This is a genomic window from Euzebyales bacterium (assembly GCA_036374135.1).
In the GTDB taxonomy this organism is placed as follows: Bacteria; Actinomycetota; Nitriliruptoria; order Euzebyales; family JAHELV01; genus JAHELV01.
This window is the reverse complement of sequence record DASUUK010000094.1, coordinates 1-56,643: the sequence shown is the minus strand read 5'-3', so window position 1 is coordinate 56,643 and position 56,643 is coordinate 1. Positions and strand designations below refer to the sequence as shown.

Annotated in this window: 60 protein-coding genes (1 of these 60 only partly in view); 24 read left to right on the top strand and 36 right to left on the bottom strand. The window is 71.6% G+C overall.

All coding sequences use genetic code 11. From position 1 onward, the window contains the following. From VFZ70_15985 to VFZ70_15975, 3 genes are all read right to left on the bottom strand, one after another. Positions 1-799, bottom strand: partial view of an ATP-grasp domain-containing protein gene (locus VFZ70_15985; GenBank protein ID HEX6257308.1) — the 5' portion only. It extends 248 nt beyond the left edge of the window; 799 of the gene's 1,047 nt are visible here — the first part of the coding sequence; its start codon is at positions 797-799; the stop codon falls past the left edge of the window. A gap of 108 nt (positions 800-907) precedes the next feature. Beyond that, complete coding sequence (locus VFZ70_15980) at positions 908-1,690, bottom strand: methyltransferase (GenBank protein HEX6257307.1); 783 nt, start codon at positions 1,688-1,690, stop codon at positions 908-910. A gap of 103 nt (positions 1,691-1,793) precedes the next feature. Continuing rightward, complete coding sequence (locus tag VFZ70_15975) at positions 1,794-2,162, bottom strand: MTH938/NDUFAF3 family protein (protein ID HEX6257306.1); 369 nt, start codon at positions 2,160-2,162, stop codon at positions 1,794-1,796. Positions 2,163-2,389: 227 nt separating this feature from the next. Between VFZ70_15975 and VFZ70_15970 the strand changes: the two genes are divergently transcribed. Beyond that, a complete protein-coding gene (locus VFZ70_15970) occupies positions 2,390-2,830 on the top strand; it encodes a VOC family protein (protein ID HEX6257305.1) in 441 nt (146 codons plus the stop codon). A 19-nt stretch (positions 2,831-2,849) separates the two neighbouring features. Here the strand turns inward: VFZ70_15970 and VFZ70_15965 are convergent, their stop codons facing one another. Together VFZ70_15965 and VFZ70_15960 are read right to left on the bottom strand one after the other, a co-directional pair. Further along, positions 2,850-3,275, bottom strand: coding sequence for a VOC family protein (locus VFZ70_15965; protein ID HEX6257304.1), 426 nt, complete (start codon positions 3,273-3,275; stop codon positions 2,850-2,852). Further along, positions 3,272-3,874, bottom strand: a complete 603-nt coding sequence (locus tag VFZ70_15960; GenBank protein ID HEX6257303.1) for a DinB family protein — start codon at positions 3,872-3,874, stop codon at positions 3,272-3,274. The genes VFZ70_15965 and VFZ70_15960 overlap by 4 nt, the downstream gene beginning before the upstream one ends. A gap of 96 nt (positions 3,875-3,970) precedes the next feature. On the opposite strand from VFZ70_15960, the gene VFZ70_15955 reads away from it, so the two are divergent. Next, a complete protein-coding gene (locus VFZ70_15955; GenBank protein HEX6257302.1) occupies positions 3,971-4,918 on the top strand; it encodes a WYL domain-containing protein in 948 nt (315 codons plus the stop codon). A 113-nt stretch (positions 4,919-5,031) separates the two neighbouring features. On the opposite strand, the gene VFZ70_15950 is transcribed toward VFZ70_15955, so the two are convergent. The 6 genes from VFZ70_15950 to rocD all read right to left on the bottom strand — a co-directional run bounded on the left by VFZ70_15950 (position 5,032) and on the right by rocD (position 10,670). Beyond that, a complete protein-coding gene (locus VFZ70_15950; GenBank protein HEX6257301.1) occupies positions 5,032-5,841 on the bottom strand; it encodes an inositol monophosphatase family protein in 810 nt (269 codons plus the stop codon). After that, positions 5,828-6,727: a sucrase ferredoxin gene (locus VFZ70_15945; GenBank protein HEX6257300.1), complete on the bottom strand. Its 900-nt coding sequence runs from the start codon at positions 6,725-6,727 to the stop codon at positions 5,828-5,830. Before VFZ70_15945 ends, VFZ70_15950 begins: the two co-directional genes overlap by 14 nt. Continuing rightward, on the bottom strand, positions 6,724-7,941 hold the full coding sequence (locus VFZ70_15940; protein ID HEX6257299.1) for a cupin domain-containing protein: 1,218 nt from the start codon (positions 7,939-7,941) through the stop codon (positions 6,724-6,726). Before VFZ70_15940 ends, VFZ70_15945 begins: the two co-directional genes overlap by 4 nt. Before the next feature lie 9 nt (positions 7,942-7,950). Next, a complete protein-coding gene (locus VFZ70_15935; protein HEX6257298.1) occupies positions 7,951-8,274 on the bottom strand; it encodes a hypothetical protein in 324 nt (107 codons plus the stop codon). Positions 8,275-8,453: 179 nt separating this feature from the next. Continuing rightward, a complete protein-coding gene (locus tag VFZ70_15930) occupies positions 8,454-9,308 on the bottom strand; it encodes a hypothetical protein (protein ID HEX6257297.1) in 855 nt (284 codons plus the stop codon). 162 nt (positions 9,309-9,470) lie between these two features. Continuing rightward, positions 9,471-10,670 (bottom strand): ornithine--oxo-acid transaminase, encoded by a 1,200-nt coding sequence (gene rocD, locus VFZ70_15925; GenBank protein ID HEX6257296.1) that lies wholly within the window; start codon positions 10,668-10,670, stop codon positions 9,471-9,473. Positions 10,671-10,776: 106 nt separating this feature from the next. Here rocD and VFZ70_15920 point away from each other — a divergent pair, with 106 nt between their 5' ends. Next, positions 10,777-11,229, top strand: a complete 453-nt coding sequence (locus VFZ70_15920) for an Lrp/AsnC family transcriptional regulator (GenBank protein HEX6257295.1) — start codon at positions 10,777-10,779, stop codon at positions 11,227-11,229. A 48-nt stretch (positions 11,230-11,277) separates the two neighbouring features. Here the strand turns inward: VFZ70_15920 and VFZ70_15915 are convergent, their stop codons facing one another. Next, positions 11,278-12,036 carry a dihydrodipicolinate synthase family protein gene (locus VFZ70_15915; GenBank protein ID HEX6257294.1) on the bottom strand — a complete coding sequence of 253 codons (759 nt, stop codon included), beginning with the start codon at positions 12,034-12,036 and terminating at the stop codon, positions 11,278-11,280. A gap of 136 nt (positions 12,037-12,172) precedes the next feature. Between VFZ70_15915 and VFZ70_15910 the strand changes: the two genes are divergently transcribed. After that, positions 12,173-13,000 (top strand): inositol monophosphatase family protein, encoded by an 828-nt coding sequence (locus VFZ70_15910; GenBank protein HEX6257293.1) that lies wholly within the window; start codon positions 12,173-12,175, stop codon positions 12,998-13,000. A 90-nt stretch (positions 13,001-13,090) separates the two neighbouring features. Here the strand turns inward: VFZ70_15910 and VFZ70_15905 are convergent, their stop codons facing one another. Beyond that, complete coding sequence (locus tag VFZ70_15905; GenBank protein ID HEX6257292.1) at positions 13,091-14,266, bottom strand: hypothetical protein; 1,176 nt, start codon at positions 14,264-14,266, stop codon at positions 13,091-13,093. 267 nt (positions 14,267-14,533) lie between these two features. Between VFZ70_15905 and VFZ70_15900 the strand changes: the two genes are divergently transcribed. The 10 genes from VFZ70_15900 to VFZ70_15855 all read left to right on the top strand — a co-directional run bounded on the left by VFZ70_15900 (position 14,534) and on the right by VFZ70_15855 (position 25,547). After that, a complete protein-coding gene (locus VFZ70_15900; protein HEX6257291.1) occupies positions 14,534-15,748 on the top strand; it encodes an NAD(P)-dependent oxidoreductase in 1,215 nt (404 codons plus the stop codon). Between the two features lie 124 nt (positions 15,749-15,872). Beyond that, the gene (serC, locus tag VFZ70_15895; GenBank protein ID HEX6257290.1) at positions 15,873-16,961 is read left to right on the top strand and encodes a 3-phosphoserine/phosphohydroxythreonine transaminase; all 1,089 of its coding nucleotides are present in this window, start codon (positions 15,873-15,875) and stop codon (positions 16,959-16,961) included. A 17-nt stretch (positions 16,962-16,978) separates the two neighbouring features. After that, complete coding sequence (locus VFZ70_15890; protein ID HEX6257289.1) at positions 16,979-18,184, top strand: DUF1015 family protein; 1,206 nt, start codon at positions 16,979-16,981, stop codon at positions 18,182-18,184. Between the two features lie 335 nt (positions 18,185-18,519). Next, positions 18,520-19,719 carry a glycine cleavage T C-terminal barrel domain-containing protein gene (locus VFZ70_15885; protein ID HEX6257288.1) on the top strand — a complete coding sequence of 400 codons (1,200 nt, stop codon included), beginning with the start codon at positions 18,520-18,522 and terminating at the stop codon, positions 19,717-19,719. Positions 19,720-19,782: 63 nt separating this feature from the next. Then, complete coding sequence (locus VFZ70_15880; GenBank protein ID HEX6257287.1) at positions 19,783-20,616, top strand: methylenetetrahydrofolate reductase; 834 nt, start codon at positions 19,783-19,785, stop codon at positions 20,614-20,616. Positions 20,617-20,656: 40 nt separating this feature from the next. Next, positions 20,657-22,354, top strand: coding sequence for a formate--tetrahydrofolate ligase (locus VFZ70_15875; GenBank protein ID HEX6257286.1), 1,698 nt, complete (start codon positions 20,657-20,659; stop codon positions 22,352-22,354). 156 nt (positions 22,355-22,510) lie between these two features. Then, positions 22,511-23,833 carry a folylpolyglutamate synthase/dihydrofolate synthase family protein gene (locus VFZ70_15870; GenBank protein ID HEX6257285.1) on the top strand — a complete coding sequence of 441 codons (1,323 nt, stop codon included), beginning with the start codon at positions 22,511-22,513 and terminating at the stop codon, positions 23,831-23,833. 65 nt (positions 23,834-23,898) lie between these two features. Beyond that, positions 23,899-24,567 carry a TetR/AcrR family transcriptional regulator gene (locus tag VFZ70_15865; protein HEX6257284.1) on the top strand — a complete coding sequence of 223 codons (669 nt, stop codon included), beginning with the start codon at positions 23,899-23,901 and terminating at the stop codon, positions 24,565-24,567. A gap of 26 nt (positions 24,568-24,593) precedes the next feature. After that, positions 24,594-25,001 (top strand): VOC family protein, encoded by a 408-nt coding sequence (locus tag VFZ70_15860; protein HEX6257283.1) that lies wholly within the window; start codon positions 24,594-24,596, stop codon positions 24,999-25,001. 120 nt (positions 25,002-25,121) lie between these two features. After that, entirely contained in the window at positions 25,122-25,547 is a 426-nt protein-coding gene (locus tag VFZ70_15855; protein ID HEX6257282.1) for an OsmC family protein, read from the top strand. A 45-nt stretch (positions 25,548-25,592) separates the two neighbouring features. On the opposite strand, the gene VFZ70_15850 is transcribed toward VFZ70_15855, so the two are convergent. The 8 genes from VFZ70_15850 to VFZ70_15815 all read right to left on the bottom strand — a co-directional run bounded on the left by VFZ70_15850 (position 25,593) and on the right by VFZ70_15815 (position 36,907). Beyond that, positions 25,593-27,725, bottom strand: coding sequence for a cation:proton antiporter (locus tag VFZ70_15850; GenBank protein HEX6257281.1), 2,133 nt, complete (start codon positions 27,723-27,725; stop codon positions 25,593-25,595). Next, a complete protein-coding gene (locus VFZ70_15845; protein ID HEX6257280.1) occupies positions 27,722-28,381 on the bottom strand; it encodes a hypothetical protein in 660 nt (219 codons plus the stop codon). The genes VFZ70_15850 and VFZ70_15845 overlap by 4 nt, the downstream gene beginning before the upstream one ends. Positions 28,382-28,442: 61 nt before the next feature. Beyond that, positions 28,443-29,111: a response regulator transcription factor gene (locus tag VFZ70_15840; GenBank protein HEX6257279.1), complete on the bottom strand. Its 669-nt coding sequence runs from the start codon at positions 29,109-29,111 to the stop codon at positions 28,443-28,445. Next, entirely contained in the window at positions 29,108-30,634 is a 1,527-nt protein-coding gene (locus VFZ70_15835; GenBank protein HEX6257278.1) for a HAMP domain-containing sensor histidine kinase, read from the bottom strand. The genes VFZ70_15840 and VFZ70_15835 overlap by 4 nt, the downstream gene beginning before the upstream one ends. A gap of 33 nt (positions 30,635-30,667) precedes the next feature. Then, on the bottom strand, positions 30,668-31,702 hold the full coding sequence (locus tag VFZ70_15830; protein HEX6257277.1) for a homocysteine S-methyltransferase family protein: 1,035 nt from the start codon (positions 31,700-31,702) through the stop codon (positions 30,668-30,670). Positions 31,703-31,756: 54 nt separating this feature from the next. Then, on the bottom strand, positions 31,757-35,236 hold the full coding sequence (locus tag VFZ70_15825) for a 2Fe-2S iron-sulfur cluster-binding protein (protein HEX6257276.1): 3,480 nt from the start codon (positions 35,234-35,236) through the stop codon (positions 31,757-31,759). Continuing rightward, positions 35,233-35,562: a sarcosine oxidase subunit delta gene (locus VFZ70_15820; GenBank protein HEX6257275.1), complete on the bottom strand. Its 330-nt coding sequence runs from the start codon at positions 35,560-35,562 to the stop codon at positions 35,233-35,235. The genes VFZ70_15825 and VFZ70_15820 overlap by 4 nt, the downstream gene beginning before the upstream one ends. A gap of 85 nt (positions 35,563-35,647) precedes the next feature. Then, positions 35,648-36,907, bottom strand: coding sequence for an FAD-dependent oxidoreductase (locus VFZ70_15815; GenBank protein HEX6257274.1), 1,260 nt, complete (start codon positions 36,905-36,907; stop codon positions 35,648-35,650). Between the two features lie 117 nt (positions 36,908-37,024). Here VFZ70_15815 and nudC point away from each other — a divergent pair, with 117 nt between their 5' ends. Beyond that, positions 37,025-37,942, top strand: a complete 918-nt coding sequence (gene nudC, locus VFZ70_15810) for an NAD(+) diphosphatase (protein HEX6257273.1) — start codon at positions 37,025-37,027, stop codon at positions 37,940-37,942. Between the two features lie 33 nt (positions 37,943-37,975). On the opposite strand, the gene VFZ70_15805 is transcribed toward nudC, so the two are convergent. The 3 genes from VFZ70_15805 to VFZ70_15795 form a co-directional block, all read right to left on the bottom strand. Then, positions 37,976-38,707, bottom strand: coding sequence for an NAD(P)H-dependent oxidoreductase (locus VFZ70_15805; protein HEX6257272.1), 732 nt, complete (start codon positions 38,705-38,707; stop codon positions 37,976-37,978). Between the two features lie 68 nt (positions 38,708-38,775). Then, complete coding sequence (locus tag VFZ70_15800; protein HEX6257271.1) at positions 38,776-39,528, bottom strand: enoyl-CoA hydratase-related protein; 753 nt, start codon at positions 39,526-39,528, stop codon at positions 38,776-38,778. A 151-nt stretch (positions 39,529-39,679) separates the two neighbouring features. Continuing rightward, on the bottom strand, positions 39,680-39,904 hold the full coding sequence (locus VFZ70_15795) for a hypothetical protein (protein ID HEX6257270.1): 225 nt from the start codon (positions 39,902-39,904) through the stop codon (positions 39,680-39,682). Between the two features lie 199 nt (positions 39,905-40,103). Between VFZ70_15795 and VFZ70_15790 the strand changes: the two genes are divergently transcribed. Beyond that, positions 40,104-40,310, top strand: coding sequence for a hypothetical protein (locus VFZ70_15790; protein ID HEX6257269.1), 207 nt, complete (start codon positions 40,104-40,106; stop codon positions 40,308-40,310). 10 nt (positions 40,311-40,320) lie between these two features. Here the strand turns inward: VFZ70_15790 and VFZ70_15785 are convergent, their stop codons facing one another. Then, a complete protein-coding gene (locus VFZ70_15785) occupies positions 40,321-41,631 on the bottom strand; it encodes an aromatic ring-hydroxylating dioxygenase subunit alpha (GenBank protein ID HEX6257268.1) in 1,311 nt (436 codons plus the stop codon). Between the two features lie 193 nt (positions 41,632-41,824). On the opposite strand from VFZ70_15785, the gene VFZ70_15780 reads away from it, so the two are divergent. Then, positions 41,825-42,658: an IclR family transcriptional regulator gene (locus VFZ70_15780; protein ID HEX6257267.1), complete on the top strand. Its 834-nt coding sequence runs from the start codon at positions 41,825-41,827 to the stop codon at positions 42,656-42,658. Positions 42,659-42,755: 97 nt separating this feature from the next. Here VFZ70_15780 and dnaB read toward each other — a convergent pair whose 3' ends face one another. The 9 genes from dnaB to VFZ70_15735 form a co-directional block, all read right to left on the bottom strand. Continuing rightward, on the bottom strand, positions 42,756-44,132 hold the full coding sequence (gene dnaB / locus VFZ70_15775; protein HEX6257266.1) for a replicative DNA helicase: 1,377 nt from the start codon (positions 44,130-44,132) through the stop codon (positions 42,756-42,758). Positions 44,133-44,253: 121 nt separating this feature from the next. Continuing rightward, positions 44,254-44,700 (bottom strand): 50S ribosomal protein L9, encoded by a 447-nt coding sequence (gene rplI / locus VFZ70_15770; protein HEX6257265.1) that lies wholly within the window; start codon positions 44,698-44,700, stop codon positions 44,254-44,256. Further along, complete coding sequence (gene rpsR / locus VFZ70_15765; GenBank protein HEX6257264.1) at positions 44,697-44,933, bottom strand: 30S ribosomal protein S18; 237 nt, start codon at positions 44,931-44,933, stop codon at positions 44,697-44,699. Before rpsR ends, rplI begins: the two co-directional genes overlap by 4 nt. Further along, positions 44,934-45,386 carry a single-stranded DNA-binding protein gene (gene ssb / locus VFZ70_15760; GenBank protein HEX6257263.1) on the bottom strand — a complete coding sequence of 151 codons (453 nt, stop codon included), beginning with the start codon at positions 45,384-45,386 and terminating at the stop codon, positions 44,934-44,936. Between the two features lie 96 nt (positions 45,387-45,482). Continuing rightward, the gene (gene rpsF / locus VFZ70_15755; protein ID HEX6257262.1) at positions 45,483-45,785 is read right to left on the bottom strand and encodes a 30S ribosomal protein S6; all 303 of its coding nucleotides are present in this window, start codon (positions 45,783-45,785) and stop codon (positions 45,483-45,485) included. A 188-nt stretch (positions 45,786-45,973) separates the two neighbouring features. Continuing rightward, positions 45,974-46,681, bottom strand: coding sequence for a type 1 glutamine amidotransferase (locus VFZ70_15750; GenBank protein HEX6257261.1), 708 nt, complete (start codon positions 46,679-46,681; stop codon positions 45,974-45,976). After that, on the bottom strand, positions 46,678-47,451 hold the full coding sequence (locus VFZ70_15745) for a TIGR00730 family Rossman fold protein (GenBank protein ID HEX6257260.1): 774 nt from the start codon (positions 47,449-47,451) through the stop codon (positions 46,678-46,680). The genes VFZ70_15750 and VFZ70_15745 overlap by 4 nt, the downstream gene beginning before the upstream one ends. Positions 47,452-47,496: 45 nt before the next feature. Beyond that, positions 47,497-47,895, bottom strand: a complete 399-nt coding sequence (locus VFZ70_15740; GenBank protein HEX6257259.1) for a hypothetical protein — start codon at positions 47,893-47,895, stop codon at positions 47,497-47,499. Positions 47,896-47,920: 25 nt separating this feature from the next. Then, a complete protein-coding gene (locus tag VFZ70_15735; GenBank protein HEX6257258.1) occupies positions 47,921-48,433 on the bottom strand; it encodes a MarR family winged helix-turn-helix transcriptional regulator in 513 nt (170 codons plus the stop codon). Between the two features lie 111 nt (positions 48,434-48,544). Between VFZ70_15735 and VFZ70_15730 the strand changes: the two genes are divergently transcribed. Further along, complete coding sequence (locus tag VFZ70_15730) at positions 48,545-49,432, top strand: sigma-70 family RNA polymerase sigma factor (GenBank protein HEX6257257.1); 888 nt, start codon at positions 48,545-48,547, stop codon at positions 49,430-49,432. Positions 49,433-49,868: 436 nt separating this feature from the next. After that, positions 49,869-50,546, top strand: coding sequence for a DJ-1/PfpI family protein (locus tag VFZ70_15725; GenBank protein ID HEX6257256.1), 678 nt, complete (start codon positions 49,869-49,871; stop codon positions 50,544-50,546). 578 nt (positions 50,547-51,124) lie between these two features. Here the strand turns inward: VFZ70_15725 and VFZ70_15720 are convergent. Both VFZ70_15720 and VFZ70_15715 read right to left on the bottom strand, forming a co-directional pair. Further along, a complete protein-coding gene (locus VFZ70_15720; protein HEX6257255.1) occupies positions 51,125-51,649 on the bottom strand; it encodes a hypothetical protein in 525 nt (174 codons plus the stop codon). Between the two features lie 184 nt (positions 51,650-51,833). Continuing rightward, complete coding sequence (locus VFZ70_15715; GenBank protein HEX6257254.1) at positions 51,834-52,607, bottom strand: fused MFS/spermidine synthase; 774 nt, start codon at positions 52,605-52,607, stop codon at positions 51,834-51,836. A 281-nt stretch (positions 52,608-52,888) separates the two neighbouring features. Between VFZ70_15715 and VFZ70_15710 the strand changes: the two genes are divergently transcribed. The 5 genes from VFZ70_15710 to VFZ70_15690 form a co-directional block, all read left to right on the top strand. Beyond that, a complete protein-coding gene (locus VFZ70_15710) occupies positions 52,889-53,518 on the top strand; it encodes an SAF domain-containing protein (GenBank protein HEX6257253.1) in 630 nt (209 codons plus the stop codon). Beyond that, positions 53,515-54,276, top strand: coding sequence for a hypothetical protein (locus VFZ70_15705; protein ID HEX6257252.1), 762 nt, complete (start codon positions 53,515-53,517; stop codon positions 54,274-54,276). The genes VFZ70_15710 and VFZ70_15705 overlap by 4 nt, the downstream gene beginning before the upstream one ends. Continuing rightward, entirely contained in the window at positions 54,273-55,583 is a 1,311-nt protein-coding gene (locus VFZ70_15700) for an ATPase, T2SS/T4P/T4SS family (GenBank protein ID HEX6257251.1), read from the top strand. The genes VFZ70_15705 and VFZ70_15700 overlap by 4 nt, the downstream gene beginning before the upstream one ends. Beyond that, positions 55,580-56,425 carry a hypothetical protein gene (locus tag VFZ70_15695; GenBank protein HEX6257250.1) on the top strand — a complete coding sequence of 282 codons (846 nt, stop codon included), beginning with the start codon at positions 55,580-55,582 and terminating at the stop codon, positions 56,423-56,425. The genes VFZ70_15700 and VFZ70_15695 overlap by 4 nt, the downstream gene beginning before the upstream one ends. Beyond that, positions 56,422-56,643, top strand: a 222-nt coding sequence (locus VFZ70_15690; GenBank protein HEX6257249.1) for a hypothetical protein, incomplete at its 3' end; no start/stop codon positions are given. The genes VFZ70_15695 and VFZ70_15690, both read left to right, overlap by 4 nt.

Below are 56,643 nucleotides of genomic sequence, written 5' to 3'. Positions count from 1 at the left end.
CGTCGGCCTGCGGCGCCGGGCACACCTCGTCCGCCTTGCCCTCCTGGTACTTGGCCACGTAGTCGAACAGCTCGCGGTCGGTGCTGATCTCGACCACCGCCAGTGCCTCCTCACCGATGACGCCCAGGCTGAACTCGCGCCCGTCGATGCGCTCCTCGACCAGCGCGTCGGCGCCGTATTCTCGGCTCGACGCCACCGCTTCGTGCAGCTCACTGCGGTCGCTGGCCAGCGTCACCCCGATCGTCGAGCCGCCACGAACCGGCTTGACCACCCACGGACCGTCGAAGTCCACGACATCCACGTCGTCGTCATCGCGGACGACCCGCCACTCCGGTGTGGCCAGCCCACTGTCGCGGCACAACCGCTTGGCCGTCAGCTTGTCAAAGGAGATCGAGCATCCGAGCGGCGTGGGGCCGACGTAGGGGATGTCGCACAGCTCCAGCACAGCCTGGATGTATCCACCTTCGCCCTCGTCGCTGTACACCAGCGGATACACGAGGTCGGCGGCCCGGCAGACGTCGAGCACGCCGGGTGCGAACACCGTGTGCGGATACCGGTCGCGCAGCTCCGCGATCTCGTCGTGCGTGGGTGGCTCGCGGTGGACGTCGGGTTCCCACCCGTGCGGATCCGTCGAGACGAACAACTCGTCGACGCCATTGCTGACGTCAACCTCGGTGGCGAGGTCGACGTTGGCGACCTCGTGCCCGGCCGCCCGCAGGGCGCTGGCAACCTCGATGCCCGACGCCAGTGACACATCGCGTTCGGTGTTGGCGCCGCCCATGAGCATGACGATTCGCATGGTTGTGCCATGCCCCCTTTCCGCATGCCGGTAACCACGCATCGGGCGGCGCCAGCGCAATCGCACGCTGTCGACGTCAACCGATGCGGTCCGCCGCGCATGCCGTCGTCATCCGGACCGGCGGCCGAGGACGTGGAACAGACGGCTGAGGCGGCGGTACGGCTCGCGCCGGCTCGCCTCGAGCTCGACGGCGACGATGTCGTCGATGTCCCCGGGGATCTCGCTGTCGCCGGGCCACGCCTCGACGAACACCCGCACGCCGTACCAGTCGATCATCCGCACCTCGTGGGCGGCCATCAGCGCGGCGATCCCGTCGACGGTGTCACCGCGCGTCGCCACGCCCAGCGCGTTGATCTCACCGCGGGCGTCGAAGCTACGCAGCGCGTCGCGCCAGCGGCCCTCGAAGGCGGGGCGGACGGCCATCGTGGCGGCGTTCTTGGCGAGGATCGACACGACCCCGGCAGGCCGGACGAGCGCGCACAGCGCGGCGACGAACGGCGCGGGGTCGTCGACGTAGGAGATGACCCCGTGGCACAGCACGCCCGCGTACCGGCCCGCGCCGAGCAGCTCGACGGCATCGACGCCCGTCGCTCGGATCAGTTCGACCCGCGCCGCGACGGCGCCGGGCTCACGGGCCAGGGCCGCCCGGGCACGTCCGAGCATGGCCTCCGACGGGTCCACGATGGTCACCGGGTGCCCCCGTCGGGCCAGCGGCAGCGACTGGGTGCCCGCACCGCCCCCGATGTCGACGAGCGGCGCGGGAGGCTCGGGCAGGTGCCACCGCAGGTGGGCGTCGATCACACGCGTGCGTGTGCGTCCGCGCGCCGTGGCGTAGTGCCGGTCGACGAACGCCGGTGCCAGCGCCGCCCACGGGTCGGCGTCGGCGCTCACGCTGTCGCCGTTCGGGGCGGGACCGGCCCGGAGGCGCTGGTGCGGTGGGGGCGCGGCCGGCCGTGATCGGGCACCTCAGCGTCTCCGTGGATGGGCGTGGTGATCAGCAGGTGGTGTGCAGCAGCGCACCGACCGCCTCGCCGGCCGCCCGCAGCTGTTCGTAGCGTTCGACCGCGTCGTCGGTCATCAGCACGTCGTAGGTGACGCCGCGGTCGGCGAGCAGCGTGAGCGTGTCGGCGTGGATCTGGAGACGGCCGTGCCGACCCTGCGACAGCACGACGTGCCGCGCGCCGTGGTCGAGCAGCACGGTCACGTCGGCGGGCTGCACACCGTCGCCGTGCGACGTGCCGGTCCGGTTCCAGTCCCACGCGCGGGCGCGGCCGGGCATGAGCATGACGTCCTTGTAGGTCCGACCGTCGACAGTGACGCGCCCCCAGGCGTGGCCGGTGATCGTCGGCGGTGCCGCAGCCATGCCTGCATGCTACGCCGGGTGTCAGTCCGGCCGCCACGGGTACCGGTCGGGCCAGTCGATCCACGAGCTGGAGTCGGTCGGACTGACACCAGCACAGAGCACCCGGCCCGGCTCGCTGCGGCAGCGTGTCACCGGTAGACGCATCGGCGGGGCGGTACACCACGGTGCGCGGAGCCGCATACGACACGACTACGCTGCACGCCGTCGACCCACCCACAGGATCAACCATGACCCCGCAACGTGTCACCCTGATCACCCTCGGCGTCGCCGACCTCGCCCGCGCACGTGCCTTCTATGCCGCTCTCGGATGGCGCGAGCACGACCAGAGCCAGGACGAGGTCGCGTTCTTCCAGATGCACGGGGCGGTGCTCGGGCTGTTCAGCCTCGAGGCGCTCGCCGAGGACCAGGGACGGCCGCGCGCGGCGCTGGGCACCGGCGCGGTCGCACTGGCTCAGAACTTCTCGACGACCGCCGAGGTCGATGCGGCCTACGAGGCCGCCCTGGCCGCTGGCGGCACCCGCCTGAAGGACCCCGAAGAAGTCCTCTGGGGCGGCTACTCGGGCTACTGGGCCGATCCCGACGGACACGTGTGGGAGGTGGCCATGAACCCGTTCTGGCCGCTCGGCGACGATGGCAGCCTCACCCTGCCCGACACCGGCGGCGACTGACCGCTCGGTCTCCGCCGGGTCAGCCGACGCAGAACTCGTTGCCCTCCGGGTCGGCCATCGTCACCCAACGCAGCGGTCCCTGCTGTCCCTCCCACAGCCGGGTCGCGCCGAGCTGCTCGAGCCGCGCCACCTCCGCGTCCCTGCGGTCATCGCCGGCACGCAGATCCAGGTGCACGCGGTTCTTGCCCTCCGTGGGGTCGTCGACGACCTGGAACAGCAGCCGCGTCCGACCACCGTCCCCACTGCACGCGGCGAACGCACGCCACCGCAGGCGGCCCTCGTGCTCGACGTACGCATCGCTGTCGGCCGGCAGGTGGCCCTGGTCGAGCACGTGCCGGACCTGGGCGTCGTGATCCTCCACCTCCAGGTCCATGGCGGCGGCCCAGAACGCGGCCAGCCGATGCGGGTCGTGGCAGTCGACGACGATCTGATACCCGACGCTCATGAGCGATGACTCCCATCCGGCGCCGCCGCGCCCAACGCGCGGCCGCCGTCGGATGCACGGTACAGGTCGCGCAGGAGCGCGATCTCGGCGCCGTGATGGATCGCCTCGCGGTTGAGATGCAGGATCAGGCCGGCGAACGGCAGGTCTGCGTACGGTCCCTCGGTGGGCCCGCAGGGCTGCCACAGCCGGTCGTCGTCGACGGTGCGCAGGTGCGTCACCCACGCGCCGTAGTGCTCGTCGAGCAACGCGAGACCGCCCGCGGCGGTCAGCGGGTAGTCGACGGTTCGGACGTCCATCGCCGGTCCGTCGAAGTGCGCGGCGACCCTCATGCCGAAGATCGCCACGGCGATGTGCGCCAGCCGCCAGGCGATCGTCGTGACAGGTGGCGGATCGGGCTCGGGCAGCGCGAAGTCCATCACGACGTCGCCGCCGCCGGCGGCGAGTGCCGACGTCGCCTGCTCCCGCGGTCGGATGCTCCAGCAGCCGGCGACCGGCTCCCACAGGTATTCGTGGTCGGACAGCTGATCCAGCCGCGGACGCAGCTGCGTCGTCCAGTGCCAGTCGAGCTGATCGAACAGCAGTGACGTCGTCGGTGACATGGTCGGGGGCCCTTCCATTCGATGCCGCACGGTGCGTCTGCGACGATACGCGTCGTTGCGGTCAGAAACAGTCCGCAATTGCGGCAGACTGCACGTGTGCGCTCCACCTCGACCCGACTGCTGCAGCTGCTCGCGTTGCTGACCACACGGCCGTGGTGGTCGGCCGCGGAGCTCGCCGATGCGCTGGACGTCACCGAGCGCACCGTGCGTCGTGACATCGGTCGTCTCCGCGACCTGGCGTACCCCGTCGAGTCTGTGCGCGGGCCGAGCGGCGGCTACCGGCTGGGTCGTGGTGGACGTCTCCCGCCGCTGCTGCTCGACGAGGAGGAGGCCGTGGCCGTCGCCGTGTGCCTGCGCGCCGGTGCCGCGGGCACCGTCACGGGTGTCGAGGAGGCTGCGACCAGGGCACTGGCGAAGCTCGAGCAGACGCTGCCCGCGCACCTGCGCTCGCGCGCGCGAGCCGTGGACGACGCGACGGTCACGCTGCCCCGCAGGTCGGGCACCCCAGTCGCGTCCGACCTGCTCGTGACCCTCGCGCAGGCGTGCCGGACACCGGAACAGGTGCGCTTCGACTACCGCACCCACGACGGCGTCCGTTCCCGCCGCCTCGTCGAGCCGTATCGGCTGGTGCACTCCGGATGGCGCTGGTACCTCGTCGGTCACGACGTCGACCGCGAGGCGTGGCGGACGCTGCGGGTCGACCGCATCACGCACGTGGTGACGACCGGCCGGCGGTTCACGCGGGGCGGCGAGCCCGACGCCGCCGCCATGGTGTCACGCGCCGTGTCGACCGCGCCGTACAGGTGGACGGCGCGTGTACGCCTGCACGCGCCGGTCGACGCCGTCGCCGACCGGGTGCCGGCGACCGTCGCGGTCCTGGAGGCAGAAGGCGCGACGACCGCGCTGACGACCGGCGCCGACGATCTCGCCATCATCGTCGCGCACATCGCGGCGCTGGGCATTGATTTCACCGTGCTCGACCCGCCTGAGCTGGCCGACGCCGTACGCGCGATGGCCGGGCGACTCGGCCGGGCGACGCCGTGACCCTGGGGCGGCTCAGATGCCGGCGACGACGCCGATCTCCCGGTACGGATCACGAGCCGTTGGGCGACGCTGGCGCCAGGCGACGACCGCGGCTGACAGCGGCCGGGGACCGTTCAGTCGAACAGGACCGTCGCGGCGCTGTCCCACAGTAGCGGGGTCGCCGCGATCAGGAGGCCGGGACGACGGTCGGCCACCCGGTACGGCGTGCCGTCCGGGCGGGCCGCACGCCCGCCCGCCTCGGACACGAACAGCGTGCCGGGCGCGTGATCCCACGGCAGCGCCCGCTGGAACAGCGCGACATCGGTCTCGCCCAGCACCACCTGCGGGTACTGCTCGCCGGCACAGCGTGGATTCGGAACCTCGGTGAACCTGCCGGCGGCGCGGGCCGCGCGGTCACCCCGCTCGTCCGCGGACGTGAACGTCGTCGCCAGCATCGCCCGCGGCGGGTCCGCACCGCTCGCGCGTGCGAGGACCGTGCGGCCGTCCACGAAGGCGCCGTGCCCCCGATGCGCGTGACACAGCCGCTCGGCGACGGGGTCGTATATCCACCCGGCGGTCGTCAGGCCGTCATCGACCAGTGCGACCATCAGTGCGAACGGGCTCACTCCGTCGGCGAAGTTGGACGTGCCGTCGATCGGATCGACCACCCACACGGTGCCCTCGCCGAGCCCGTCGAGCAGCGATGGGTCGGCGCTGGCGGCTTCCTCACCGACGACCCGGGCGGCGGGGAGCGCCTGGAGCAGGCCGGCGCGCAGCTGCGCCTCGGCCTGTTCGTCGGCGACGGTGACCGGATCGCCGGGTGACTTCTCCCGGACGTCGTGGTCCGACAGCGAGCGGAAGTGGACGAGGACCACCTCGGTGGCGACGCGGCGAAGCAGCGCGGCGACGACGTCGTGCAGGGGGTGCGGTTCAGCCGGCGGCATCGATCGCCACCAGGCTGTAGCGGGGTGCGCGGGCGAGTTGTTCGGTCCGACAGGTCAGCTGCCGTGCGACCGGCTCACGACCGGTGACGACCTCGACGTCGACGGCGCCGCTCGGCGTGGCGAAGGTGACGCGCCACTGGTCGTCATCGAGCCGCCGACGCCCGGTCCAGCGCACGGCGTCGAGCCCGTCGAGGCGCCGCTCACGCCGGAGGAAGAACTCCGCGGCCTGCACCGGGAACGGGTAGGCGCTGCGGCCGCGGTAGGCGTCGAGCACGATGTGGCCGGAGCGGTGCGCCCCGGCGACCGCGACCGCACGGTCGGCGTCGAGCCCGCCGTAGTAGATCCCGTCGGGCAACGTCACGACATTGCCGGCGAAGCGGTCGCCACCGATGTGGGACACCTCCCACGTCGCGTCCGGGAAGGCGCGGCCCAACGCGTCGGCGACCGGTCGACCGAACTCGGCGCAGCACGGGTCGTGCCGCCCGTTCGTGCACACCAGCAGCAGCGGTCCGACGGTGACCTCGCCACCGACCCGACCACCGTTGCGGAGTGGATCGAGGTCGAGGTCGAGCACGTCCGGCACGCCGTGAACGACGAATGACTCGAGCCAGCGGTCCCGCGCGCCCGTGAACGCGATGTACACGCGTGTGTCGTCGGACGCGACGTTGCCCGGACGCCGGATCAGCAGCACGCGTGCGGCGAGACGCTTGCCCAGGTCGACGAGCGCCTCGGAGGCCGCCGACGGCATGCGGCTCTCGCGGACCGCGTCGATGCCCCACGGACCCGGTTGCTCGACCAGCACCCACCGACGCACGGTCGAGGCCGTCGCGTACCGCGGCTCTCCCACGGCCTGCGCGGCGGCGGCGCAGCGGAAGCGTTCGGTCACGCCGCCCCACGAACGACGATCATGCCCTCGCGCACCAACCGCCGCGCCAGCACGACGCGTGACGGCGCGTCGAGGCCACCCGGCAGCGCGCCGAGCCGCGTGGGTCCTGTCAGCACCGCCCGGAGGGCGGGCTCGACCCAGGCCGGCATCTGCAACGTCGTGCCGCCGCGACGGACCCGCAGACGGTCGCCGACGCGGGAGATCACAAACGGCAGATCGTCGCGCGGCTCGACCACCGTGTCGTCGTCGATGTCGGCCAGGCGCATGCGCAGCGCGCCGTCCGGACGGGCCAGCAGTCCCCGCCACAGGCGATCGGCCTCCCGGTCGGCCACCGCATCCGGGTCGGTGTCGGCGATCAGGTCGGCGAGTTGCTTGAGCCGACCCGGCACCTCGTCACGGAGCAGCTGCGGATCGCGCGCAAAGCCGGCCGGCAGCGCCTCGCGGAAGGCTGCGACGTCGCGTGTGCGCTCGAGCAGGCGGCGGGCGAGGTCGTACCAGGTCACGACCCGCACACCGATGGTCAGGTGCAGCGACGCGTCGCCCGTGGTCGCGGCGGCGTGCAGCGTGCCGCGCGGGACGTACAGGCAGTCGCCCGGCACCAGGTCGGTGTCGATGTCGGGATGGTCGAGCTCGTCGTCGTCGACACGACGGTGCTGGCCCGGCAACGGGTGGTCGATCACCGGCGGATACGTCACCCAGCGCTTCCGCCCGTACGTCTGCAGCGCGAACACGTCGTGGGTGTCGTGGTGGACGTCGAGGCCCTGCGAGCTCGGTGGTGTGAGGTACGCGTTGGCCTGGACCGGGTGGGTGAGGACGGCCTCGATGCCGCGGCACAGCCGGCCCACGGCGGGCCAGGTGCGCTGCAGCCCCTGCAGCACGATGGTCGCACCCTCGTCGAACAGCCCGAGCAGGCGGTCGACGTCAGGAAGGTCGGTCAACGTCCGGGAGCCGAGCGTTCCGGTGCGCGTGTAGCGGCTCGGCGCGACCTCACGCCCCTCGCGCACCACCCGGATCGCGGGCCGTCGCGGCGACGTGGCCGTCAGGATGCGGTCGACGTCATCGAGCGACAGCAGGTCGTCGAACCTGTCATCACCCGCACGCCGGTGCAGGAGGGCCTGCCGACCCCAGGCGCGCTCGACGAACGTGTCCACGTCACCCACGCACCGGGCGAGCGCGTCCGTCGCCGGCGCAGGTCCCTCCCAGGTGTCGGTCACGTCGGTCCGCTACGCGTCGTGGGCATCGGCGTCGGCGGCGTCGCCGTCCACCGTATCGGTGGCGTCACCGTCACTTGCGTCCGCGTCGGACGCGTCACCGTCCACCGCATCGGACGCGTCGCCGTCGTTCGCGTCGGCGTCAGCGTCCGCGCCGTCGGCATCCACCGCATCCGCATCGGATGCGTCGCCGTCCACCGCGTCGAGCGCGTCACCGTCGACCGCGTCGGCGTCGACCGCGTCGGCGTCGGTCGCAACCTCGTCACCGCCCGGCTCGCTCGAACCGCCGTGGACCGACTCGATGTCCTGCTCGGAAAGGCTGCGCTCGTCACTCATCTGGTGGAACTCCTGGGATCCGGGTGTGCGTGACGCCGAGACTACCCAGCCACACGGACCACGATCGCCGCCATGTCGGCCTTCGACCGTCAACGCCCGTCGAAGGCGTCGGTAGCCACCGGCGGTGGTGACGTGTCCCGGGTCGTCAGGCGGGTGCTGGCGCCCGCACGCGGCAACCGTCACATCGCTCGGGCGATCAGCTCCGCGAAGCGGTCGGCCGCGTGATCGTCACACCGCAGGAACAGCGACGGCTCGACGAGCTCGACCTCGAGCACCAGCGGGTCGCCGTCGGTACCGGGCAGCAGATCCACGCGCCCGTACAACAGCTCCGCCCGGTCGAAGGGCACGGCGTCGAGCGCCGCCTCCCCGGCGGCGCGCTCGGCGTCGGTGGGCGTGCGCGGATCGATCTGCTCGGCGGCGAACAGCCCACCGACCGTCTCGGTCGCGCCCGCGAGGATCGGGCCCTTGCGGATGGCATGGCTGAAGCGCCCACCCAGGTACACCAGAGCGGTTTCGCCGCGGTCATCGACCTGTTCGACGTAGGGCTGGACGATGACGTCCCGCCCCTGGTGGTGCAGTCGCCCGACCAGCGCGCGCGCCGCGGGATCATCGTGGTCGCTGAACCGCTCGGTGTCCTGTGAACCCGCCGACACCGCGGGCTTGACCACGAACGGGCCCGTGGGCGGCAGCGTCACGGGTTCGCCGGGCGCGAGGATCGTCGTCGGCACGATCGCCACGCCCCGCCCGTGGAGCTCCGCAAGGTAGCGCTTGTCGCTGCTCCACGCGATCACGTCGGTCCCGTTGTGGAGCCTGGTCACGGCCGCCACGTCCGCGGCCCAGCCGAGGAAGGCATCGCGCCGTCGCGGGTAGTCCCACGTGGAGCGCAGCACCACCAGATCGAAGCCGGCCCAGTCGACGTCACCGTCGTCCCAGACCGCCAGCGTCGGCCGCAGACCGCGGCGTTCGAGCGCCGCGTGCAGCACCGGTGCGTCGTCGTCGAGCCCGATGGCCTCCCCGGCGGTGGCCAGCGCCACCGAACCACTCATCACGAGGTGTCGGGGAGTCGATCCGTTCGCATCGTGACGAACCCTACTGCCCGTCGATGGTGTCGGGCAGAAACGACGTCGACGCGTGTCGCGCGATCACTGCGTGCGCTGACGACCACGACGCACCGACGGCGTCGATGACCTGCACCGTCACACGGTCGTCGCCAGCGCCTCGCCGAGGCGGTCGACGAGCAGATCGACCTCGTCGGCCGACACGGTCAACGGGGGACCGAGGCGGATCGTGCTGCCGTGGGTGTCCTTGGACAGCACGCCGAGCTCGAGGAGACGCTCGCACACCGAGCGGGCGGTGCGGCCCCCGGCGATGTCGATGCCCGCCCACAGTCCATGCGTGCGGATGCCGTCGACGTGGCGGCTGGGCAGCGTGGCGAGGCCCGCCGCCAGGCGCGCGCCCATCCGCGCCGCGTTGGCCTGTACCTCGCCGGTGCGCAGCAGCGCGACGACCGCACGAGCGACGGCGCACGACAGCGGATTGCCGCCGAAGGTGCTGCCGTGGGAACCGGGCGTCAGCACGCCCAGCACGTCCCGTCGGCTCACGACGGCCGAGACCGGCATGATGCCCCCGCCCAGCGCCTTGCCGAGGATGAACATGTCGGGCACCACACCCTCGTGGTCGATGGCGAACGTGCGCCCGGTGCGCCCCAGGCCCGACTGGATCTCGTCGGCGATCATCAGCACGCCGGCGCGGTCACAGATCTCCCGGACCCGAGTCAGGTAGCCGTCCGGCGGCACGATGACGCCGGCCTCGCCCTGCACCGGTTCGATCAGCACGGCGACCGTGTCGGCATCGATTGCCTCGGTCAACGCGTCGGCGTCCGCATACGGAACCGTCACGAACCCCGGCGTGAACGGCCCGAACCCCTCGCGCGCGTCGGGGTCGGTCGAGAAGCCGATGATCGTGGTCGTGCGGCCATGGAAGTTGTTGGCGAAGGTGACGATCTTCGCCCGGCCGGCCGGCACGCCCTTGACCGTGTAGCCCCAGCGCCGCGCGACCTTGATCGCGGTCTCGACGCCCTCGGCGCCGGTGTTCATCGGCAGCACCATCTCCATGCCGCACAGCTCCGCCACCTCGCGACAGAACCCGCTGAACTGATCGTGGGTGAACGCCCGGCTGGTCAGCGTGACCCGGTGCAGCTGCTCCTCGGCCGCAGCCACCAGCGCAGGGTGGCGGTGGCCGAAGTTCAGCGCCGAGTAACCCGACAGCGCGTCGAGGTAGCGGCGACCGTCGACGTCGGTGACCCAGGCGCCCTCCGCCTCGGTGATGACGACCGGCAACGGCGCGTAGTTGGGCGCCTCGAAGCTGGTCCGCTCGGCGGTGCTGAAGGTGGTCATTGTCGGCGACCTTCCTGTATGACGGCACACCGCCAGGGTCGGGTGACGGTCGATGTCTGTACTCTACGGCCCGACACGACAGACCAATAGGTTGGGATGTTCGGGAGTGGCCAGCGATTCGTTGCGCATCGACGAGATAGATCGCAAGATCATTGCGCAGCTCCTGCAGGATGGTCGACGCAGCTTCGCGTCGATCGGCGAGGCGGTGGGCCTGTCGGCGCCCGCGGTCAAGCGGCGCGTCGACCGTCTGCGGGACGCCGGGCTGATCGAGCGGTTCACCATCACCGTCGACCCCCGCGTGCTGGGCTGGCGGGTCGAGGCCTTCATCGAACTGTTCTGCGCACCGCGCACACCGTCGCAGCAGATCCGCGATGCCCTGGCCGATCATCCCGAGGTCGTGTCGGCGTTCACCATCACCGGCGACGCCGATGCCCTACTGCACCTGCGCGTCGCCGACGCCACCCACCTCGAGGCGGCGCTCGAGCGCATCCGGGCCGAGCCGATCGTCACCCAGACCCGCAGCGTGGTGGCGCTGTCCCGCCTGCTCGACCGCACCTGAGCATCACCCGCGTCGCTCCGTGCCGGGTTGGCCACGGGACGGGCGACCTCACGCGGCGCGGGTCGCCGTCGACGTCCCGAAGCGGTCGGCCATCAGCTCCTTGAGACCCCGCGGGAACGGATCGCTCATCGCGAAGTGCCCAGCGGTCAGCGCGCGCTGGGCGCCGGCATCCCCCGCGAACGCCTCGGCGCATCGCTCGGGCTCCACGTTGGCCAGTCCGAGGATGGCCCCGGCGCATCCGAGCGGACCGGCGAACGACAGCAGTGCCGACGAGCCGGTGTACAGCGGCAGCGATGTCGCGCGCAGGGTGCCGAGCAGCCGCTCGGGATCGCCGGTCGAGTCCTTGCAGCCGGCGACGGGCAACGTGCCGATCACGTCGACCGGCAGGCCCGGCGGCGACACCTTCGGGAAGTGGTACGCGAGCACGGGCAGGTCGCCGGCGACCGAAGCCACGCGCTCGTAGTAGGGCCGTGGATCGGGCGCCTGTGGCGGAGACAGCACCAGTACCGCGTCGGCACCACCGTCGCGGGCGCGGGCCGTGAGGTCGGCTGCCTGCCGCGCAGACGGGGCGCCCGTGCCCGCGATCACCGGCACGCGTGCGTCGACGGCCGACTGCACGGCGTCGAGCAGGCGGTCGCGTTCGTCGATGCTGAGCGTCGCCGCTTCACCGGTCGTCCCGGCGACGACGACGGCCCGCACCCCCAGGCCGACAAGTCGCGCGGCGTGATCGGCCGTGGCGACCGCATCCACCTCCCCGGTGTCGTCGAACAGCGTGACCAGCGCGACACCGACGCCTCTGAACATCATGGGCGCAGCGTACCCGGACGGCCATCACCACATGGTCCGACGAGCGGCGCCACCTGCACGACAATGCTCCGCGGACGTCGCAACGCCGCACGCCGTCCGGGTGCCGTGCTCACGAGGCGACACGACGAGGAACGAGATGGACCACGATCCCTCCGAACTGCTGGCGCTGGCGACCGACATGGCGCGTCAGGCCGGGCAACTGCTGTGCGCCTACGCCGAACGCGGCGGCCTGTCGGTCGACACCAAGACGTCGGCGACGGATCCGGTCTCGGCCGCCGACCAGGCGAGCGAACACCTCATCAGCGAGCGCATCCGCACGGCGCGACCCGACGACGGGCAACTCGGCGAGGAGCAGACCGGCGACCGCGAGGGCTCGACCGGCCTGCGCTGGGTCGTCGACCCGCTCGACGGGACGGTCAACTACCTCTACGGCATCCCGCAGTGGTCGGTCAGCATCGCGGTCGAGGACGCGGAAGGCCCGCTCGCGGGTGTCGTCCACGATCCCAGCCGGGGCGACGTGTTCACCGCGGTTCGTGGCGCCGGCGCACATCACAACGGGGAGGCGCTGTCGGTGAGGACGGTGGACGACCCTGCCGACGCCCTCGTCGCCACCGGCTTCGCGTATGACCCGGCGGCCCGTGCGGATCAGGGCCGGTTGCTGGCCGACCTGATCGGCTCGGTCCGCGACGTGCGACGGTTCGGTTCGGCCGCGCTCGACCTGGCCTGGCTGGCGGCCGGGCGCTGGGACGGGTACGCGGAGTTCACGATGCACCGCTGGGACTTCAGCGCGGGCAGCCTGCTGGTCTCCGAGGCGGGAGGGCGCGTGGATGGCTGGCAGATGGAGCTGGGCGGCGCGATGCACCGTGGGCTCACGGCCGGTGGTGTCACCGTCGTCGAGCACCTGAACGAGTGGCTGCGACGTGCGGGCGCCCGCCGGCTGCCGCTGTCGGAGTACATGGACTGACGCCGGCCCGGGTCCACGTGACGTTGCGGATCCACCACCGAACCGCCGCTGACCACGCCGGGGGCACGCTCGGTCCGCGCTTGACCGTCGTCACAGCGACTCGCCGTGCATCTCGGCGTGCAGCCTACGTGCCTGGGCGGCCCAACCGCCACGGCGCATCCGCGTGACGAGCTGCGGGCGACGCGCCTGCAGGTCGGCGATCGTGTCGTCATCGAGCAGCGCCAGCCGGCGGTACGACGTGATGCCCTCGGCGCGCAACTGCAACTCGAGCGCGGGGCCGATCCCGGCGATGCGTTGCAGATCGTCGGGGCCGGCCGACGGCTCGGACGCGGCTGTGGTCTCGGCCGCCGGTTCCGTGGACCCGTCGACCACGAGCGGCTCACCGATCTCCGGTTGATCCTGCGCCCCGCCGACGACGGTCCCGACCGCAGGCTCGTCGACCACGAGCGGCTCACCGATCTCGCGCTGGTCGAGCTCGGCATCGGCGCCAGCCTCCGACAGTTCGCGGTCGCCGGCCGGTTCGTCGACGGGCGCTGCGTCCCCGGTGGCGGGGGCGCCCTCAGCGGCGACGCCGGCGTCCGGCGTGGCCGCCTCGTCGGCAGTGACGTCGGGGGCCTCGTCCTCGACGGGCTCCACAGCGACCGGTCCGGCGTCCGCCGGTTCGCCACCGACCGGCGCAGCGACCTCCTGCGCCGCCGGTTCGTCCCGTACCGGCTCGTCCCAGGCGGCGTCATCGACTCCTCCCGCCGATCGGGCGTTCGCGGGGGGCGTCACGTCGATCGTGTGGTCGTTCTCGTCGCCGAGGTCCGCGTCGACAGCCGACTCGGTCCTCGACGGGCCGCGTGCTGCGAGCGAGACCTCCTCGGTGATGTCGGTGCGGTCGACGTCGTCGAGCCGTGTCACGCCCGACGGCGTGGTTGCGGCATCGGCGACGGCGTCGACCGGTCCGCCGGTGACTCCCTCGGCGACGTCCGCGTCCTCGTCGTCGCCCGTCGGTCGCTCGGGGCGACGCGTGCGCAGATCGGCGATCGTGGCGTCCCGTTCGTCGAGCAGTTGCTGGGAGTCGGAGAGCTGGCTCCGGAGCCGGATCATGTCCTTGTTCGCCAGCTCGAGCCGGGCCGAGGTCTCCGCCAATGCCGCGGTCGCCCGGTCGCGGTGACGGGCGACGTCCTCGTACAGCGCGCGCTCGACCCGCTCGCGGTGCAGCAGCCACCCGAAGAACAACCCGAGTGCGAACCCCGCCGCAAGCATCAGCAGCGCTACCACGATCGGCCTCCTGCTGTGACGTGTCGATTGGCCCCTCGCGTCACACCGGGCGACGGCTGGCGCGGTCCGCGTGCCTGCGGCACGCTCGCGCCAGTTCACTGCATCGTGGAGTACGACGCAAGAACGAACCCCTGTCTGGACGGGGCAGCCCACGACCGCCGACACCACCGCTGACACAACGCTTGACCCGGCTGTCACCGCGGGGCACGATGCGTCGCGTCATCGGCAACGGTTGTGTTGAACGCAACACACAGCCCGGAGGTCGCCGTGCACCTGTTGTTCGCGGACCCGTTCCACCCGGACCACGCTCAGGCGGTGCGCGACCGCGGCCACGCGTGCACCTTCGAGCCGGGGCTGTCGTCCGATGACCTCCCCACGGCGATCGCGGGCCAGGACGTCCTCGTGGTCCGCAGCACGAAGGTCACCGCCGACACCGTGGCCGCCGCCGACTCGCTGGGCATGATCATCCGCGCCGGCGCGGGGACCAACACGATCGCCAAGGCGGCCGCCGCCGAACGTGGGATCTACGTGTGCAACGTGCCGGGCCGCAACGCGATCGCGGTGGCCGAACTGGCGTTCGGCCTGGTCGCGGCGCTGGACCGCCGGATCCCCGACAACGTCGCCGACCTCAGGGACGGCCGGTGGGACAAGAGGCGCTACTCGCAGGCCGGCGGACTGTACGGGCGCGCGGTCGGCGTCGTCGGGCTGGGGGACATCGGCCTGGTCTTCGCCGAGCGGGCGGCGGCCTTCGGGATGCGCGTGCACGCGATCGCGCGTGAAGGTCGACCCGCCGACGTCGTCGCGCGCGCCGAACGCGCGGGGATCACGTTCGTGGATGACCTGCAGACTCTGGCGTCGTCGTGCCAGATCCTGTCGTTCCACGTGCCTCTGAACGAGGACACACGTGGGATGGTCGATGCCGAACTCCTCGATCACGTCCCGCCGGGCGCCTGGATCATCAACACGTCGCGGGGCGAGATCGTCGACGACGACGCCCTGCTCGACGCGATCGAGGACAAGGACCTGCGGGCCGGACTGGACGTGTTCAACGACGAGCCGCCGTCCTCGACCGGCACGTTCGACTCGCTGCTCGCCCAGCACCCGAACGTGTACGGCACCCACCACATCGGGGCGTCCACGGATCAGGCCCAGCGCGCGATCGCCGCTGAGGTCGTGTCGATGCTCGATGCCTACGAGCGCGGCGAGATCCGCAACTGCGTCAACATCGAGTCACAGCCGGTCGGCAACGCGACCCTCGTGGTGCGCCACCTCGATCAGGTCGGCGTCCTGTCAGACGTGCTCAACGTGCTGCGCGGCTGCGAGCTCAACATCGAGCAGATGCACAACACCATCTTCGCCGGTCGGACGGCCGCGGTCGCCACCATCCACACCAGCGGTGCCACCCCGGACGACCTCGCCGACCGGGTCAACGCCATCGACCGCGTGCTGCACGCGAGCGTGCGGCGGGCGAGCGAGGGCTGACCGTGCCTGCGATCCCACACCGACGTGGCGAACCGGCCGCGGGACCGGCAGGATCGCCCACACCGGCCGTCGGACACCGCTGGCGGCCACACATCGACCGCGCACGAGGCGACAGGTACGAGACATGAGCACCCACCGCGTCCACAACTTCAGCGCCGGGCCGTCGACGCTTCCGCTGCCGGTCCTCGAGCAGGTCCGCGACGAGTTGGTCGACTACCGGGGCAGCGGGATGTCGCTGCTGGAGATGAGCCATCGGGGAGCCCACTACGACGCCGTGCACACCGAGGCCATGCAGCTGGCCCGCGAGGTGTTCGCCCTGCCGGACGACTTCGACGTGCTGTTCGTGCAGGGTGGCGCGACGCTGCAGTTCGCGATGGCGCCCGCCAACCTGCTGACCGACGGTGCATCGGCCGCGGTTGCGCGCACAGGGTCGTGGTCGCGCAAGGCGCTCGCGGACGCACAGGCCTACGGTACGACCTACATCGCCTGGGACGGCGAGCCCGAGCGCTACACGCGCATGCCGACCGCCGACGAGATCGACGTGCGTGCGGGCACGCGCTACCTGCACGTGTGCTCCAACGAGACGATCGAGGGGATCCGGTTCGCCGAGTTCCCCGACGTCGGCGTCCCCCTCGTCGCCGACATGTCCAGCGACATCGCGACACGTGAGCTGCCCTGGGAGCGCTTCGACCTGGTGTACGGCGGCGCGCAGAAGAACCTCGGACCGGCCGGCCTGGCGCTCGTCTTCCTCCGTCGGGACACGCTGGGCTCCATGCGCCACGACCAGGGCGCGTACCTGCGGTACGCGATCCACGTCCAGAAGGACTCGCTGTACAACACCCCTCCCGTGTTCTCGATCTGGGTCACCGGCAAGGTGTTGCGCTGGATCCTCGACGGTGGCGGGCTGAAGGCGATGACCGCGGCCGCGGAGCGCCGCGCCGGGGTCGTCTACCGGGCGATCGACGAGAGCGACGGGTGGTACGAGTGCCCCGTCGACCGCGCGAGCCGCTCCCTCACCAATGTGGTGTTCCGGCTTCCCGACGACGACCTCGAAGCGCGGTTCCTGGCCGAGGCGGCGGATCGTGACTTCGTCGGCCTCAAAGGCCACCGCAGCGTCGGTGGGTGCAGGGCAAGCCTGTACAACGCGATGCCGCAGGCCGGCGCCGACGCGCTCGCCGAGTTCATGCACGACTTCCGGAACCGGGCCGGCTGATGACCCAGGCGCCGCGGATGACGGTCCGGCTCGGCATCCGCCCCGCGCACCTGCACGTCGTCGCCCCTGGGGTGGCGTCCCGCGTCGCCGCCCCCGCGTACGACACCCTGCCTGCGTGGGCCCGGGCGCACCGCGCGCGTGACCCGCTGAGCTTCCTGCACGTGCTGCGCGCGGCCGACAGCGATCCCGACCGGCGACGCAACCGCCGCGCGCTCGAACGCCTGTTGCGTGGCGATGTGTTCGACGCCGGCACCGGGCCGCGCTTCGCGTGGTACCGGCTGACGACGCCGGACGGGCACATCCAGACCGGTCTGGTGGCCGAGGTGGCGATCCGCGACTACGACGACGGCCGCATCATCCGCCACGAGCACACCCGGGCGGATCGCGAGGAGCGCCTCGCAGCCTTCCAGCAGGCGGTGCCGGCGGACGCCAGCCCGGTGGGGCTGGCGTTCCGGGCCGACGCGAGACTGCGGGCCCTGCAGCGCCGCGCAACCGCCATGCGACCTCATGTGGACTTCACGAGTCACGACGGGACGGAGCACGCGATCTGGACGACCTCGGATCCCGCGGTGATCGGCGAGGTGCAGGACGCGTTGGCGACGATCGACCGGCTGTACGTGACCGACGGGCACCATCGGCTGGCGGCAGCGTCACGTGTCGCCGCGGACGGTCGCGCTGCCGGAGCCGACGTCGATGCTCCGGACCAGTGGGTCCTCGCCGCACTGTTCCCCGACGACGAACTGCGCATCCTGCCCTTCCACCGCGCCGTCACGAGGCCGCACGGCATGACGACGGAGCGACTCGTCGCGATGATCGCGTCCCACATCGCTGTGGAGCCGGTCGCGGCGGCAGGTGTGCCCGCCGCGCCGCACACCTTCCTCGCATGGGTCGACGGCGGGTGGTACCGCCTGCGGGCCGACGTCGGGGCCATCGGGGACGCACCGCTCGACGCCCTGGACGTCACGGTGCTCCAGCGCCAGGTGCTCGAGCCGGCGTTGGGCGTCCACGAACCACGCCTGGACCCCCGGCTGACGTACGTGGCCGGCGACGCCGACGCGGTCGTCGAGCACTGCCGGCGTACGCAGTCGATCGGATTCATGCTGCGACCGACATCCATGGCCGAACTCATGAGGGTCGCTGACGCCGACAGCGTCATGCCTCCGAAGTCGACGCTCTTCTCTCCGAAGACGTGCGCAGGGGTGGTCCTCCGCCTCACGGAATGACGTTGCCCGATCACGCCCCGAATTTCCCAGACGGGCTCTTGACGGGGCCCACCGCGATGGACACACTGTTGCGCCATTAGCTCTCGTGTTTCGCATACAGCAACGACGAGCCTGGAGCGTGCGTGACATCGTCGGCCCTCGGCGGCGTATCCGGACCCGCCGGTCGGCGGGCCTGCACGCGCGGGCGCAGGCGGAGCGCACGATGACCTTGGCCTCAGCCCGCGACCGGGACGCTGTGGCCGGAGGTCGGCAGACCACATCGGGTCGATCGGCTACGACCGGGACCGCGAGGATGACGACCGTCGCCCCGCGTCCCCACCCAAGGAGGAATCGCGTTGGCGATCAATGAGAACCCCGGCATCCTGCTGTACCCGCGGATCCGCCGGACGCCGTACTACTACGCTCACCGCGAGCACGGCGTCAAGCTGTACAGCGTGTACAACCGCATGTACCACCCGCGCCTGTACAGCGATCCGCTCGACGAGTACGACGCGTTGGTCAACCGCGTCACCCTGTGGGACGTCAGCGTCGAGCGACAGGTCGAGATCACCGGGCCTGACGCATTCGATTTCGCCAACATGCTCGTGCCTCGTGACCTGAACAAGTGCAAGGTCGGGCAGTGCAAGTACGTGTTCATCACGTCGCCCGAGGGCGGCATCCTCAACGACCCGATCCTCCTGCGGCTCGAGGAGAACAAGATCTGGTTGTCGCTCGCCGACAGTGACATCCTGCTGTGGTGCAAGGGCCTGGCGTACAGCTCCGGCATGAACGTCAAGATCTCCGAGCCCGACGTGGCGCCCGTCCAGATCCAGGGTCCGCGCGCCGCCGCGGTCGCCCGCGACCTGTTCGGCGACAGCATCCTCGAGATCCCCTACTACCACGCCGAGGAGCGCGAGCTGGACGGCCTGCGCACCGTCGTGTCGCGGACGGGGTTCTCGGGTGAGATCGGCTACGAGATCTACCTGCACGACGCGACCCGCGACGGCATCAAGCTGTGGAACACCGTGCTCGAGGCGGGCGCTCCGCACGAGATCCAGGTCGTCGGCCCCGGCCACATCCGGCGCATCGAGGGCGGGTTCCTGTCGCAGGGCAACGACATGGACTTCGACACCAACCCCTTCGAGGTCGGTTACGGCTTCGAGGAGACGTGGATGGTCGACCTCGACCAGGAGGCCGACTTCATCGGCAAGAAGGCGCTGAAGCGCATCAAGGCCGAGGGCGTCAAGCGCAAGCTGGTCGGCGTCGAGATCGACGGCGGGCACGTCGGCTTCTTCAGCGACGGCTCGATGCCCGACTTCTTCCCCGTGTTCGACCCCGACTCCGGTGAGACGGTCGGCAAGGTCACGTCCGCCACCTGGTCGCCCGCGTTGGAGCGCAACATCGGGTACGCCATGGTGCCGGTGCGCTACGAGCCCTACGGCACCGAGCTGGTGGTCGAGACCCAGCACGGCCGAAACCGCGCCGTCGTGGTCGAGAAGCCGTTCGTCGACCCGAAGAAGGACAAGCCCAAGCAGGACGCCGCCGCCATCGTCTGATCGCGTCGGACCGGGTGGGTGGCAACGAGGCACGCCGGCCACCCGCCCGGTCGGGAGTTGCCCATGGGAAGGTCCACCAGCCAGGTCGTCCACGAGTCCTTCTCCGCACCCCGCTTCGAGATCATTCCGATGAAGGGGGTGGAGGAGCAGTTCGCCTACCTGCCCGAGGACGCCGTCGTCACGGTGACGTCATCGCCCACGAAGGGGACCGACGCGACCCTCGCGTTGGCGGGACTGCTACGACGCCGGCATCGCGTCAGGGTCGTACCGCACATCGCGGCGCGGCTGATCGGCGACCGGGTCGAGCTCAAGGACCTGCTGCAGCAGCTGTCGGACATGGGGATCGACGAGATCTTCGTCGTCGCCGGCGACGCGGATGAACCCGCGGGGCCGTTCGAGGGCACCGTGGACCTGCTGCGGGCGATGGCCGACATCGGCCACTCACTGCGCGTCGGGATCACCGGCTATCCCGAGAGCCACGCGTTCATCCCGGACGACACGACCGTCACCATGATGCACGCCAAGGAGCCGTACGCCGATCACATCGTGTCCCAGATCTGCTACGACCCTGCGGTGACGGCACGCTGGATCGCCGCGGTGCGGGCGCGGGGCACGCGCCTGCCGATCTACATCGGCCTCCCGGGCGCGGTCGACTTCGCCAGGTTGTTGCGCATCTCCAAACGGGTCGGCATCGGCGACTCGATGCGCTTCCTGCGCAAGCAGTGGGCGACGGTCGCGCGGATCGTGGGCGGCTACGCGCCCGACGACCTCGTCGAGGGGCTGTTGCCGACCGTCTCCGATCCGGAGATGGGAATCGCCGGATGGCATCTGTTCACCTTCAACGAGATCCGCCGCACGGAGGCGTGGCGGCAGGACCTGCTCGCGCGCTTCGCCTGACGTGGCGAGCGGTAGATCAGTGAATCCAAGGAGACTCCACATGACGTTCCCCAGCGATCTCGAGATCGCCCGAGGCGCGGATCTGCAGCCGTTGCCCGACATCGCCGCTCAGATGGGGATCCGGCCCGACCACCTCGAGCCGTACGGCGCTGGTGTCGCCAAGATCTCGCTGGACGCGATCGACGATCTCGCCGACCGCCCGCGCGCCAGGTACGTCCTGGTGTCAGCGGTCACGCCGACCCCGCTGGGGGAGGGCAAGACGACCACGACGGTCGGGCTGGGCCAGGGCTTCGGCCACATCGGCAGGTCGGCCGCGATCGCCGTGCGCCAGCCGTCGATGGGCCCGACGTTCGGCATCAAGGGCGGCGCCGCGGGCGGGGGCTACAGCCAGATCGTACCGATGGAGCAGCTCAACCTGCACCTGACCGGGGACATGCACGCCGTCACCGCCGCGCACAACATGCTGGCGGCGATGGTCGACAACCACCTGCACCAGGGCAACGCGCTGGGCATCGACGTCGACAGCGTCAGCTGGCGACGTGTGGTCGACGTGAACGACCGCGCCCTGCGCAACATCGTCGTCGGCCTCGGGCCGAAGGCCGATGGCGTGACACGCCAGTCGGGGTTCGACATCACGGCGGCGTCGGAGGTCATGGCCGTCCTGGCGCTGTCGACGTCGCTGGCGGACATGCGTGAGCGGATGGGCCGCATCGTGATCGGCACGACGCGCGAGGGCAAACCGATCACGGCCGAGGACCTGCGCGCCGCCGGCGCGATGACGGTCATCATGCGCGATGCCATCAAGCCGAACCTCATGCAGACGCTCGAGGGCACGCCTGCACTGGTCCACGCCGGGCCGTTCGGCAACATCGCCCACGGCAACTCGTCCGTCGTCGCCGACCTGATCGGCATCCACGGAGGCGACTACCTCGTCACCGAAGCCGGGTTCGGTGCGGACATGGGTGCCGAGCGGTTCTTCAACATCAAGTGCCGGACGTCAGGCCTGTCGCCCGACGCCGCGGTGCTGGTGACGACGGTCAGAGCACTCAAGGCCCACTCGGGCCGGTTCCGGATCGTGGCGGGCCGTCCACTGCCCGACGAACTGCTCGCCGAGAACCCCGACGACGTCCATGCCGGTGCAGCGAACCTGCGCAAACAGGTCGACAACATCCGCGTGCACGGCGTGTCGCCGGTCGTGTGCATCAACGCGTTCCCCACCGACCACCCGAGCGAGCACGCCGCGATCCGTGAGATCGCCGAGGACCTGGGCGTGCGGGCCGCGGTCAGCACGCACTTCGCCGACGGCGGCGCCGGCGCGACAGAACTGGCCGAGGCGGTGGCCGAGGCGGCCGAGGAACCGACGGCCTTCGCCCCGCTGTACCCGGACGAGCTGACCCTGCGCGACAAGATCCACGCGGTGGCGACCAGGGTCTACGGCGCCGACGACGTGTCCTACACGCCCGCGGCCGCACGGCAGGTCGACCGGTACGAGGAGGCGGGGTTCGGCGACCTGCCGGTGTGCATCGCCAAGACCCACCTGTCCATCTCGTCCGACCCGACGCTCAAGGGCGCCCCCACGGGCTGGACGCTGCCGGTCCGCGAGGTCCGCGCGTCGGTCGGCGCCGGCTTCATCTACCCGTTGTGCGGCGACATGCGGACGATGCCAGGCTTGTCATCGGCGCCTGCGGCGGAACGCATCGACATCGACGAGGACGGCCAGATCGTCGGCCTCTCCTGACCCACCCCGGCATCCGCACCACAGCTTCACGCACGAACGTCGGGGTGGTGTGCAGCCGTCCCGCGGACGGGCACCGCCGCGAACCGTCGGGCCCGCTTCCGACCCGCCACGGACGACCACGTCGGCGCGCAACGACCCACCTGACCGAGAGGCACAGTGACCACGCTCGACACCACCGCCCTTCACTACGAACTGGCCATCGCCGCCCTGTTCGACCGCCGTCCCGAGCTCATGCTCCCGGGACTGCGGCGGATACGCGCGCTCGTGCACTCGATGGGCGCGCCGCAGCGGGCGTTCCCGTCGATCCACCTGACCGGCACCAACGGCAAGACCACCACGGCGCGGATGATCACCTCGCTGCTGATGGCCGGCGGCGAGCGGGTCGGCACCTACACCTCGCCGCACCTGCAGGACGTGCGCGAACGGTTCAGGGTCGACGCGCAACCGATCGCCGTGGACGACATGCTCGCCGGACTCGACGCGCTCGGCCCGCACATCGAACGTGTCGAGCAGGCCACGGGCGAGATGGTCACGTTCTTCGAGGCCTCAACCGCGTTGTGCCTGTGGGCGTTCGCGCGTGCGCGGATACGCACGGGCGTCATCGAGGTGGGCATGGGGGGCCGGTTCGACGCGACCAACGTCATCGACGCCGGCGTCGCCGTGCTCGGTCGGGTGCAGATGGACCACCCGCAGCTCGGCGCGACCGTCGGCGAGGTGGCGTGGGAGAAGGCGGGGATCATCGGCACCGGGGCGACGGTGGTCTCCGCCAACCCGGAGGGACCGGCAGCGCACGTGATCGCACAGGAGGTCGCCGAACGCAGCGCGCGCCTGCACGTGCTCGATCGCGACTTCGGCGTGATCGGCCGCACCCTGACCCCGGGCGGTCAACGGATCAACCTGCGTGGCATCGACGACCGTGTGTTCACCGTCGATCTCCCGCTGCACGGCGCCCACCAGGCGGTCAACGCGGCGTGCGCGCTGGCGGCGGTGCAGGCACATCGCACCACCCCCGTCGAGCCAGCCGCGGTGCGGGAGGGCTTCGCGGCCGTCCGCTCTCCCGGACGGCTCGAGCTGCTCTCCACACCGTCGGGCGTGCCCGTGCTGCTGGACGGCGCCCACAACCCCGCCGCCGGGCGGGTGCTGGTCAGGTCGCTGCGTGAGCTGCACGGCGACCGTCGGCGCGTCGCCGTCCTGGGCATGATGGCCGACAAGGACGTGGAGACGTTCGCCGACCTCGTCGGTTCGGCGGTCGACGAGGTCGTGGTGACGACGCCCGACAGCCCGCGGGCCGCCAGCGCCGATCAGGTCGCCGCGGCCTGCCGCGCGGCGGGCGTGCCGGTGTACGACCGCCTCGACGACACGGGCGCCGCCGTGCGACTGGCGGCGGAGCGTGCCGGTGGTCACGGGATGGTGGTGGTCACCGGATCGCTGTACACGGTCGGCGATGCGCGCGAGGCGCTGGGCGCCGCCCCCGCCTGACCCCCCTGGTCGGCTGCGGACGCGCCGACCGCACGATGCGGCGATCGTGTACACATGAACGTGGCATGGACACGCGCAGCGCTGGGACGACATCGCGGAGACGTCGTGCGCGGCTGTCCCGTGGCCGGATCGTCGAGGCGGCGGGTGCGGTCGTGCGCAGCGAGGGCATCGACGCGCTGTCGATGCGCCGGGTCGCGCGGGAGCTGGGCTGCTCGCCGATGGCGTTGTACCGCCATGTGACCGACCGCGACGATCTGCTGCGCTGCCTGCTCGACGAGATCGCGCCGACCCTGCGCCGACCGTCGAGGTCGGAGGACCCCCGCCGCACCGTGATCCGCGTGATGACCATGACGCACGACTGGCTGGTGGACAACGCGTGGGTGATCGACCTGCTGCCGATGCACCGCATGGGATGGTCGGTCGCCTGGGTGACCGACGATGTCGTGGCCGCATTCCTGGCGGCCGGGCTGTCCCCGGCCGCGGCCGCGCGCGCCCACGAGGTCGTGTGGCACCACCTGGTCGGCGAGGTGACCGCGCGGCACTCGCGCGCGTGGTCACCGCCGCCCGCGCCGGACCGGGCCGACGGCGGGACCGACGGGGCACACGACCGCTGGGCCGACGACCTGAGCATCCAGACGACGACCGCGCAGACGCACGACCAGTTCCTGCACGGACTGTCCGCGCTGCTCGACGGCCTGCTGCCTGACGGGTCGGGCATGAGCCATCGGGCATGATGGTCACCTCGACAGAGGAGCGACCAATGCCCGGCACCCTGGATCTCGGCGCGTTCTCGATCAGCCTGAACGTCGCGGACCTCGACGCATCGCGCGCCTTCTACGAGACCCTGGGCTTCGAGGTCACTGGCGGTTCGACCGACGAGAACTACCTCATCCTCGTCAACGGTGACGCGATCATCGGGCTGTTCCACGGGATGTTCGAGCGCAACATCATCACGTTCAATCCCGGCATCTCGATCCCGGTCGACGGCGACGGGGCCATGGTGCAGGACCACTTCACCGACGTGCGCGAGATCCAGCAGCAGCTGCGCGCCGCCGGCCTCGAGCTCACCGAGACCACCGATCCCGACGGGACGGGTCCTGCGCACATCACGCTGATCGACCCCGACGGCAACCCGATCCTCATCGACCAGTTTCCTGACCGGCCGTAGGCCGCCCCCGAGCCGCTGGGCCAACGGATGAGAGGTCCGCGACAGGGGTACATGTCGCTTCGCGGCTCCGGGCGGCACCGGGGTCGCTTCTCACGATCCGCAATCCCGAAAGGTGCTCCGATGACGCTCCAGCGCACGTCCTCCGCCCGGTGGGAGGGCAACCTGAAGGAGGGTGCGGGCCGGCTGAGCCTCGGCAGCGGTCTCTACTCGGGTCCGTACAATTTCGTGTCGCGGTTCGAGTCCGGCGATCAGACCAACCCGGAGGAACTGATCGCGGCCGCCCACGCCGCGTGCTACTCGATGGCGTTGTCCGCCGACCTCGCGCGCGAGGGCCACACGCCCGAGAGCGTCGCGACCGACGCGACCGTCACGCTCGACCCCGGTCAGAACAGGATCACGACCATCCACCTCGAGGTCACCGGTCGCGTCCCGGGCATCGATGCCGACACGTTCCAGGAGTTCGCCGAGGGCGCGAAGAAGAACTGCCTGGTGTCGAAGGTGCTGGCCGGCGCCGAGATCACGCTGGACGCGACGCTCGAGTCATAGGCCCTTCCACGACGACGCCCCGCCGCCCGGCTGCGGGGCGTCCGCTCAGCGTGGGAGCAGCACCAACGCGAGCGTGCGGGTCGAGTGGGCGAGCAGGTACTCGGCGTCGTAGCCGAGGAACACCCTGTCGCCGGACACGTGCGACTCGGTGCCGGCGACCACGAGGTCCGCGTCGACGCGGTCGGCGTGCCGCAGCAGTTCCTGGGCCGGCATCGTTCCGTGGGCGCGGTGCAGCGCTGCGGTCTGCCCGAACCCCGCTGCGATGTGCGCGGAGGCCGCGAGCAGTTCGTCTCCGGACGACGGTGCCGCCACGCCCGCGAGATCCGGCTCATGGGACGCGGGTGTGGCGACCACGTGCACGGCATGTGCCTGCGCGCCCAGCCGGGCCGCGGTGGCGAAGGCGACGTCCTGCGCCGCACGTCCCGTCCTGGTTCCCGTCGAGGCGACGACGATGTGACGGATCTCCTGTTCCACCGTGTCAACGGCCCGACTGCGGCTGACCAGCACGACGGGCACGGGCGCATGCGCGATGACGCGGTGCAGCGTCGGCGACATCGCCGGCGTCCCGGCGCCACGGGTCATCCCGAGCGCCATGAGCCCGTAGCCCAGGCGCGCCTCCGCGAGGATCGCCCCCGCGGCCTCGTCCTCCACCCGGTCGATCCAGTCCACCAGGTGGTCGCGCACCACCGATGACAGCGCACCGACCGCCGCGGCGCCCTGCCGACGGGCGACGTCGTTGCTCGAGGCGTGCACGGTGAGCACGGTCAGCCGGGCGTCCGGCTCGAGGATGGCGTCCAGCACGCGCGCGGCTGGGATCGAGTTCGTCCCGCCGCGCGTGGGCAGCAGCGCGGACGTCGCGCCGACCACGCTGCCGGCCAGCAGTGCCTCGCGGGCGAGCCTCGCGGACTCGCCCGCGGCGATGCGCTCGCCGCGCAGCACGGCCGTGAGCGCCGGGCCCGCGGCCATCGATGTCACCAGTGCCATCACCACGATCACGGCGTAGGACGTCTCGTTGAGCACGCCCAGGTTCAGGCCGATTGTCGCCACGACGATCTCGAGCGCACCGCGCGCGTTGAGCGCGGCGCCCAGCGCGGCGGCGTGCCTGGCAGTCAGGCGGCCGATCCGACCTCCCACGTACGCCCCGGCGAACTTGGTCAACGTGGCGGCCGCGATCACCGCCGCCGTCCAGGCCATCGCCGTCGGCGTGGCGAGACGCCCCAGGTCCACCGACAGGCCAGCGGCGGCGAAGAAGATCGGCGCGAACACGCCGTGGGTGACGGTCTCGAGCACGTCCTGCGCGTGGCGGTCCGCATACCGCGACCGGCCCAGCACGATGCCCGCGATGAACGCTCCGAGCACCGCCTCGACCCCGAGCCACTGCGTGACCACGCCCGCCGCCAGCACGACGATGACCATGGCCGCGGCAAGTGTGGCCGGACGCCCGGCCTCCCGGGTCCGTCGCAGCAGTCGGTCGACGCCCCGCTGGCCGATCGTGAAGGCGGCCACGACGAACGCGGCGAGCCCGCCGACGCCGCGGAGCAGGGTGGCGAGCGAGAACGCATCCGAGCTGGCCATGCCGGCGACGACGCCGAGGAGGATCCAGCCGACGAGGTCGTTGGTCATCCCGGCGGCGATCGTGATCTGCCCGAGCTCGCGGCGCATCAGGCCGAGGTCGAACAGCACCTTGGCGATGACCGGCAGCGCCGAGATGCTGAGCGCGATCGCGATGAAGAGCACGAAGCTGGAGCGCGTACCGGTGTCACCGACGAAGGTCCGCGGCAGCAGCCATCCAAGGAGCGCGCCACCCGCCAGCGGCACGATCAGGCTGCCGGTCGCGACAGCGGCGCTGGCGCGTCCGAGGCGTCGCAGGAGCTTGAGATCGGTCTCGAACCCCGTGCACACCAGCAGCAGGACGACCCCGATCCACGACACGGCCATCAGCAGCGCCCGCTGGACCGCATCGTCCGGGAACAACCAGGCCTGCGCCCCGGGCACGATGCCGCCCATCACGGACGGTCCGAGCATGATCCCGGCGGCCAGCTCGCCCACGACGGTCGGTTGCCCGAGACGCCGCGCGAGGGCGCCGAGCAGGTGCGCGACGCCGAGCAACGTCGCGAGCGAGGCCCAGAAGACCAGCAGCTGCTCCGAGGACAGGCCGCCGCTGGCCAGGACCGTCATGGACGCAGCACCGGCTCGCCCCGCCTCCGCCCGCGATGTCGAAGATCCGCGCCGGGCGCGACGGGGCCCACCGGCTCCCGGCGCCCCCGCCGGACGCGCCGGTGGCCCTGCCGCAGCTGGGCCGCGCCGACGGCGAGGTTGATGACGGAGGTGCGGACCAGCCACACCTCGCCCTCGCTCGGCAGGCGCGTGAGGTGGTCGACGGGCAGCTCACCGTCGAGCTCGCACGCGACCCGGGCCAGATGCGCCCACTGGCCGGTGAGCAGTGTCTCGATGTCGTAGCGGTCGATCCGTTCCAGGGCCAGGAGGCGATCGACCCCGGCGACCGACACGACCCCGCAGCCGGCGGCGCGCATGCGGGCGATGTCGGCCACCGGAGTCGACGACCGTGGGCGGACCCGTGCAGGCACCACCGCGACCTGACTCAGGGTCAGGCCTGCTCGTTGTGCCAGGACACCACAGTCGGACGCCTGCCGGCCGGCCCAATGGGCGGTCACGGCGCCGGCCAGGACGATCCACGCCGCGAGGCCGGGCCACAGCGGCAGGAGCCCGAGCCCGGCGACGGCGACGGCGACTGCCGCCCATCCACACAGCAGCCACCGGCGGTGGCGGCGTGCAGCGGGCATCGCGGAGATGGGCGTCATGGGCACAAGCATGCGCGATCCAACGTGCGGGGACCTACCCGAAACCAGTGAGTTCGGTCTGCGGATCGCCGGGTCAGGGCGGCGTCGTGCCCTCCGACGACACCAGACCGAGGCGTAGCGCGAGCGCCACGGCCTCGAGCCGCGTGCCGACGCCGAGCTTGCCGAGGAGGTTGCGCACGTGGGTCTGCACCGTGTCCTGGGTGATGCCCAGCTCAGCGGCGATCACGGGACCGCCCTGCCCGGCTGCGAGCAACCGGAGGATCTGGCGCTCCCGCCGCGTCAGCGAGCCGTCGATCGCCTGCGCCAACCAGCCGCGTTCGCGCTCGGCGGCCAAGGTGCGCAGCCAGGCCGAGGTCGGGCCCGCGTGCAGCACCGTCTGCCCTGACGCGACACGGCGCACGACGTCGAGCAGTTCGGTGACGTCGACCGACTTGTGCAGCACTGCCGCGGCACCCGCCTCGACGGCGCGTCCGAGCTCGGCCTCGTCGGTCAGGGCCGTGAGCACGACGCATCCGATGGACGGTCGTTCGCGCCGCACACCGTCGATCACCTCGATGCCGCTGCCCCCCGGCAGATCGAGATCGACGATCGCGACGTCGGGCGCGAGCCGCGCGACGACCGACGTGGCATCGGACGCGCTCGTCGTCGCTCCGACGACTTCGACGTCCTCCGTGAGGTCGATCACCGCGCCCAGTGCCTGTGCGTAGCTGACGTGGTCCTCGACGATCACCACACGGATCATGCGCACCCCACCTCGATCGTCACCCGCGTGCCCGCGGGCAGGTTGGGCTCGATGCTCAGTCGGCCGTCGTGGGCCTCGGCGACCCGCCGGGCGACGTACAGCCCGATGCCCGATCCGTCGATGGTCGCGACGTTGTCTCCGCGGCCGGCGTAGGCAAGCAGGGTGCCGACCGCGTCCGGATCGATGCCGATGCCCTCGTCGACGACCGCCAGATGGTAACGATCGTCGCCCGCGACCTCGCCGATCATGGTGATGCGACCACCGTCCGGCGAGTAGCGAACCGCGTTGGTGGCCACGTTGCGCAGGGCCTGGCCGATGCGCACCGGGTCGGCCAGGATCCGCACGTCGTCGGCGCGGACCTCGACGTGGTGGGGACCCGGCAGCGCGCGGGTGTAGCGCGCGAGGTCCTGCAGCAGCGGCAGAGCGCGCACCGGCCGGAGCGTGCAGCGCAGGTCCGCGGACTCGAGCGCGCGCAGCTCATCGATGCGCCCGATCAGCTCGTGCAGCCTTGCCGCCTCGGCGATCAGGCCCGCCAGCGCGTCGCGCCACCGACCGTCCTCGGCGTCGACGTGGCCGAGCACGTGGGCGTAGGCGCGGATCGTGGCGACGGGCGTGGACAGCTCGTGATGGACGACGGCCCGGAACGTCTCCTCGCGCGACACGTACCGCGCGAGCTCGCGCACCATCGCGTCGCGCTCATCCAGCTCGTGGCGCTGCATGCGCATCACGCGGACCCTGTCGCGGGACATCTGCCGCACCTGCGCCGTGGCGCCCACCAGCAGCAGGGCGGTGCTGATCATCCGCAACAGGTCGGTGCCGGTGACCAGGGGACCCAGCACGTCTGGCTGCCGGATCGCCTGGAGCTGGGTGAACACGCCGACCAGCAGCGACAGCGCCAACCAGCGCTCCAGCGCACTGCCGTCAGCCGCGGCGTGGCGTGCGGCCAGCCACGCGCCGAAGGCGAACAGCACGAGCGGAGGCAGCTCCAGGCTGACCATCCACATCGCCGTGCGGGCGGCGGTGTCATCGATCGGCGGCATGACCGCGGTGAGCGCGGCACCAAGCGCGATGAACGCCGCGAGGGCGACCATCACGTACACGCGCATCCGCGCACGCGGCCACTGCACGGCCGCACTGACGAACAGCGCGCCGGCGACGTAGCGGGAAGCGAGCCACGGGTAGAAGGGGTCCGGGGGAGCCATGAAGGCGCCGGTGGTCTCGCCGACGATGTTGGGCAGCACGCCGAGCAGCGCCGACGATGCCGCGATCACCGTGAGCGCCGCGACGAACGCACTGCGGACGACCGAGCCGTGCTGGTCGTGGGGCAGTGCCAGCACGAGCGCGGCCAGTCCGACGACGCACAGGCGCAGCGTCTCGAGCGCCACCCGCAGCGACGGACTGACGATCGCGATCTGCGCGTCCGGCACCGCCAGCGTCGCCAACCACACGGCAGCAAGCACGACCGCGGTCCGGGCGAGATCACGCCACACCACCCGCTCGCGTTGTCCCGGTGTCGCTGTCATCTCGGACCTGTCGGAGGAACCTGACCCGGGCACCTACAGCTGGGCGCCGATGCCGTCCGCCTGTCGCGGGAGCCTGGCGTCGGTGCCGAGGAACGCGTGCCGGCTCATGTCGGGGGAGTACCGCGACGCCGGCGGCCTGCGTCCCAGCACCTCGGCCACGGCGCGGAGGTGGTGCGGTCCCGCGCCACAGCACAGGCCGAACCACTGCACACCTGCGTCACGCGCCGCGGCCGTGAAGTCGGCGACCTCGTACCGATGGCACGTGAACGGGTCCAGTGCGGTGGGGAACGGGCGGTCACCCGGTAGCGCACCGTCGTAGCCGGGATCGCGCAGCGCCTGGAAGGTCGGCTCCTCCGGCGTCGTGCGGTACGGCACGGGCAGCGCGGCGACGGGGACATCGACGGCGGCCACGATGTCGTCGAGCAGCGGCAGCATCGTCGCGGGACCGCGGATGCAGTTCAGCCCGACGACGCGCGCGCCGGCGTCCGCGAGACGTCGACATGCGTCGGCATAGCTCCATCCCTCCCGGGTCGTCCCGGACCGGTGCGGCGCGAGGGTCACCACCGCGGGCAGCCCGACCTCGCGGATGACGTCGAGGGCCAGCAGCGCCTCCTGGCCCCACCACAGCGTCTCGGCGATCACCACGTCGACGCCCGCCTCGGCGATCCAGCCCACCTGGTCGGCGAACATGGCCCGGACCTCGCGCACGCGCACCGGGTCGTCGGGGTCGAACACGTTGGTGTTGCAGACGTTGCCGGCGAGGAGCGCACCGTGCGCGGAGGCGACCTGTGCCGCGATGGTCAGCGCGTCGCGGTTGAGCTGCTCGAGCAGGTGCTCGCGGCCGATCACCCGCAGCTTCTCACGGTGCGCGTAGTAGGTGAATGCCTGCACCACGTCCGATCCGGCGTGGACGAACTCCTCGTGCAGTTGCGCCACCTTCTCGGGGTGGTCAACGACCACCTCGGGAACGAATGCGCCCGCCTGGAGGTAGCCGCGCCGCTCGAGCTCGAACAGGTAGCCCTCGGCACAGATGACCGGACCATCGGCCAGTCGTTGTGTCAGTGTCATCGCACGCGCCTCACAATCTCCCCCGACGTCGGGTGCGGGCGGAGCCGCACGGTGTCACGGGTGCAACCCGTCCACGGCGACGGCGAACTCGACGCCGGCGTGTCGAATCTCGTCGAACAGGTATCGCCCGGACGACCACTCACAGCCCACGAGATACGAGCGTGTGCCGTCGCGGTCGTCACGCACGAGGTCCGCGGTGACCGCCGCGACCTTCGTGCGCAGGGCGGTGCCGTCGGGGGTGACGTCGTCGTGCAGGTCGATCGCGCACACCTTCGCCAGCACCGCGGGTGCATCCTCGCCCGTCAACCGCAGCAGCGCCCGGCCGTGGGTGACATCGATGACCGTCACCAACCCATTGTGGCCGGGCACCTCCGCGCGCACGCGTCCGACCGCGTCGGTGTCGCCGGCGGCGGTGACGATCAGCCACTCGCCGGGACCCAGGCCGCACACGAGGGCCCCATCCGACCGCCGTTCCGCGCGCCCCGCGGGCGCGAGCGTCGCCGCTGCAGCGCCGTCGCGCGGGGCGAGCACCCACGTGCAGGCCAGCGCGCTGTGGTCGGCGAGCCGCAGCGCGGCGTTGCTACGGCCCGTGCCCACGCGCCAGCCACCGATCACACCCGCCGGGCCGGTCACCGGGACCGGCGGGTGGGCCAGCGGCGTCGCGATGGGGACGCTGCGAGGAGTGTCACGCCACGGCGGCTCGCCGCGCAGGCGCACACCGTCGGGATCGACGTGCGCGAGCTGCGGCATCACGCGTGCGGGGATGCGACGGCGGTCCGGCAGGACGACGGTCACGAGCGTTCCGGGCTCGGCGAGGTGCGGCGCGACGTGGGCGAGACAGACCGATCGGCCCAGCGTAGGGGACATCCGGCTCGACGTGATCCGCCCCACGATCGTGGTCGAGGACTCGACGATCTGACTCGCCTCCGGTGGCACCACCGACCCGTCGACCGGTTGCAGCCCGACCAGGTGGTCGTGGTCGCCGCGCACCTTCTGCCACACCAGCTCCGGTTTGCCGGCGAAGTCGTGCTTGTCGAGCTTGACCGCCCACTCCAGATCGGCACCGTAGGCCTGGGTCAATCCGTCGGTGTCCTGACCGACGATCGCGTGCCCCTTCTCCAGCCGCAGGATGCGCTGGGCCTCGACGCCGAACGGCCGGATGCCGAGGTCGTCGCCCGCGGTGAGCAGGCTGGTCCACACGTGCAGGCCGTAGCCCGACGGCACGTGCAGCTCGAAGCTCAGCTCGCCGGTGAACCCGATCCGCCACATGACGCAGTCGGCGACACCTGCGACCGTCCCGCGACGCACCCGCATGTAGCCGAACTCGTCGGGATCGAGATCGACGCCGTCGACGAGCCGGGCCAGCAGTTCGCGGGACCGGGGACCTGCGACGTTGATGCTGGTGTACGCGGTGGTGACCGGCGTGACGTGGACCCGCCAGTCCGGCCGCTCGGTCTGCAGCCAGTTCTCGACCCACTCCCACACCGCGAGCGCGCCCGACGACGTGGTGGTCATGAGGTAGTGGTCGTCGCCGAGGTGGCCGGTCACGCCGTCGTCGAACACCACGCCGTCATCGGTGCACATGACGCCGTAGCGCACGGCGCCGACCGGCAGCTTCGACCACTTGTTGACATACAGCTGGTTCAGCAGTCGCGGCACGTCGGGACCCCGCAGGTCGAGCTTGCCGAGCGGGGTGACGTCGATGATGCCGACGGCCTCCCGCACGTTGCGCGCCTCGCCGGCGGGGTCACCGTAGTGGTCAGGACGGATCCAGGCGCCGGCGATGAGCGGCGCCGCGCCGTGCTCGACGTGCCAGTCGTGCAACGGGCTGCGCCGCACGGGCTCGTGCACGCGTCCGGCGAGCGCGCCGAGGCTGATGGGCGCGTACGGGGGACGCCACACCGTCGTACCGGTCGCGGCGATGCCGCTGCCGGTGGCCTCGGCCACGACGGCGACGGTGTTGACGACCTCGAGCTTGCCCTGGAGCGGGCCCATCGTGGCGGTCGTGTAGCGCTTGGCCAGCTCGATGTGGTCGTAGCCCTCGTGGACCGCGCCCACGAGCTCCTTCGATGTCACGTCCTCCGAGAAGTCGACGAAGCCGTGCGTGCGGGCACGGAACAGCGCAGGGTGATCCGCCGCCCGCAGCACCGGCTGGTCATCGGGAACATCCCTCCGCGAGGCCGCGGTCGTCCGCCGACGGTGGGTCAGCGCGTGTTCTGCCGCCGCGGTACCGGTCGCCCGACCGTGGTCGACGACGTCCTCGAGCGGCCCGTCACCGGCGATCCCACCGGTCACCTGGACGTCCGGCGGCAGGTCGCCGGGCAGGAACCGCGCCGCGTGCGGCTCGTACGTCGGAACGGCGCCCGCCATGTTGAGCAGCGCGGTCGGCGCGGTCCAACCGGTCGCCGTGACCAGCAGATCGGCCTCGATCGTGCGGCCGTCACCGCACTCGACGGCCTGCACCCCACCACGGCCACGGGCGCGGACGACGTCGCGGCCCGCGCGCGCGTCGAGCACGGCGCGGACGTCGATGCCCACGCGGGCCAGGTCGTCGGCCGCGGCGTCGCCCGCGTCGTTCGCGGTCAGCACGACCGCAGCGGTACCGGGGCGCACCGCGTACAGGTTGACCAGGCGTCGCACCGCCGTCGACAGCAGCACGCCCGGCAGGTCGTTGCCGGCGAAGACATACGGGCGTTCGATCAGGCCCGGCGCCACGACGAGGCTGCCGGCGCGCACCTTCACCAGCCGCTCGGTCGCCTGCTCCGGCCCGCGCTGCAGCACCGCGATCCAGTTGCCGTCGTAGCGACCTGTCACCACGGCGTCGGTCAGCACCTCGACCCCCGCGGCCGTGACCGCGTCGCGCAACTCGGCCAGGGCCGCCCGCGCGTCGGGCCCGCTCCAGCGCAGGTGCCCGCCCAGCGCGTGCTCCTCCTCGACGAGCAGCACGCGTGCTCCCGAGACCGCGGCCGCCGCGGCCGCCGCCATGCCGGCGGGACCGCCACCGGCGACGACCACGTCGGCGTGGGCATGACGCTGGTCATAGGTCGCGTGGGGCGGCGTGGACGGCACGCGGCCGCCCGCTGCGAACCGGCGCAGGACCCGCGCGTACGCGGGCCACAGTGGCCGCGGTGCCATGAACGTCTTGTAGTAGAAGCCGGACGACAGGAACGGGGACAGCAGCTGGTTGACCGCCTTGACATCGAAGCGCAGCGACGGCCAGGCGTTCTGGGCACGTACGTCCATGCCATCGACGACACGTCGGTGCGCGCCACGGACGTTGGGCTCGTCGCCGACCTGCACGATGCAGCCCGGGTCGTGGAAGCTCGCCGTCAGCAGCCCGCGCGGACGGTGGTACTTGAAGCTGCGCGAGAGCACCCGCACGCCGTCGGCGGCCAGGGCCGACGCGATCGTGTCGCCGGCGTAGCCGCGATGGGGCTCCCCGTTCCACGAGAACCGGACCTCGCGTGTGCGGTCGATCACCTCACCGGGCTGCACGCCCAGCCGCATGGCGTCGTGGCCGGTGACCGTGCTCACGCGCCCGTCCCTGGCGACGCTGCGCCGTCGGTGTGCGCCGGCTGTCCGGCTCGGGCGTGCACGCCGGTCGCGTCGCCGACCGCCTCACGCACGCTGCGGACCACGTTGGACACCGTGTGACGCTCGACCACGAGGTAGCGGCGGCAGCCGTTGCGGTGCAGCCAGGTCTCGTCGGTCCATCCCGCCGGGTTGACGCGCAGGTACAGGTAGGTGCGCCACGCCACCTGATCCGCGGTCGCGGGATCGGGTCGTACGCGCCGCTCGCCGATGTAGCGGAACTCATCGACGTTGCGTGGCCCACAGTTCGGGCAGTGCAGCTCGATCACGGTCGCCGCCCCGGCCGCCCGGTGCCGGCGCCCGGCGTGGCCGCAGCTCCTGCGTGGTCGTCGGTCATCCGCATCACCGGTCGGGTCAGTGCCCCACGGCCGCCGCGCCCTTCTCGCCGACGAGCCGTCCGTCGGCGAACCGCGCGAGATCGAAGTCGGCGATGAGCTCCGGCGTCCTGCCGGTCGCCACCAGCTGGGCCATCGTTTCGCCCGCCACGGGAGCGGCCTTGAAGCCGTAGGTTCCCCAGCCGACATCGACCAGGAAGCCGTCGACCGGTGTCACGCCCATGATCGGCGAGAAGTCGGGGGTCATGTCGCACAGGCCGGCCCACTGGCGCAGCACCCGCAACTGCGACAGCTGGGGCATCAGCTGCAGCACGTGGCCCGCCAGCCCTTCGAGGAACGTCAGGCTGCCGCGGGTGGCGTACGACGTGAACGGATCGACCGACGCGCCGAACACGAGCTCTCCCCGGTCGGTCTGGCTGACGTAGACGTGCACTGTGCCCGACACGACCACCGTCGGCAGGAACGGCCGCACCGGCTCCGTGACCGCGGCCTGCAGGGGAAACGTGCTGATCGGCAGCCGGACGCCGGCCATGTCGGCCACCAGCGAGGACCAGCCGGCCGTGCAGTTGACGACGACCGGCGCGACGATCTCGCCCGCAGTCGTCGTGACGCCCCGCACCTGGCCGGACGCCACCGTGATGCCGGTCACCTCGGTGTGCTGGTGGATGCGGATGCCCAGCGCCGTCGCGGCGCGGGCGTAGCCCCACACGACGGCGTCATGGCGGATGATGCCGCCGGGCGGATGGTACAGGGCGCCGAGGATCGGGTAGCGGGTGTGGCGCGAGGTGTCCAACGGCGGCGCGAGCCGCTTGACCTCCGATGCGTCGACGACCTCCGAGTCGATGCCGGCGAGCTTGTTGACCTCCGCCCGCCACCGCATCGTGCGCAGCGATGCGTCGCTGTGCGCGAGCGTCATGTGACCGCGCTGGGAGAACATGACGTTGAAGTTCAGCTCCGCGGACAGCCGCTCGTACAGCGCCACGGAGCGGTCGTAGAACGTGACGCCTTCCGGCGTGAGGTAGTTCGAGCGGACGATCGCGGTGTTGCGGCCCGACCCCCCGCCCCCTATGTAGCCCTTGTCGACCACCGCGACGTCGGTGATGCCGTGGTTGGCGGCAAGGTAGTAGGCGGTGGCCAGGCCGTGGACGCCGCCACCGATGATCACGACGTCGGCCGTGGGCCGCAGCTCGGGCGTGCGCCACACCCGCGGCCAGGCGGCCCCGGTCACGCCGCGGCGGAGCAGTTCGAGCGCCGAGTACCGCGTGGCTGTCCGTGGCATCAGGCGGTCAGCCTAGACGAGGGGATCGCCGGCGCACCAGCGTGGCCCCATCTTCCGCCGTCGGCGTGACGGGCACACCGGGCGTGAGGTGGCGTGCGTCAGGGGAGCGTGACTGCGGTGACCACACAACCGTTGGCCGATCTGTCACTGGCGCGTGGCACGGTCGACCGTGCCGCCCGCCACCGCACCGACGACGCCTGGCTCGCGCGTCGCTGGAGCGATCCCGCCTCACGCGTCCTGGCGGTCCACGACGGCTCGGTCGCCGTGGACGGTGACCCGCCCGCACTGCTGCTGGTCAGCCCGGCCGAGGCGCCCGTCGACGGCGGCACCCTGCCGTGGCTGCTCGGCGTCGACGACGACGGCACGGCGATCTTCGGTATCGCCGGTCGTCCACCGGCGACAGGGCGGCCGGCCACCCTGCGCGAGATCGGCGCGCTGCTGTCGGACCGCGACGCGGGCCTGATGACCACCGCGGTCGCGCTGGAGGCGTGGCACGCGTCCCACGGTCACTGCCCCCGGTGTGGAACGGCGACCGATGTGCGCGAGGCCGGACTGCTCCGGGTCTGCCCCGTCGACGGCTCGCTGCAGCATCCTCGGGTGGACCCGGCGGTGATCATGGCCGTCGTCGACGACGACGACCGCCTGCTGCTAGGTCACCAGGCGCGGTGGCCCGCACGGCGGTTCTCGACGCTGGCCGGCTTCGTCGAGCCCGGCGAGTCGCTCGAGCAGGCCGTGGTCCGCGAGGTCCACGAGGAGACATCGGTCGCCGTGGACCGGATGACCTACCTGGGCAGCCAACCGTGGCCGTTCCCGCGCAGCCTGATGGTCGGCTTCATCGCGCACGCCACGACCACGACCATCGCGACCGACGACCAGGAGATCGTGGACGCGCGCTGGTTCACACGACAGGCGCTGCGGGACGCGGTCGCACGCGAGGACGTGATCCTGCCGCCGCGCGTGTCGATCGCGCGACGGCTGATCGAGCGCTGGCATGGTGGCCCGCTCGACGGGCGTTCCGCCCACCGCGACGGGTGACTCCCGCCGTGCGCCCGACTGTGGGGGATGGGGTCAGCGGTGCTCGGGGTTGGGGTAGTCGAACCGGCAGCCCGCGTCCCACTCCGACCGCTGGTTGCCGTACGCCGGCACGCCGCCGGCATCCTTGAGCATCCGCGCCGTGTGCAGCAGGTTCCACGTCATGAACGCCGTGTTGCGGTTCGTGAAGTCGTTCTCGGGACCCCCCGACCCTTCATCCAGATACGACGGCCCCGGACCCGCCTCACCGATCCACCCCGCGTCGGCCTGCGGCGGGATCACGTACCCCACGTGCTGCAACGAGTACAGGATGCCCATCGCGCAGTGCTTGATCCCGTCCTCATTGCCCGTCACCAGGCACCCGGCCACCCGCCCGTAGTACGCGTACTGCCCGGCGTCGTTGAGCAGATGGCTGTTGCCGTACAACCGCTCGATCACCCGGGTGCACACCGACGAGTGCTGACCCAGCCAGATCGGCGTCGTCAACACCAGGATGTCGGCGGCCATCACCCGCTCGAAGATGCCGGGCCACGCATCGGCGTCCCAGCCGTGCTCGGTCATGTCCGGCCACACCCCCGTCGCGATCTCATGATCGACTGCACGGACCTGATCGACGGTCACCCCCTGCGCCTCCATGACCGCGATCGACCGGTCCGCCAACCCCTGGGTGTGCGACCCCTCCGGCGACCGCTTCAACGTGCAGTTGATGTAGATCGCCCGCAGATCCCCGTACTGCGCCGGCGGCCCACCGCTCGACATGTCACTCATGACCTCGCCTTTCTGTGTCGTCGTCCGATCCCGTCAACCGGGGCCGGTCGCCGGGATCGTCCGAGCGCTCAGCCGCCGAGGAACTGTCGGAAGCGGGACTGCGCGACCTCGGACTGGAACAGATTGGCCGACAGCTCGGCCATGGCCGGCCCGTCGGCATCGATGCGGGCGACCAGCGACCGGTTCAACAGGCGTTTGGTCGCCACCAGGCCCTGCCGGGGCGATGCACACAGCTGCTCGATGACGTCGGCGACCTTCGCATCCAGGTCGTGCGGCGGGACGGCGGCGGTGACCAGTCCGACCTCGGCCGCCTCCGGCGCGGCGATCGTCCCGGCTCCCAGCAGCAGCAGGGACGCGTCGCGGTCGCTCAGCCGGGGGACCACCACGGTCGAGATGACGGCAGGTGCCAGGCCGAGTCGCACCTCGCCGGCGGCGAACGTGGCGTCGGCCGACGCCACGGCCAGATCGCACGCGGCGACCAGACCGATCCCGCCGGCGCGCACGGGTCCGTGCACGACCGCGAGCACCGGCACCGGTAGCGTCACGATCGCGCGCAGCACACCGAGCATGCGGTCGGACGTGGCCGCCTGTGCGGCGGCGTCGGCTGCGGCAGCCTCCTGGAGATCCGCACCGGCGCAGAACGCCGGCCCCTCGGCACGCAGCACGACCAGCTGGGCCTGATCGTCGGCGGCGACGGCGCCCAGCGCCGTGCGCAGCCCTGTCAGCAGCGGCCGCGACAACGCGTTGCGGTTGTGCGGGGAGGCCAGAGTGATCGTGTGCACCCGGCCGTCGTGCGCGGTGCGGATCGGAGCGTCACCCACGGCCGGAGACTCCTCGTCGACGGATCGTGCGGCGGACGTTACGGGGTCGTGCCGCAGAGATCAATCCGCTGGCACGCGTGGGCGGGTCGCCTCCCACATGCGACGAGACCCGCCGGGGCGGGCCTCATCGGATCGTGTGCGGTGCGTCGCGTCAGACGTCGCAGCCGTGGGCCGCGGCCAGGCCGCTCTCGACGAAGTTCTTCGCGCCGCTGACGGCGCCGGTGACGTGGCCGATCGCCCGGGCCTGCGACACCAGCTGTCCGTAGCTGGCCCCGCAACCGTCGTTGATGGTCTTGCCGTAGCCGGCCATCGCCGTGCCCGGCACCGCGAGGGCCATCGCGATCGTGGCGGCGAGGACGATGAGGCGCTTGCGCATTCGATGCTCCTTGTCTGTCTTGGTGTCCGTGGTCCGGACGCTGCCGTACCCGGTGATACGACCCGGGACCCCCGCCCGGATGCACCACATACGATTCGGCGCGAGCACCGCCGACGACAGAGAACGACCGTGACAGATCGCTCGCCGCGCGAACCCGGGACGGGCGCGACCGCCGGGTGGGGCGGCGAGGCCCGCGCCCGTGGCGGGGCAACCCCTGCACGCCCTGCTGGCTCCGCGCCGCCGCGTCGTGTCGGTGACCGACACCTACGGCGGCACGAGCAAGCTGTTCACCGGGTTCCTGTCGGCCTGGGATGTCGACGTGGCGCTGGTCGACACCGACTCGACGGGCATGGAGGACGCCGCGGACCTGCTGTCGGCCCTCGACGACGCGCTCGACCGGGTGTAGCGGGCAGCGCTCACGTGCGCCCGTCGGCGGCGTCGGCCGCTTCGATCATCGTCTCCGCCGACAACCGATCGGCGGCGACGTCGACGAACATCGGATCGTCGCCGTCGCCGTCAGGGATCCGGTCCACACCCACCATCCGGTCGATCACCATGTTCTGGAAGCGGTGCAGCGGCTCCTCGAAGCGGTAGCACATCCGTCCACCGGTGTACGCGGGATTGGCGATGCCACGCTGCACGCGTTCGACGATCGCGATGTCCTCACTGTTGACGTGATCCCAGAACGTCGCCAACTCGTCGAGGGCCGGTGCGATCTGCGGATCGTCAGCCGTGTGCGGCGGGAGGCCGATCGTGGTGCGCTCGAGCGTGCGGTCGTGCGACATCGGCGTCGCCAGCACCGTGAACACGTGGTTGGGCAGGACCGACAGCGCGACGTTGGGCAGGATCCAGATGAAGCGCCCGCTGACCGCGTCGTCAGCACGGAGCGTCGGCGCGTCGGTCAACGCGGTCCAGCCCGACGCGGTGTCGCGGTTGATCGGAGACGTCGACATGCCGGTGTACAGGCCGGGCCCCTGGAAGCGGTGATGGTCCTCGATGCGCGACACCTTGACCAGTTCGGGGTGGACCCACGGCAGGTGGTAGTACTCCATGAAGTTCTCTGCCACCAGCTTCCAGTTGGCCGCGACGTCGTACGTCTGCTCCGCGACGACCGTCATCTCGTCGAGTCGGTAGCCGGCGAGGCGGTCGGGCAGGTCCCCCAGCCAGGCATCGAGCGGCATCGGATCGGGTTCGAGGCTGACGAACACCAGGTTCGCCCACGCCCCGACGCTGACGGGCAGCAGGCCGTAGTCGGCCATGTCGAACGCCGGCAGACGACCGGTGTCGAAGATCGGCTGCTGGTCGACCGGTATGCCCGAGCCCTCGAACAGCGGCGCGCCGAGCAACCGCCCGTCGAGCGCGTAGGCCCAGCTGTGGTACGGGCAGCGGAACCGCTTGAGCTGACACGACTCCTCCGTCACGAGCTGCGCCGCGCGGTGCCGGCACACGTTGTGGAACGCGCGCAGCACGCCGTCCCGATCGCGCGTCAGGATGATCGACCGGCCGGCGATCGAGACCGTCCGAACGGCGCCGGGAACGGCCACGTCGGTCGTGTGCGCGGCGGCGAACCACCCGCGCGAGAACACCTGCTGCTGCTCGACCGCGAAGAACTGTTCGGACCGGTACGCGTCGGGCAGCAGGGTGCTTGCGTACTCGACCGGAGCCCGGGTCGGCGCGTACGTCTCCCCGCGCAGGTAGTCGTCCGGCGTGTGACGGGGTGCGAGCATGGTCACCTCCAGGTCGAACCTGCCGCAAGGCTACGGCCGCAGGTCGCGCACGAGAAGGGGTGTCGGCAATGTGGTCGTGCGGGTGGCATGCTGAGGTTGCCTGTTTGCCGCGATGCGGCAGCCTTGGCGATCTTTCTTGCGTTGTTTCTCCATACGCATTGCATTCTCCGCAATGTGCGGTCATCGTTGCTCCATGAGCAACGCGGGTGAAGCGCGTCCTGCTGTCCAGTCGGTGGATCGAGCGCTGACGATCCTGGAGATCCTGGAGCGCGAGGGCTGGATGGGCGTCACGACCCTGGCCCGCGAGCTCGGCATCCACAAGTCGACGGCATTCCGCCTGCTGGCGACGTTGGAGCAGCGCGGCATCGTCGAGCAGCACGTCGAGACCCAGAAGTACCGGCTGGGGTTCGCGTTGGTCCGCCTGGCCAGTGCGGTGCGCGCGGGCCTCGACCTGACCCGGTCCGCCAGGCCCGTGTGCGAGTGGTTGAGCGAGCAGACCGGCGAGACCGTCAACATCGCGGTGCTGGAGGGCGGAGAGGTCGTCAACATCGACCAGGTCAACCTCTCGTCATCGGTCGTCAGCGTCGACTGGTTGGGCCGGCGCACCGGCCTGCATTCGACCTCGACCGGCAAGGTGTTCCTGGCGCACCTTCCCGAGCGGGTTCGCGACGAGATCCTCGGCGGCAACCTCGCGCCGATGACGCCCAACACCATCACCGACCCGGATGTGCTGCGTGAGCAGTTGGCCGGGATCCGGGCTCAGGGGTGGAGCGCGACCGATGAGGAACTGGAGCTCGGCCTGAACGCCGTCGCCGCGCCGATCCACGGCGCCGACGGCGCCGTGCTCGCCACGGTGTGCGTGTCGGGACCGAAGTTCCGCCTCACACCGCAACGGCTGCCCGACGTCGGCCGTCTCGCGGTGGACGCCGCCCAGCAGATCTCGCGGCGGCTCGGCTTCATGGCCACCGACGACGGCACCGGATCCGACCCGCCGGTGGCGCAGCCGGCCGGATCCGCGGCGCGCTGAGCGTCACGACGTGGGATCAGCGGCACCGGCGGTCGGTGGTCCGGGCGACCCGACGCCCCGGTACGATCTCGCCGCCGCGACCGGCCGCGGCGGGCGGCTACAGCGCGGCGGACGCGCCGCGTGCCAGGGTGCCGAACCGCGCCTGGTTGCCGATGAACGCCAGCCCTATGGACGCCAGCGGTCCATTGCGGTGCTTGGCGACGATCAGCTGCGCCTGCCCCTTGTTGACCGCGTCGGGGTCGTACACGTCGTCGCGGTAGATGAACGCCACGATGTCGGCGTCCTGCTCGATGCTGCCGGACTCACGCAGGTCCGACAGCTGCGGCTTCTTGTCGCCGCGGTCCTCGGGCTTGCGCGACAGCTGTGACAGCGCGATCACCGGTGTGTCCAGCTCCTTCGCCAGCACCTTCAGGCCACGGCTGATCTCGCTGACCTCCTGCACGCGGTTCTCGACCGTGCGGTGGGACTGCATGAGCTGGAGGTAGTCGATGACGATCAGGTCCAGGCCGTGGCGTTGCTTGAGGCGTCGACACTTGGAGCGGATCTCCATCAGGTTGATGCCTGCCGTGTCGTCGATGTAGAAGTTCGCCTCGTGCAGGCGACCCATGGCCTGCGACAGCTTCGGCCAGTCGTCCTCCCGCAACCGGCCCGTCTTGATGCGGTTGCTGTCGACCCGTGCCTGCGCCGCGAGCACCCGCTCGAGCAGCTCCATCTGCGACATCTCGAGCGAGAACATCACCACGGGCCTGCGCAGCTCGACCGCGACGTGTGTGGCGATGTTGGTCACCAGCGTCGACTTGCCCAGGCCCGGTCGCGCCGCCAGGATCATCAGGTTCGCCGGCTGCAGACCGCTCGTCAGCTCGTCCAGGTCGGCGAAGCCGGTCGGCAGACCGGTCACGGCCTGACGCGTCTCTGACCGCTTCTCGATCAGCTCGAACGCCTGCGACAGCAGATCCTTCATGGGCGACAGCTCGCGCCCGTAGCTGCGTTGCGCGACGGCGAACACGGTCGCCTCGGCGTGATCGACGGCGGCGTCGGCCTCGGTGCCCGCGTCGTAGCCGAGCCGGGTGATGTCGGTGCCCGCGTCGATCAGCCGACGACGGAGTGCGTGCTCCGCCACGATCCGCGCGTAGTAGCCGGCGTTGGCAGCCGTCGGTACCTGGGAGATCAGATCGGTGATGGCCACCAGGCCGCCGACGCTGTCGAGGTTCCCGCGGCGCTCGAGCTCGTCGGCCAGCGTCACCGTGTCCACCGGCTCACCGCGGTCGTACAGATCGCGGATCGCCTCGTACATCGTGCGGTGAGCGCCCCGGTAGAACTCCTCAGGCCCCACGAACTCCACGATCTCGGCGATCGCGTTCTTGGACAGCAGCATGCTGCCCAGGACGCTGATCTCGGCTTCGAGGTTGTGGGGTGGCACGCGGTCGTAACCGGCGTGCGACGGCGGGCCCGGGAGCTGGAGGTCGGCGGTCACCCGGTCACCCTAACGCATGTCACGCGTCGAACACACATTCGCTTCGGGCTCTTCCGCCGTGCTCCTGGGCACGCGAACGTCGGCCGGTCGATGGTCGACCGGCCGACGCGTCGGGCGGCGTTCAGCTCTGGGCGACGACGACGCGCACCTGGGCGGTGACGTCTCGGTGGACCCGCACCGGAACCTGATGCTCGCCGAGTTCCTTGAGCGGTCGGTCGAGCGAGATCTTGCGCCGATCGATGGCGACGCCGAGCTGCTCGGAGACGGCCCGCGCGATCGCGGTGGTCCCGATCGAGCCGTACAGCGTGCCGTCCTCGCCCGCGTTCGCCCGCACGGTGACAGGGCGGCGCTCGAGCTCCGCCCGCTGCGACTGTGCCTCGGCGACGTTGCGTGCCTCGCGCTTGCGGCGGGCGCGCGTGATCGCCTCGGCGTCCGCCATCGCGCCCTTGGTTGCGCGCATCGCCAGGCCACGCGGCATCAGGTAGTTGTTGCCGTAGCCGTCGGCGACGTCGACGACGTCCCCGGCCTCACCGAGGTTCGCGACGTCGCGCTTCAGGATGAGCTTCATCGGGTCGTGTATGGCAGCAGCGCCATCTCGCGAGCGTTCTTGATCGCCTGGGCCAGCATCCGCTGATACTGCGGCCGCGTACCCGTCACCCTCGCCGACCGGATCTTGCCGCGCTCGCTCAGGAACCGCTGGAGCAGCTCGACGTCCTTGTAGTCGATGTAGGTGATCTTGTTCTTGGTGAAGTAGCACTCTTTGCGCTTGGGAGGACCCGACGGTCCGCGGTTTCTCGGCATCTAGAACGGCACATCCTCAGGTTCGGGGGCACTTGTGGGAGCGGGCGCTCCCCATGACGTGTCCTGGCCGCCGCCACCGCTGCCACCACGGGGGTTGCGCTCGACCTTGGCGGTCGCCCACCGCAGGCTCGGGCAGATCTCGTCCGCCTCGATCTCGGTGACCCAGCGGGTCTGGCCCTCGCGGTCCTCGTACGACCGGCTGCGCAGGCGACCGGTGACCACGACGCGGGCGCCCTTGGTCAGCGAGCTCGCGACGTTCTCGGCCTGGTCACGCCAGACGTTGCAGGTGAAGAACCCGTCCAGACGCTCGTCCCACGAGTTGGTCTCGCGGTTGTAGCGGCGCTGGTTGACAGCGACGCGCACGCTGGTGACGGCTACGCCGTTGGGCGTGAAGCGCAGCTCGGGGTCGTCGGCGAGGTTGCCGGTGATGGTGATGACGTTGTCGGTTGCCACTGGCTGGTCCTTTCTTCGCTGGAGCCGCCGCCCACGACCGGCGTGGGCGCACGCGATCGACGACGAGCTCGTCGCCGGACGCGGGCTCCGGCGGTGCTAGAGGTGCCGGACCCGTGCGGCGGGCTGGACCACTTTGTGACGCACGACGGCGTCGGTCAGCCGCAGCTGCCGCTCGAGCTCGGGAAGCTGTTCGCCCTCGAGCTGCAGATCGACGACCGTGTACCAGCCTTCGCGCTGGTGGTCGATCTCGTAGGCGAACTCGCGCTTGCCCCAGTGGTCGACGCGGTCGACGCTGCCGCCGAGCTGGCCGATCAGGTCGGTGAAGCGTTCCACGTTGCTGGTGGCCGCGTCCTCCGACAGCGTGCCGTGGCTGATGATCATCAGTTCATAGGTGCGCAAGGCGTTATCGTCCGATCCTGTGGTCTGGCGGCCCCCGGGGTGCGGTCGGCTGTGGCGACCTGCGGGAGCAGGCGGACAGTGCAACCGCGCACGCTAGCACTTCCGGAGTGAACTCGCACCGTAGCGCACGCCGGGCGCACACCCGCGCCAACGTGTGGACGGCGGCGCGCCGCGCCGGCAGAGGGTCGTCAGACGGGCGCGACGATCCTGTCCAGCCAGCGGTCGGCCAGCTCGCGGCCCATGCGCGCGTGCGCATCGTGGTGCTGCTCGGCCAGGGCGATCAGGTCCGCCGGCTCCCAGCCATGGCGACGCAGGTACGCGCCCGGCTGGCTGGCGTTCGCATAGCGCGCGACCCGGTCGGCATCCATCTCGGGATGGAACTGGACGCCGTACACGCGGCCGCCGGCGCGCAACGCGTGGACGGGCGCCCGATCGCTGCGTGCCAGGACGACCGCGCCAGGACCGGCGGTGATGAAGTCGCGGTGTGCGTTGAACGTCGGCGTGCCGTCGGCGAACCCGTCGAGCAGCGGATCGTCGCGTCCGGCGTCGGTCAGGCGGACCTCGGCGAAGCCGATCTCAGGGGTGTCGTGACGCACCGTCCCGCCGGTCACCTCCGCCAGCAGCTGTGCGCCGAGGCAGATGCCCAGGGTCGGGCTGTCGGCCGCGACGCACTTGGCGAGCAGGTCGGACTCGTGCCGCAGGAAGGGGTGCGCGCCCTCCTCGTCGGTGCACATCTGGCCGCCCATGACGAGCAGGGCCTCCGGCGGCTCGTCGGGCACCGGGTCGTCGGCGTACACATGGCGGATGTCGAGCTCCACACCACGTACGCGCAGCTGATCACCGATGACACCCGGCCCGCCCCATGGGCCGTGCTGGAGCACCGTCACGATCATCATCGACTCCGTCGTCCGCTGCCGTTGCCCAACGCGTCGAGCGCGGCGTCGACGTCGTGGGCGTACGTCCACAGCCGGTGCATCGGCTGGTGCAGCATCCTGCGGTCGTCCATGGCCTGCAGCAGGCGTCGCAGCGGCGCCCAGAAGCCGTCGGCGTCCAGCACGACAATCGGCCGGTCGTGGTACCCGAGCTGGCGCAGGGACATCATCTCGATCAGCTCCTCGAGCGTGCCGATGCCGCCGGGCAGGATCAGGAAGGCGTCGCTGCGGTCGTCCATGAGTTGCTTGCGCTCGCGCATCGTGCGGGTGCGAATGAGCTCGGATATGTCGTGCAGCGCAACCTCGCGATCGACGAGCTTGTCGGGGATGACACCCGTCACGCGCGCACCGCCGGCGAGCGCCGCGCGGGCGGTGACACCCATCAGCCCGACCGCTCCGCCGCCGTACACCATGGCCCAACCCCGGCGCGCAAGCCCTGTGCCGACCGCCTCGGCCAGGGCGCGCAGGTCGTGCGAGACGTCGTCGCTCGACGAGCAGTAGACGCAGACCGACAGCGGCGCGGTGGGCTCGGTGCTGCTGGTCACGGTCACCGCGCCGATGCTAGCTGCCGGGCGGTGGCGCCCGCTCGTGCTCCGTGAGGTGGTCGCGCGGCGGCGGCATCCGTCTCGTCCAGGGTCGTCGTGATGCGGCGCGCCGACCGCCATGCCCACGTCGGCGCCGACCAGCACGCCGAGCAGCGAGACGGCATCGGTGCGCGTGAGGCGTTCGCCCACCCATCGAGGTCGTCCGGCCAGATCGCGGGCGGCCCGGGGTCAAGGTCAGGGTGGGTCAAGACCAGCGCGCGACGGCAGCGCGGCGGCGACCATGGGGGTCACCGCCGCGGCGTCCAGGCGCACCTCGCCGGTCGCCACCCACCACAGCCGGGCCACGGTGTCGGCCTCGTCCGGCAGATCGCGCAGACGTCGCAGGAGGTCCGCGGCCTCACCGGCGTGCCCATCGCACCACGCATCGGTGCCGACCTCCGCGGCGCAGCGTCGACCCAGCTCGGCCCAGCGGATCGGCCCGCAGGTGGTGACCAGGCGGGCCTCTGCGCCGCACCGGTCACACTCGCCGGCCTCGACCGCTCGCGGCCCGACCTCGACGTCGTCGATCCAGGGGTGCCGTTGCACCAGCGCATGCCGCAGTTCGCGGCGCCGGCGCGCATCCAGGCCCGTCATGCGCGCGGCGTGAAGCGGGTGCCGGTCACGCCACCGACGGTGGGTGCGGCGGGTGCAGCAGGGTGTCCGGATTCGGGCAGGCCCCGCGGCGTTGCAGCTCGCTCAGCAGCGTCTCCATGGCCTCGAGCAGCGCCTGCTGCTGCGCCGGTGACAGTGCCTGCAGCAGCTCGGCGGCCGCCTCCACGTGCTCGTCATCCGTGGCGCCGCACATCTGCTGGCCGGCGGCGGTGAGCTCGATCAGCGTGGCGCGCCGGTCGCGTGGGTGGCGTCGGCGTGTGACCAGGCCTTCGTCCTCCATGTGATCGATGAGCACCGTGACGTAGCGGGGGGTGATGCCGAGGTCGTTGCCCAGCTCACTCATGATCTGGGGGCCCTTGCAGCGCAGCAGGTGCAGCGCGCGGGCGTGCGTGTAGCCGATGTCACGTTCGGTCAGCCGCGTCTTCGTCCACCGCTTGTACGCAGGGCCGAACGCCGCGAACGCGTGCGCAAGGGCTTCGTCGATGGGCGCGCCACCAGAACCCTGGGATTGTGTAGACATTCGGGTATCACCACGGTACTCTCGACCTCGCAACAATAGTACAGGAGTTCTGCTATCTGGGAGTTCCGGTTTCTCGGACGACCCGGACACAGAACGCCGCAGGGGAGAGACATGGCGATCCAGACCGCTGACCGCTACTTCAACGAGCTCGGCAGGCGCGACCTGCTGACCGCGGACGACGAAGTGCGGCTGGCCAAGCAGATCGAGGCCGGTCGCGAGGCCGCCGCGCTGCTCGACGACGCCGGCACCGCCGACCGCGACCGCCTGGAGCGCGACGTCGCCGCCGGCCAGCAGGCGTTCGGGCAGTTCGTGGAGGCCAACCTGCGACTCGTCGTCAGCATCGCGACGCAGTTCATGTCACGCACCGACCTCGACCTCGACGAGCTCATCCAGGAGGGCAACCTCGGGCTCATCCGCGCCGTCGAGAAGTTCGACTGGCGGCGCGGCGGCAAGTTCTCGACCTACGCCACGTGGTGGATCCGCCAGGCGATCCAGCGCGGCATCGCCCGCGGCGACCGTGCCATCCGCCTGCCCGCGGGCGTCCACCAGGAGCTGGGCAAGGTCCGCGCCGCCACCGCCAGGCTGCGCGACGAGACCGGACGCGAGCCGACCACCGAAGAGGTCGCCGAGGCGACCCGCCTCACCCCGGCGCGTGTCGAGCGCGCACGCGGTGCGGACTACCGCGTCGACTCGCTGCAGAAGCCGCTGTCGGACGACCCGGATGCGTCGGTGCGAGAGGACCTCGTCGCCGTCGCGGACGACGCGCCCGACGAGGAGGTCAGCCAGCGGTTGCTGATCGAGGCCATGCTGGCCGCGACCCAGGCGACCCTGGACGAGCGCAGCCAGTACATCCTGCGCCGTCGGTACGGCTTCGACGGCGGAGACGGCGCATCACTGCGCCAGATCGGCGACGAGCTGGGCCTGTCGCGCGAACGGGTGCGGCGCATCGAGCTCGATGCGCTCGCGACGTTGCGCGACGAGGTGGCGCTGGCCGCCTGACGCCCCTCGGTCGACTCATGGCCGACCGGGGACCCCGCACCCACCTGGGCTGGCGGCCTATGGCAGCGGGGCGGGGTCGTGGTCACGGGGGCGTCCGATGACATCGGGCATGCGGCCGTCGTGGCGCTGCTCGCCGCGGGGCATCCGGTCATCGGCGTCGACACCGCCGCACAGGTGACGCTGCCACCCGGGACGGCCGCCCGCCGCCACCACGTCACCCCCGCCGCCATCGCGAATCCGGCCGACGTCGCCTCGCTCACGGCGCTGTCGGTGCCACTTGGCGCCCCCGGCATCCGCCTCAACGCGGTTGCGCTGGGCACCGTGGCCACCGGCACGCGGGCGGTCACGGTACGGTCATCACGGCCGACGGCGGACAGTCGGTACACGGCCCTCGCCCATTGTGACGCGCCCGCCGTCGACCCGGAGGTCATCCGCGATGCCACCACCATCCCCCGCCCGAGCTCCCCGGACCGACGTACCCGGGCGCGACCGGCGCGCCGGCGTGACGTCCGTCGGACTGCTGCTCTTCGACGGCTGCGACGTGATCGACGTCGCCGGCCCGTACGAGGTCCTGCTGACCGCCAACCGGCTGGTCACCCGTCGCGGCGGCGACGCGCCGTTCGCCGTCGACACCCACAGCGTCGACGGGGAGCCGGTGACGGGCTTCGGCGGCCTCGGACTCAGCCCGTCCCGCGGTGCCATTGCCGAGGCCGGGCCGTTGGACGTGCTGATCGTGCCAGGTCTCATCGACCTCGGTGCGATCGCGGACATGGCCGAGGTGACCGAAACCGTGTGTGCTCTCGACCCCTCGGTCGACATCGTCGTGGGGGTGTGCACCGGCGCGTTCCTGCTGCACGCCGCAGGCGTGCTCGGCGATGCGGCGGCCACGACGCACTGGGAGGACGTGCGCGTCCTCGACGAACTGCGGGACGGTGGGTCGACCCGCGACGACGTCCGGTGGGTCGACGCCGGTCACGTCGTGACGTCGGGTGGCATGACGTCGGGCATCGCCATGGCGTTGCACCTGGTCGAGCGCCTGGTCGACGGCGCGCTGGCACAGGCAACGGCCGCGCAGATCGACTACGTGTGGACCGAACAGCGTCCCACGAGCTGACGCCGTGCGTCGCCGACATGCGCATCGTCATCGACACAGACGTGGCCGTGCCGATGACTGACGGCACCGTGCTGCGCGACCGACGTGTACCGACCCGACGACCGCCAGCCGGCACCGGCGCTGCTGCAACGACTGCGCCATGACACGTCCGACATGGCGTCGGCGCTGTACACACTCGACGTCATCCGGGCGGTCCGCGCCGGCTACGCCGTCGTCGTCCAGCCCTGCGGGGCGCAGACAACGGCGTCGACCGGGACCCGCCGGTGCGGGTGTTCGTGATGGGCGACGACGTCTGGCGTGACGCGGACGACTGGCCGCCGCCCGGGACACGGTGGGTCGACCTGTACCTCCACTCGGATGGTCATGCGGGCCAGACCGGTGGCGGGCTGTCCACCGAACACCGGGCGACGAACCGGGCGACACCCTTCCGCTACGACCGACGTGACCCGGTGCCGTCGGGCCGGTGCGCATGACCGCCAACACCTTCCGCGCCGGGCATCCGCATCCGGCTGACCCTGCCCGTCATCGATCGGGCTGGATCCGCTGGCGGGACGCCCCCGCCGCGGGCATCCGCCCGGTCACAGGCACAGTTCGGGACCCCAGTCCGTGTGGCCGCGCCCCTCGTGGCACCGGAACTCACGCACGCCGGCCAGCAGCCGGTGCCTGCCAGGCGTGCCGCCGAGCACCGTCTCGTCGCCGAACGTGAGCAGGTAGCGCGTCGCCTCGACCGAGTCGTCGCCGATGCTCTCGACGGTGTTCACCACGTCGGTCTCGCCCGATCCGGCGCCGGGACCGTAGCGCAGGAGGAACTGCGTCTGCGGGCTCGCCCCGGTCGGGTCCATCCCCAGCACGGCCTGCGCGGACGCCTCGGGATAGTGCCGATAGCAGGGGCGCGCGTCCTCGACGAACGCGTTGAAGTCGTCGACGTTGGTCATCTGCCCGGCGTCGTTCCACGCAGGGGCGTCCGGCCAGGCCAGGGTGCCGGACGCGCAGCACCGGTCCTTCTTCTTCGTCGTCTTCTTCCTCTTCTTGCGCCTGCGCACGAGCGCGAGCAGTCCCGCCAGACCGCCGACGACCAGCACACGTCGATTCGATTCCTCCATGCGGGCACCATAGACCAGAACCCGGCGGCCGTCCGCGCCACACCGACGGCAGTGCTGCGGCGCCGGGCGGAGCGCGTGGTCGCCCCGGGCGTGGCCGCGGTGGCCGGCTGACGCGTCCTTGGCGACCGCGCGGCGCGTGGAGCGCGACGTGCGGGCGGTCGCGACGCCCGGAACATGACCCGCGTCACCCGTCGTGCAGCGGCACGGCGACCGCGGCGAGCGCGGCCAGCCGTGCCGAGGACAGCACATCGATCGACAGCGGCGCGCCACGCAGTCGCCACTGCAGCGTCCCGCGGTGCAGCGGGCGCCGGGAGGAGATCAGCAGCATGTTGCCGCTCTCGCGCAGATCGGCGACAGCCGGTGGCCCGACGGCCAGCAGGTGCGGGAAGGCGGTGCGGAGCGTCGCCGCGTGCACGCCGACATGGGACCAGGGTGGTTCGTCGATGACGTTGAGCACGTACGCGCCGCGCGGCCGCAGCACGCCGGCGACCTCGGCCGCGAACTCGGCGGTCGCCAGATGCCGGGGCGTGCGACGGCCCACGAACGCGTCGCCCACGATCAGGTCGACGGAGGATGTGGCGCTGCGCTGCACGACACGCCGCGCGTCGTCGTGGTGTACCGCCAGCCGCGGCAACGGTGCGAGGCCGAGCTCCCGCTCAGCCAGCTCGATGACCGCCGCCGACGATTCGACGACCACCTGACCCAGCTCGGGCCGGCGTGCGGCCAACGCACGCGGCAGGGCGAACGCGCCGCCACCCAGGTGCAGCAGATCACAGGGCCCGGCCGGCAGCAGCGCCTCGACGACCGCGCCGAACAGCGCCAGGTACATGAGCTCGAACCGGCGTGGATCGTCGAGGTCCACCGCCCCGTAGGCGTGCCCGTCGACCTCGAGCAGCCGCACCGAGGGATGACCAGCCTCGCGGCGCACGACCAACCGGCCAAGGGTCTGATCGACCACGGAGGCTGGTCCAGGGTCACGCCCGCGTGTCATCTGGCCACTGTCGCACAGATGACCGGTGCCGGGTCGGGCGGATCGCGCTTCCGCAATCACCCGACCACGTAGCTCCGAACCACCGACGTGTCCAAAGGTACAAACACCGCAGATCAGTGGTCTGGTACGAAATGGCGCATGAATTGCGCGCCGCGGGCGGGCTGGTCGGGGGCGATCGAGGGGGACCGTAACATGCGCGACGGATGTCGCGGCGTCACCGGACGTCGCGGTGTGCAGCCGTGACCGCGATGGCGACGCGGGCGACGCGTGAGCCGACGCCACGGATCGCTCCGGCGCGTCGGCGTGTCCATGTCCCCACACTGCTGGCCGGCCTGCTGCTCGTGGTCGGGTGTGCGCTGGGCTTCGCGGTGCTCACACAGACGTTGTCGGAGCAACGTCCGGTCGTCGCGCTGTCGCGACCCGTCGCGCGCGGCACGGTGCTGACCGAAGCGGATCTGGCCGTCGCCCAGGTGACCGCTGACAGCACGATCGCGACGCTGCCGGCTGACGACCGCGCGCGTCTGCTCGGCCGTACCCTGCTGACGTCCCTGCCAGCGGGCGCCGTCGTGACCCCCGACCTGGTCACCGCCGCATCGGTGGACATCGGTCCGTCCGCACGGACGGTCGGGCTGCTGCTCGACCCCGGCGGGTACCCGACGTCCACGCTCGCGCCGGGCGATCAGGTCACCATCGTCGACACGGGCGGAGCGGGCAGGGTGCTGGCAGAGGACGCCGTCGTCGCGCGCGTCGAGTCCGTCGTCGACGGGTCCGCGACGCGCCTGGTCTCGATCGTGGTCGGTGCGCAGTCTGCGACCGCCGTCACGACGGCCGCTGCCCAGGACCGGGCGCGGCTCCTGCTGCACGGAGCCGGAAGTTGACCGCCATCGCGGTGGGCGCCGTGCCGGGCGCGCCCGGTGCGACGACGACGGTGCTCGCACTGGCGGCCGTGTGGTCCGCCGATCGCCCACTTCTGGTGGTGGAGGCCGATCCCGACGGCGGTGTGCTGGCCGCCCGCCGCGGCCTGCATCCCCAACCCGGCCTGGTCGATGCCGTTGCATCGCTCCTGCGCGGCCGGTGTGACATCGACCAGCACACGCAGCCGCTGGGTGACACCGTCCGGATCCTCGTCGCGCCGACCGGAGCCGAGCAGGCGTGCGCCACTCTGGCAGCGGTCGACCAGGAACGGTGGATGGTCCTCGCCCGTGGCGGAGCCGCGCCCGACGACCGCGATGTCATCGTCGACTGCGGGCGACTGCGGGCCAACAGCGCCGCGATCGACGCTGCGCGGTGCGCCGATGTGACGCTCCTCGCCGCGCGCCCACGCCTGGATCAGGTCGCGCTGCTGCAGGCTCGCGTGCCGGCACTACGGCACGCGCGTGTCGATCCGCAGGTCGTGCTCATCGACGACGGACCCTACGCCGCGGAGGATGTCGCCGCCGCCGCCGGTGCGCGGATCGCAGGTGTGCTCCCAGGGGACCGCCGGACAGCCGCCGCGCTCAACGGGGAGGCCGCGCGCCAGCGCCTCGGGCGGTCACGACTGCTGCGCAGCGCCCGACGCATGGTCGCGGACGTCCTCGGAGCCGGCCCGCCGTCGGACCCGACGATCGGCAGTGATCGGCAGGTGTCGGTGCCGTGACGGACGCTGTGCTCGTGCAGCGGCTCACCCGCGAGGTGGCCGACATGTTGTCGGAACGGTCCGCGTCGGGCGAGGCGCGGATGGACCGCGACGACGAACGGTCGTACGCGCACGCGTTGATCAACGCGGCACTGGAACGTGAGACGCAGGCACGGTTGCGCCGTGGGCTGTCGCCGCCGTCCGACGCCGAGGACGTCGAGGTGACCGCCGCAGTCCACGACAGGCTCTTCGGGCTCGGCAGGTTGCAGCCCCTGCTCGACGACGACGACGTCAGCGACATCGCGGTCAACGGATGCGACAACGTGTTCGTGACCTACCGCGACGGACGCCGCGTGCGCGACGACCCCGTCGCCGACGACGACGCCGAACTGATCGAGCTGATCCGCCTCGCGGCCGCACGGATGGGCCGCACCGAGCGCCGCTTCGACGCGGCCGAGCCCGAGCTGAACCTGCAACTGCCGGACGGCTCGCGCCTGCACGCGATCCGCGACGTCTCCGGCCGGCCCTGTGTGAGCATCCGTCGGCACAAGTTCGCGCTGTCGTTCCTGGACGAGCTGATCGACCGCGGCATGCTCAGCCGCGAACTCGCCGCCGTGCTGCGCAGCGCCGTGCGGGCGCGCAAGAACCTCGTCATCAGCGGCTCGACCGGGGCCGGCAAGACGACCCTGCTGCGCGCGCTGGTCAACGAGATCGACCCGGCCGAGCGGCTGGTCACCGTCGAGGACAACCTCGAGCTGAGCATCGACCGGTTCGACGATCTGCACCCGGACGTCGTCGCGTTGGAGGCGCGCCAGGCCAACATCGAGGGCCGGGGCGGGATCGAGCTCGAACAGCTCGTCCGCATGGGGCTGCGCATGAACCCCGACCGGGTGATGGTCGGCGAGGTGCGAGGGCCGGAGCTGGTCCCGATGCTGCTGGCAATGACCCAGGGCCGGGACGGATCGATGTGCACGATCCACGCTGCGAGCGCACGTCACGTGTTCGACCGCGCCCTGATGTACGGCCTCCTGCCGCCATACGGCCTCCCGGTCGAAGCGAGCGCGCACCTGTTCGCCAGCGCCGTCGACTTCGTGGTGTTCGTCGGCGACAGCGGCGCGCGGACCGACGGCCGTCGGACACGGACCGTTCAGACGGTGCTCGAGGTGGTCGGCGCGGAGGGGCAGACCATCACGGCCAACGAGCTGTACACCACCGATGCGGACGGGCTCGCACAGCGCGGGGACAGACCGCCGATGCGCAGCGCGACGCGCGCCGACCTCCTTCGTGCGGGTCTCTCGTCGGATGTCCTGCTCGGAGCGCCCCGATGAGCATGCTCGCTGCGCTGCTGGGTTCGGGTGTCGGGCTCGGACTGCTGGTGATCGCCTCCGGCGTGCGTGGGGCGCCGCCGGCGCGCGGCATCGTCCGCCTGCGCCCGAGGATCCCCGTCAACCGCCTGCTCGGCGTCGCTGCTGTCGCCGCGGCGACGTTCGCGGTCACCGGCTGGCCGGTGCTCGCGGCACTGGCTGGGACCGCCACCGTCACCGTGCCGCGGGTGCTGTCCGCCGGACGTCGCCGCACAGCCGCGGCCCGCAGCGACGCGGTGGCCCAGTGGATCGAGATGTTGCGCGACACGATGTCCGGCGCAGCCGGCCTCGAGGAGGCCATCGTCGTCAGCGCGCGCCGGCCTCCACCCGCGATCGCGCCTGCCGTCACGAGGCTGGCGGGACGACTGGAACACCAACGGATGGCCGACGCGATGCGTGGCTTCGCCGACGACGTCGACGATCCGGCTGCCGACCTGCTCGCTGCGGCACTGATCACCGCGGGAGAGCACGAGACACGGGACCTCGGCCGGTTGCTGGCCGCCCTCGTCGACGCCACCAGGGCGCAGGTCGCCATGCGCGCGAGCGTCGACGCGGGACGCGCCCACGTCCGCTCGGCGACCCGTCTGGTCCTGATCATCACGGCCGTGTTCTGCGTCGCCCTGCTGACGTTCAGTGCCGACTACCTCGCACCGTACGGCACGGTCGAGGGCCAGCTGTGGCTCGCGGTCGTCGGTGGCGTCGTCGCGTCGTCACTCACGCTCCTCGGGCGCCTGGACCGCATCGACCTGCCCTCGGCGCGACTGCTGGCCCAGACGCCCCGCGCCGACCGAGGACGACGGGCATGAGCGCGGTGCTGCTGCTCGGCGCGGGCATGGGCCTGGGTGTCACGCTGCTCGTCCGCGGGCTGCGGCCACGACCACCAGCACTGCGCGGCGCCCTCGCGGCGCTCGACCGTCCCGGGCATGCGCGCTCCGACGGCCGGCCGTCCCGTCGCCAGGACCTGATCGCGGCGCTGTCGTCGTGGGCGGCGGACCGGGCGCCGGCAGCGGACCTCGAGCTCGTT

Coding starts and splice junctions, on each gene's coding strand:
- VFZ70_15975 (HEX6257306.1), bottom strand. CDS start 2,162: ATGGCTGCGGCACCGCCGACGATCACCGGCCACGCCTGGGGGCGCGTC.
- VFZ70_15970 (HEX6257305.1), top strand. CDS start 2,390: ATGACCCCGCAACGTGTCACCCTGATCACCCTCGGCGTCGCCGACCTC.
- VFZ70_15965 (HEX6257304.1), bottom strand. CDS start 3,275: ATGAGCGTCGGGTATCAGATCGTCGTCGACTGCCACGACCCGCATCGG.
- VFZ70_15960 (HEX6257303.1), bottom strand. CDS start 3,874: ATGTCACCGACGACGTCACTGCTGTTCGATCAGCTCGACTGGCACTGG.
- VFZ70_15950 (HEX6257301.1), bottom strand. CDS start 5,841: ATGCCGCCGGCTGAACCGCACCCCCTGCACGACGTCGTCGCCGCGCTG.
- VFZ70_15935 (HEX6257298.1), bottom strand. CDS start 8,274: ATGAGTGACGAGCGCAGCCTTTCCGAGCAGGACATCGAGTCGGTCCAC.
- rocD (HEX6257296.1), bottom strand. CDS start 10,670: ATGACCACCTTCAGCACCGCCGAGCGGACCAGCTTCGAGGCGCCCAAC.
- VFZ70_15915 (HEX6257294.1), bottom strand. CDS start 12,036: ATGATGTTCAGAGGCGTCGGTGTCGCGCTGGTCACGCTGTTCGACGAC.
- VFZ70_15910 (HEX6257293.1), top strand. CDS start 12,173: ATGGACCACGATCCCTCCGAACTGCTGGCGCTGGCGACCGACATGGCG.
- serC (HEX6257290.1), top strand. CDS start 15,873: ATGAGCACCCACCGCGTCCACAACTTCAGCGCCGGGCCGTCGACGCTT.
- VFZ70_15890 (HEX6257289.1), top strand. CDS start 16,979: ATGACGGTCCGGCTCGGCATCCGCCCCGCGCACCTGCACGTCGTCGCC.
- VFZ70_15880 (HEX6257287.1), top strand. CDS start 19,783: ATGGGAAGGTCCACCAGCCAGGTCGTCCACGAGTCCTTCTCCGCACCC.
- VFZ70_15875 (HEX6257286.1), top strand. CDS start 20,657: ATGACGTTCCCCAGCGATCTCGAGATCGCCCGAGGCGCGGATCTGCAG.
- VFZ70_15865 (HEX6257284.1), top strand. CDS start 23,899: ATGGACACGCGCAGCGCTGGGACGACATCGCGGAGACGTCGTGCGCGG.
- VFZ70_15860 (HEX6257283.1), top strand. CDS start 24,594: ATGCCCGGCACCCTGGATCTCGGCGCGTTCTCGATCAGCCTGAACGTC.
- VFZ70_15855 (HEX6257282.1), top strand. CDS start 25,122: ATGACGCTCCAGCGCACGTCCTCCGCCCGGTGGGAGGGCAACCTGAAG.
- VFZ70_15850 (HEX6257281.1), bottom strand. CDS start 27,725: ATGACGGTCCTGGCCAGCGGCGGCCTGTCCTCGGAGCAGCTGCTGGTC.
- VFZ70_15845 (HEX6257280.1), bottom strand. CDS start 28,381: ATGCTTGTGCCCATGACGCCCATCTCCGCGATGCCCGCTGCACGCCGC.
- VFZ70_15840 (HEX6257279.1), bottom strand. CDS start 29,111: ATGATCCGTGTGGTGATCGTCGAGGACCACGTCAGCTACGCACAGGCA.
- VFZ70_15835 (HEX6257278.1), bottom strand. CDS start 30,634: ATGACAGCGACACCGGGACAACGCGAGCGGGTGGTGTGGCGTGATCTC.
- VFZ70_15830 (HEX6257277.1), bottom strand. CDS start 31,702: ATGACACTGACACAACGACTGGCCGATGGTCCGGTCATCTGTGCCGAG.
- VFZ70_15815 (HEX6257274.1), bottom strand. CDS start 36,907: ATGCCACGGACAGCCACGCGGTACTCGGCGCTCGAACTGCTCCGCCGC.
- VFZ70_15805 (HEX6257272.1), bottom strand. CDS start 38,707: ATGAGTGACATGTCGAGCGGTGGGCCGCCGGCGCAGTACGGGGATCTG.
- VFZ70_15795 (HEX6257270.1), bottom strand. CDS start 39,904: ATGCGCAAGCGCCTCATCGTCCTCGCCGCCACGATCGCGATGGCCCTC.
- VFZ70_15785 (HEX6257268.1), bottom strand. CDS start 41,631: ATGCTCGCACCCCGTCACACGCCGGACGACTACCTGCGCGGGGAGACG.
- VFZ70_15780 (HEX6257267.1), top strand. CDS start 41,825: ATGAGCAACGCGGGTGAAGCGCGTCCTGCTGTCCAGTCGGTGGATCGA.
- rplI (HEX6257265.1), bottom strand. CDS start 44,700: ATGAAGCTCATCCTGAAGCGCGACGTCGCGAACCTCGGTGAGGCCGGG.
- rpsR (HEX6257264.1), bottom strand. CDS start 44,933: ATGCCGAGAAACCGCGGACCGTCGGGTCCTCCCAAGCGCAAAGAGTGC.
- VFZ70_15750 (HEX6257261.1), bottom strand. CDS start 46,681: ATGATGATCGTGACGGTGCTCCAGCACGGCCCATGGGGCGGGCCGGGT.
- VFZ70_15740 (HEX6257259.1), bottom strand. CDS start 47,895: ATGACGGGCCTGGATGCGCGCCGGCGCCGCGAACTGCGGCATGCGCTG.
- VFZ70_15735 (HEX6257258.1), bottom strand. CDS start 48,433: ATGTCTACACAATCCCAGGGTTCTGGTGGCGCGCCCATCGACGAAGCC.
- VFZ70_15730 (HEX6257257.1), top strand. CDS start 48,545: ATGGCGATCCAGACCGCTGACCGCTACTTCAACGAGCTCGGCAGGCGC.
- VFZ70_15725 (HEX6257256.1), top strand. CDS start 49,869: ATGCCACCACCATCCCCCGCCCGAGCTCCCCGGACCGACGTACCCGGG.
- VFZ70_15720 (HEX6257255.1), bottom strand. CDS start 51,649: ATGGAGGAATCGAATCGACGTGTGCTGGTCGTCGGCGGTCTGGCGGGA.
- VFZ70_15710 (HEX6257253.1), top strand. CDS start 52,889: ATGGCGACGCGGGCGACGCGTGAGCCGACGCCACGGATCGCTCCGGCG.
- VFZ70_15695 (HEX6257250.1), top strand. CDS start 55,580: ATGAGCATGCTCGCTGCGCTGCTGGGTTCGGGTGTCGGGCTCGGACTG.